At 46.9% G+C, this 46,159-nt stretch carries 35 protein-coding genes, 1 pseudogene and 1 riboswitch; of the genes and pseudogenes, 19 read left to right on the plus strand and 17 right to left on the minus strand.

Annotated features, from left to right (window positions below; genetic code table 11):
* From Q0R17_RS12765 to Q0R17_RS12810, 10 genes and pseudogenes are all read left to right on the plus strand, one after another.
* A pseudogene (locus Q0R17_RS12765) lies at positions 1 to 1,600 on the plus strand (hypothetical protein); the annotation flags it as partial.
* A gap of 246 nt (positions 1,601 to 1,846) precedes the next feature.
* The gene (locus Q0R17_RS12770) at positions 1,847 to 3,994 is read left to right on the plus strand and encodes a peptidase domain-containing ABC transporter (RefSeq protein ID WP_293935678.1); all 2,148 of its coding nucleotides are present in this window, start codon (positions 1,847 to 1,849) and stop codon (positions 3,992 to 3,994) included.
* A complete protein-coding gene (locus Q0R17_RS12775; RefSeq protein ID WP_293935679.1) occupies positions 3,967 to 5,319 on the plus strand; it encodes an HlyD family type I secretion periplasmic adaptor subunit in 1,353 nt (450 codons plus the stop codon). The genes Q0R17_RS12770 and Q0R17_RS12775 overlap by 28 nt, the downstream gene beginning before the upstream one ends.
* Positions 5,320 to 5,403: 84 nt before the next feature.
* Positions 5,404 to 7,278, plus strand: coding sequence for a tetratricopeptide repeat protein (locus Q0R17_RS12780; RefSeq protein ID WP_293935680.1), 1,875 nt, complete (start codon positions 5,404 to 5,406; stop codon positions 7,276 to 7,278).
* 53 nt (positions 7,279 to 7,331) lie between these two features.
* Positions 7,332 to 7,826, plus strand: a complete 495-nt coding sequence (locus Q0R17_RS12785) for a class I SAM-dependent methyltransferase (protein WP_293935681.1) — start codon at positions 7,332 to 7,334, stop codon at positions 7,824 to 7,826.
* A gap of 31 nt (positions 7,827 to 7,857) precedes the next feature.
* The gene (locus Q0R17_RS12790; RefSeq protein WP_293935682.1) at positions 7,858 to 8,718 is read left to right on the plus strand and encodes a methyltransferase domain-containing protein; all 861 of its coding nucleotides are present in this window, start codon (positions 7,858 to 7,860) and stop codon (positions 8,716 to 8,718) included.
* Positions 8,719 to 8,749: 31 nt separating this feature from the next.
* A complete protein-coding gene (locus Q0R17_RS12795) occupies positions 8,750 to 9,604 on the plus strand; it encodes a class I SAM-dependent methyltransferase (RefSeq protein ID WP_293935683.1) in 855 nt (284 codons plus the stop codon).
* A 35-nt stretch (positions 9,605 to 9,639) separates the two neighbouring features.
* A complete protein-coding gene (locus Q0R17_RS12800; protein WP_293935684.1) occupies positions 9,640 to 10,575 on the plus strand; it encodes a UDP-glucuronic acid decarboxylase family protein in 936 nt (311 codons plus the stop codon).
* A 28-nt stretch (positions 10,576 to 10,603) separates the two neighbouring features.
* Positions 10,604 to 11,701: a hypothetical protein gene (locus Q0R17_RS12805; protein ID WP_293935685.1), complete on the plus strand. Its 1,098-nt coding sequence runs from the start codon at positions 10,604 to 10,606 to the stop codon at positions 11,699 to 11,701.
* Positions 11,702 to 11,769: 68 nt separating this feature from the next.
* Positions 11,770 to 12,513, plus strand: coding sequence for a DUF5672 family protein (locus Q0R17_RS12810; protein WP_293935686.1), 744 nt, complete (start codon positions 11,770 to 11,772; stop codon positions 12,511 to 12,513).
* 52 nt (positions 12,514 to 12,565) lie between these two features.
* Here the strand turns inward: Q0R17_RS12810 and Q0R17_RS12815 are convergent, their stop codons facing one another.
* Both Q0R17_RS12815 and phnF read right to left on the minus strand, forming a co-directional pair.
* Positions 12,566 to 13,315, minus strand: coding sequence for an NUDIX hydrolase family protein (locus Q0R17_RS12815; RefSeq protein ID WP_293935687.1), 750 nt, complete (start codon positions 13,313 to 13,315; stop codon positions 12,566 to 12,568).
* 2 nt (positions 13,316 to 13,317) lie between these two features.
* Positions 13,318 to 14,040, minus strand: coding sequence for a phosphonate metabolism transcriptional regulator PhnF (gene phnF, locus Q0R17_RS12820; RefSeq protein WP_293935688.1), 723 nt, complete (start codon positions 14,038 to 14,040; stop codon positions 13,318 to 13,320).
* Between the two features lie 171 nt (positions 14,041 to 14,211).
* On the opposite strand from phnF, the gene Q0R17_RS12825 reads away from it, so the two are divergent.
* Entirely contained in the window at positions 14,212 to 15,729 is a 1,518-nt protein-coding gene (locus tag Q0R17_RS12825) for a fumarate hydratase (RefSeq protein WP_293935689.1), read from the plus strand.
* A gap of 136 nt (positions 15,730 to 15,865) precedes the next feature.
* On the opposite strand, the gene hutC is transcribed toward Q0R17_RS12825, so the two are convergent.
* A complete protein-coding gene (gene hutC, locus Q0R17_RS12830) occupies positions 15,866 to 16,579 on the minus strand; it encodes a histidine utilization repressor (RefSeq protein WP_293935690.1) in 714 nt (237 codons plus the stop codon).
* Positions 16,580 to 16,902: 323 nt separating this feature from the next.
* Here hutC and Q0R17_RS12835 point away from each other — a divergent pair, with 323 nt between their 5' ends.
* Positions 16,903 to 19,074, plus strand: coding sequence for a diguanylate cyclase (locus Q0R17_RS12835; RefSeq protein WP_293935691.1), 2,172 nt, complete (start codon positions 16,903 to 16,905; stop codon positions 19,072 to 19,074).
* Between the two features lie 160 nt (positions 19,075 to 19,234).
* Here the strand turns inward: Q0R17_RS12835 and mscL are convergent, their stop codons facing one another.
* The 8 genes from mscL to Q0R17_RS12875 form a co-directional block, all read right to left on the minus strand.
* Positions 19,235 to 19,660, minus strand: a complete 426-nt coding sequence (gene mscL / locus Q0R17_RS12840) for a large conductance mechanosensitive channel protein MscL (RefSeq protein WP_293935692.1) — start codon at positions 19,658 to 19,660, stop codon at positions 19,235 to 19,237.
* 628 nt (positions 19,661 to 20,288) lie between these two features.
* Positions 20,289 to 21,344: a 23S rRNA (cytidine(2498)-2'-O)-methyltransferase RlmM gene (gene rlmM, locus Q0R17_RS12845; protein WP_293935693.1), complete on the minus strand. Its 1,056-nt coding sequence runs from the start codon at positions 21,342 to 21,344 to the stop codon at positions 20,289 to 20,291.
* Between the two features lie 30 nt (positions 21,345 to 21,374).
* Complete coding sequence (locus tag Q0R17_RS12850) at positions 21,375 to 22,919, minus strand: sensor histidine kinase (protein WP_293935694.1); 1,545 nt, start codon at positions 22,917 to 22,919, stop codon at positions 21,375 to 21,377.
* 139 nt (positions 22,920 to 23,058) lie between these two features.
* The gene (locus tag Q0R17_RS12855) at positions 23,059 to 23,724 is read right to left on the minus strand and encodes an energy-coupling factor ABC transporter permease (protein ID WP_293935695.1); all 666 of its coding nucleotides are present in this window, start codon (positions 23,722 to 23,724) and stop codon (positions 23,059 to 23,061) included.
* A gap of 155 nt (positions 23,725 to 23,879) precedes the next feature.
* Positions 23,880 to 24,527 (minus strand): alpha/beta hydrolase, encoded by a 648-nt coding sequence (locus Q0R17_RS12860; RefSeq protein WP_293935696.1) that lies wholly within the window; start codon positions 24,525 to 24,527, stop codon positions 23,880 to 23,882.
* A gap of 74 nt (positions 24,528 to 24,601) precedes the next feature.
* Positions 24,602 to 24,913 (minus strand): ferredoxin, encoded by a 312-nt coding sequence (locus tag Q0R17_RS12865; RefSeq protein WP_293935697.1) that lies wholly within the window; start codon positions 24,911 to 24,913, stop codon positions 24,602 to 24,604.
* 408 nt (positions 24,914 to 25,321) lie between these two features.
* The gene (locus Q0R17_RS12870) at positions 25,322 to 26,416 is read right to left on the minus strand and encodes a hypothetical protein (RefSeq protein WP_293935698.1); all 1,095 of its coding nucleotides are present in this window, start codon (positions 26,414 to 26,416) and stop codon (positions 25,322 to 25,324) included.
* Between the two features lie 343 nt (positions 26,417 to 26,759).
* Positions 26,760 to 27,644: a LysR family transcriptional regulator gene (locus tag Q0R17_RS12875; protein ID WP_293935699.1), complete on the minus strand. Its 885-nt coding sequence runs from the start codon at positions 27,642 to 27,644 to the stop codon at positions 26,760 to 26,762.
* Between the two features lie 89 nt (positions 27,645 to 27,733).
* Between Q0R17_RS12875 and Q0R17_RS12880 the strand changes: the two genes are divergently transcribed.
* Entirely contained in the window at positions 27,734 to 28,165 is a 432-nt protein-coding gene (locus Q0R17_RS12880) for a PACE efflux transporter (RefSeq protein ID WP_293935700.1), read from the plus strand.
* 167 nt (positions 28,166 to 28,332) lie between these two features.
* Entirely contained in the window at positions 28,333 to 28,809 is a 477-nt protein-coding gene (locus tag Q0R17_RS12885) for a WbuC family cupin fold metalloprotein (RefSeq protein WP_293935701.1), read from the plus strand.
* Between the two features lie 87 nt (positions 28,810 to 28,896).
* On the opposite strand, the gene Q0R17_RS12890 is transcribed toward Q0R17_RS12885, so the two are convergent.
* Both Q0R17_RS12890 and metG read right to left on the minus strand, forming a co-directional pair.
* A complete protein-coding gene (locus Q0R17_RS12890; RefSeq protein WP_293935702.1) occupies positions 28,897 to 30,366 on the minus strand; it encodes a hypothetical protein in 1,470 nt (489 codons plus the stop codon).
* Between the two features lie 134 nt (positions 30,367 to 30,500).
* Positions 30,501 to 32,573 carry a methionine--tRNA ligase gene (gene metG / locus Q0R17_RS12895; RefSeq protein WP_293935703.1) on the minus strand — a complete coding sequence of 691 codons (2,073 nt, stop codon included), beginning with the start codon at positions 32,571 to 32,573 and terminating at the stop codon, positions 30,501 to 30,503.
* Positions 32,574 to 32,945: 372 nt separating this feature from the next.
* On the opposite strand from metG, the gene Q0R17_RS12900 reads away from it, so the two are divergent.
* The 5 genes from Q0R17_RS12900 to Q0R17_RS12920 all read left to right on the plus strand — a co-directional run bounded on the left by Q0R17_RS12900 (position 32,946) and on the right by Q0R17_RS12920 (position 39,790).
* Positions 32,946 to 37,397, plus strand: a complete 4,452-nt coding sequence (locus Q0R17_RS12900; protein ID WP_293935704.1) for a PAS domain-containing protein — start codon at positions 32,946 to 32,948, stop codon at positions 37,395 to 37,397.
* A 196-nt stretch (positions 37,398 to 37,593) separates the two neighbouring features.
* Positions 37,594 to 37,827, plus strand: a complete 234-nt coding sequence (locus tag Q0R17_RS12905) for a hypothetical protein (RefSeq protein ID WP_293935705.1) — start codon at positions 37,594 to 37,596, stop codon at positions 37,825 to 37,827.
* Position 37,828: 1 nt separating this feature from the next.
* Positions 37,829 to 38,188 carry a CoA pyrophosphatase gene (locus tag Q0R17_RS12910; RefSeq protein ID WP_293935706.1) on the plus strand — a complete coding sequence of 120 codons (360 nt, stop codon included), beginning with the start codon at positions 37,829 to 37,831 and terminating at the stop codon, positions 38,186 to 38,188.
* 179 nt (positions 38,189 to 38,367) lie between these two features.
* Complete coding sequence (locus tag Q0R17_RS12915) at positions 38,368 to 38,913, plus strand: hypothetical protein (RefSeq protein ID WP_293935707.1); 546 nt, start codon at positions 38,368 to 38,370, stop codon at positions 38,911 to 38,913.
* Positions 38,914 to 38,980: 67 nt separating this feature from the next.
* The gene (locus Q0R17_RS12920) at positions 38,981 to 39,790 is read left to right on the plus strand and encodes a hypothetical protein (RefSeq protein ID WP_293935708.1); all 810 of its coding nucleotides are present in this window, start codon (positions 38,981 to 38,983) and stop codon (positions 39,788 to 39,790) included.
* A gap of 191 nt (positions 39,791 to 39,981) precedes the next feature.
* Here Q0R17_RS12920 and Q0R17_RS12925 read toward each other — a convergent pair whose 3' ends face one another.
* The 4 genes from Q0R17_RS12925 to gcvT form a co-directional block, all read right to left on the minus strand.
* On the minus strand, positions 39,982 to 40,911 hold the full coding sequence (locus Q0R17_RS12925) for a substrate-binding domain-containing protein (protein ID WP_293935709.1): 930 nt from the start codon (positions 40,909 to 40,911) through the stop codon (positions 39,982 to 39,984).
* Positions 40,912 to 41,148: 237 nt separating this feature from the next.
* Positions 41,149 to 44,019: an aminomethyl-transferring glycine dehydrogenase gene (gene gcvP, locus Q0R17_RS12930; RefSeq protein WP_293935710.1), complete on the minus strand. Its 2,871-nt coding sequence runs from the start codon at positions 44,017 to 44,019 to the stop codon at positions 41,149 to 41,151.
* A gap of 194 nt (positions 44,020 to 44,213) precedes the next feature.
* The gene (gcvH, locus tag Q0R17_RS12935; protein ID WP_293935711.1) at positions 44,214 to 44,591 is read right to left on the minus strand and encodes a glycine cleavage system protein GcvH; all 378 of its coding nucleotides are present in this window, start codon (positions 44,589 to 44,591) and stop codon (positions 44,214 to 44,216) included.
* Positions 44,592 to 44,856: 265 nt separating this feature from the next.
* Entirely contained in the window at positions 44,857 to 45,948 is a 1,092-nt protein-coding gene (gene gcvT, locus Q0R17_RS12940) for a glycine cleavage system aminomethyltransferase GcvT (RefSeq protein ID WP_293935712.1), read from the minus strand.
* 47 nt (positions 45,949 to 45,995) lie between these two features.
* Positions 45,996 to 46,105, minus strand: a riboswitch (glycine riboswitch).
* Between the last annotated feature and the right edge of the window lie 54 nt (positions 46,106 to 46,159).

A 46,159-nucleotide genomic window follows, 5' to 3' on the forward strand; every position in this document is an offset into this window, starting at 1 on the left:
TGTAGCCGTGCTGAGTACCAGCTCGATTGCCGCTTTGTCGACCAGCCAAGTACGCGTCTTAACCAGCGATCAAACTGTTGCTCTGACCACAGATCAAGCTGCAACGTTGTCGTCTAGCCAAATCGCAGCACTCTCCACCAGTAGCATTGCGGCTCTGGAAACCACGGATCTACAAGTGTTAAAAACCAGCGGTATTGCAGCATTAAGCACTGCGCAAGTGAAAGCCTTCACGACTGCCCAAGTGGCCGTGTTTACCACGGATCAAGTGGTGGCCTTAACTGCAGCAAGTTTTGCGACTGGCTTCACAACCGATCAAATTGTTGCTCTCACCGCAGTGCAGACGGCAGTGCTTAACTCCAGTCAAGTTGCTGCGTTTTCAACTAATAATATTGCAGCACTGGAAACCACAGATTTTGCTGCGTTAACAACTTCTGCACTTGTTGGGCTGACTACAAAACAAGCGAATGCCTTAACCTCGGCACAGGCTGTGGCGTTAACGACTGCGCAAGCGGCGGTGTTAACTTCAAGCCAAGTGCTTGCCTTGTCGACGGATAGTATTGCCGCACTCGAAACGGCAGATCTAGCAGTGTTAAGAACCAGTGCAATTGCGGTGCTTAATACTCAGCAAGTGATTGCGATTAGCACGGTTCAGATTCAAGCGCTGTTAACCACTCAAGTGGCGGCAATGACTACGACTCAGGTTATGGCGATGACGTCATCACAAATTGGGGCCTTTACCACCGAGCAAATTTCTCACTTGGCCTTGGGTAGCCCAATTATTCTTGATTTGAATGGTAATGGCGTAAGCACGAGCAGTATTGAGAACGGGGTGAAATTCGATCTCTTTGCCAGTGGTGTTAAAACCCAAACTGGCTGGGTAGGAGGAGGAGACGGCTTGCTTGTGATGGATCGCAACCATGATGGCAGCATCAATGATGGTAAAGAGCTATTTGGTACTTCCACGGTGATGGCCGATGGTAGCAAGGCGAAGGATGGTTATGCCGCTCTGGCCGAGCTGGATAGCGATGGTAATGGGGTAGTTGATCGCAATGATGCTCACTTCTCTGATTTACGTGTCTGGGTGGATGGCAATGCAGATGGGGTAAGCCAAGCTGATGAGCTGAAAACGCTGGATTCCTTGGCCATTGCTAAACTCAATCTGGATGTAAGTAAAACCAGCGAAAAAGACAACGGCAATTACATTGGGCTTAAATCTACCTACGAGTCGAATGATGGCAGTAGCCATGCGGCAGCCGATGTTTGGTTTGTTGCGGATACCTCCAATCAACCGCCAGCAGTTGAGCCAGATATGCGCAGCCGAGTGGTTGATTTAGTGCAAGCGATTTCTGCCTTTGAAGAAAGCGCTCAGGCTGGGGTGGGTAAAGACACCGCTAAATTACAAATTGATGCGGCGCTTGATACACCTCCTGCCATGGCCTTGGGAACGGCAGTCAATCAAATGAGCGATGTGCTGAAACAATTTGATGCAAATGGGCAACAGATTGGAGGGGCGCTTACACCAATGGCATCAAGCGATCAAACACTGCGTTTGAATGCTCTAGCAACGCCTCAGCCAGGAGGAATCTTGGCTTCTAAATAGCGTATAGGCGGTGATTTTGGGTAGATTTAGCTAGCATATAAAAACGGCAAGATGTTGATCATCTTGCCGTTTTTGTCTTTGTGTATTAAAGATGTTTTTTATTTATAAAATATTAATGTTTATAAATAGCGCCTAGATAATCTATGCTAAATTGATCTTTACAAAAATAAATAGCGTTTCATGAAAATGAAAATTGCTTATTCTTTCTCGTTGCACATTCTCTGTTAAATCATCTAGCGTTTAAAAATGCCAATTAACGCACAACACACCGTTATCCAGTGCTTAGCTGCGATTGCTCAGCATCATGGCTTACAAATCAATCCTGAACGGCTGATTGATGAATATGCTTTGGGCAATGAAGAGCCAGCTCCTGCTGTGTTAGTGCGCATTGCAAGCGATATTGGGCTTAAAGGTAAAAATGAAAAACTAACTTGGGAAGGATTGTTAGCGCAAACGGGTGTATTTCCACTTATTGCGCGTACAGTTTTTGATCATGCGGTGATTGTGGTGGGGATTCGCCAAGACAGCGATGGCTTGAGTAAAATTGCCCTGATTGACCCCGCCGCCAGCCAATCTGCGGTGATATTAGAGGATAAAGCCACCTTTTGCGCTCGTTGGGAAGGGGATGTTTTTTTTGCTAAACGCCAACATAAATTAGCAGACCCAAATCAGCCCTTTGGTTTACGTTGGTTTATTCCAGAAATTCTTAAGCAAAAAGCCGCATTTCGCGATATTTTTATTGCAGCAATAGCGATGCATTTTTTAGCTCTTGCTTCCCCTATATTCTTTCAATTAGTGATTGATAAAGTGCTCTCCCATCAAAGCGTAGCCACCCTGTGGGTGTTGGCTGCGGGTATTGTGCTTGCTCTGTTTTTTGATTCTGCATTTGGCTTTTTGCGGCAAATTATTACGCTGGCCGCAACAAATAAAATCGATATGAAGCTTACGCGGCGTACTTTTGGGCATTTACTTTCTTTGCCTATTGATTATTTTGAAAGCACATCGGCAGGGGTGGTTGCACGGCATATGCAGCAACTCGAAAAAATACGCAGCTTTTTAACCGGAAAATTGTTTTTTACCTCTTTAGATTTACTGTCTTTAATTATTTTTGTGCCCATTTTATTTTCGTACTCAAGCAAACTCACCCTGATTGTATTGCTATTTACTGCGCTCATTGCTGGCATTGTTATGGCGATGGTGCCGCCTTTTCAGCGGCGCCTAAATGCACTTTATTCAGCTGAAGGCCAACGGCAGGCCATGATGGTGGAAACCATTCATGGCATCCGTACGGTAAAAGCCTTGGCGATTGAGCCTATGCAACGCCGCCTATGGGATCAGCGTTCGGCAGAAGCGATTAGCATGCATTTTAAAGTAGGGCAGATCTCTATTTTTGGGAATTCAATCACTGATTTTCTAGGAAAATTACTGCCCGTCACCATTATTGTGATTGGTGCTCAAGATGTCTTTGATCAAACCCTGACGGTGGGGGCTTTGATTGGTTTTCAAATGCTATCGGGGCGAGTCGTGCAGCCGCTGATTGCGCTGGTTGGTTTGGTCAATGAATACCAAGAAACCTCTTTAGCCGTAAAAATGATGGGCGAAGTGATGAATCGCCCACCAGAAGGACGCGTAGGAGCGGGGGGATTGCGGCCACAATTGGTGGGTGAAATCAAATTTGATGAAGTCAGTTTTCGTTACCCAGGCGCTACGGCTACCGCGTTAAACCATACTAGCTTCACGATTCCTGCAGGCGCGGTGGTGGGGATTGTAGGGCGCAGCGGCTCTGGAAAAACCACCTTAACCAAGCTTATTCAAGGGCTCTATCCCTTACAAGGGGGGATTGTGCGTTTTGATGGCATGGATGCGCGTGAGATTGAACTACCCCATTTGCGCCGACAAATAGGCGTGGTGTTGCAAGAAAACTTTTTATTCCGTGGCACGGTGCGTGAAAACTTGATTGTTACCAAGCCCGATGCCTCGTTTGAAGATATTGTCGCGGCATGTGAAGCCTCTGGCGCAGCGGAGTTTATCGAGCGCTTGCCACAGGGCTACGACACCTTGCTAGAAGAAAACGCATCCAACCTCTCTGGTGGGCAAAAACAACGCTTGTCTATTGCACGCTCGCTATTGGCTAAACCTCGGATTTTGATCTTAGATGAAGCCGCCAGTGCATTAGACCCAGAGAGTGAGGCCATTTTTATTAGCAATCTTTCAAAGATTGCCGTGGGTAGAACCGTGGTGATGATCTCTCACCGTCTATCTACTTTGGTGAATGCACACACTATCTTGGTGATGCAGCAAGGCGAGCTGATGGATAGCGGCCGCCACGAAGAATTATTGACTCGATGTGAGACATACCAACACTTATGGCACCAACAAACAAGCCACCTGTAATTAAAAAAGGCAAAAAAAACTCGACGGTGATCGAGTTTTTACCCGATGCCGATGAAATAGAGCAAAGCCCCTTGCCGCGCTATGTGCGCAGCACCTTGCTCGTATTATTGGTGGCATTTATTAGCGCTATTTTATGGGCCAATTTGTCTGAGGTAGAGCAAATTGTGGTGGCGCATGGGCGGCTGGTGAATCCATTGCCTAATATTGTGGTGCAGCCGCTTGAAACCTCGATTATTCAAACGATTGAAGTAAGGGTGGGGCAAGTGGTAAAAAAAGGTGAGCTATTGGCAACATTAGATCCTACGTTTGCCCATGCTGATGATGCACAGCTACGTACTCGCTTACAAAGCTTGGATACGCAGATTGCCAGCTATCAATCAGAGCTTTCAGGCAAAACCACTAGCAATGCAAATATAGATGCCGATACCTTGCTACAAGCCAAGCTTTTAACTGAAAGGCAAGCCAATTATCGCTCTCAAGTTTCTAAATTAGAGCAAAACGTCGCCCGCCTAGCTGCGGCAATTGAAACCAATCGTAATGATAGGGTGGTCTTGTCGAAACGGCTGAAATCGATGAATGAAATCGAAGCGATGCAAGAAAAAGCCTTGCTGCAGCAATATGATTCAAAGCTGCGCTTATTGGAGGTGAGGGATCGGCGCTTAGAAGTTGAGCGTGATTTGGTGCAAATACAAAATAAAGAAAACGAGCTGCTGCGTGAAATGGGCGCCTTACGTGCAGATAAATCAGCGTTTTCAAACAGCTGGCGGCAAAAAGTGATGGAAGACTTATTGGCCGCAACCAGAGAGCGCGATGGCGTGAATGAGCAACTTCAAAAGGCCGATAAGCGTAAGCAGTTGGTGACCTTGGTTTCGCCAGTGGATGCCGTTGTTTTGGATGTAGGTAAGCTTTCTCAGGGGTCTGTACTAAGGGAAGCTGAACAAATGTTTACGCTGGTCCCCTTGGGGGCGCAGCTTGAGGTTGAAGTGAAAATTGATTCCATTGATATTGGTTATATCAAAGAAGGTGTACCCGTGCATATGAAGCTGGATGCATTTCCGTTTCAAAAACATGGCGCATTAGAGGGGAAAGTGCGCACGATTAGCCAAGATTCATTTAGAAATGAATCTGCTACAGCGGGGCAAGAGGCGTTTTATATTAGCCATATTGTATTTGGCGATGCCAAGCTAAAAAATATGAAAGATAAATCTAGGTTACTACCTGGGATGACGCTTTCTGCAGAAATTGTGGTAGGTAAACGCTCGGTTATTTCCTATCTACTTTGGCCTTTAACTAAAGCGATGGAAGAGGCGATTAGAGAGCCTTGATTGGGTTTATGCCACAAAAATCCCATTATAGTAATAAGTTCGTTTAAATATAATCATTCTATGTGAATACAAAAGAGTCTAACAATGCCAATTTCTGAAAAACTGCATAGCGCAATTTTTTTTCAAAACCAAGGAAATATTGAGGCAGCCAGTGCATTGTTTAATGAAATATTAGATTTAGAGCCAAATAATGCGGCGGCATTATACTCGTTAGGGCTAATTGCACTGAATTCCGGTCAGTTAGCACAGGCTTTACAATTAAGTGAACGTGGTATTGAGGCTGCCCCTCAGTTTGCTTTACTAAAGTATTTGAAAGGCTCTATTGTGCAAGCCATGGGAGATAAAGAAGCGGCATTAAAGTGCTTTGATGCCGCCTTAGCGTTAGATCCCAATGATGTAAGCGTTTTGCTTAATAGTGGTGTGTTGCTTAGAGGCATGTACCGGCATTTAGATGCATTAGAAAGATTTCAAAGAATATTAGCGATTAATCCAGATCATGTTTCTGCCCTAGGTAATAGCGGGATTATGCTCACCGAGTTTAAGCAAAGCGAGCAAGCGATTGCCCTATTTGAGCGCTTACTTAAAATCCAACCCGATTACAATTATGGCTTGGGTTTGCTTTTTTATGAGCGCATGCATATCTGTGATTGGCGTGACTTCAAACAATCATGCGAGCAAATTACTGATGGGCTAAGAGCGGGGCAGACTGCGTGCAAATCGCTTGCTTTTATGTCGGTATCCGATAGCGCTGCTGATCACCTATTAGCCGCGCAAATTTTTGCAAATCAATATTGCCCCAAAAATAGTAAATCATTTTGGCAAGGGGAGCGCTATCGGCATAAAAAAATACGCTTAGCGTATTTGTCCCCAGATTTGCGTGAACATCCCGTTGGGCATTTAATGGCGGGGGTATTTGAGCAGCATGATAAATCACGCTTTGAAATCATTGCCATCTCGCTAGGGATTGATGATCAAAGCCGCTTACGGGCGCGAATGTTAAATGCATTCGATCAATTTATTGATGTGCGGGAAATGGGCTCAGAGCAAGTAGCCCAAATGCTAAGGGATATGGAAATTGATATCGTGGTGGATTTGGGCGGCTATACCTCAGATACCCGTACCGATATTCTGAGCTTTAGGCCGGCCCCTATTCAAGTGAATTACTTGGGGTATCCAGGCACAATGGGCATTGATTATGTGGACTATATCATTGCCGATCGGCATATTATTCCGCCAGAGCATCAGCCTTTTTATACGGAGCAGGTGGTTTATTTACCTGATACCTATTTACCTACCGATAGCAGCGTGCAAATAGCTGAGCGCACCCCCACGCGGGCTGAATGCGGCTTGCCAGAAACGGGCGTGGTGTTTTGCTCATTTAGCCATGATTACAAAATTTCCCCACTGGTGTTCGATGTGTGGATGCGGCTGCTCAGCCAAGTTCCTGGCAGCGTGCTGTGGCTGATGTCTAGGGGGGAAGTATCCCAGCGCAATTTGCGTAAAGAGGCTGAACTAAGAGGCGTGGCTGCAGATAGGCTGGTATTTGCTAATAGAGTACCTTTGGTGGAAGACCACCTTGCCCGCTATCGCCAAGCTGATGTGTTCCTCGATACCCACCCCTATAACGCGCATACCACCGCCGCTGATGCCCTGATGGCAGGCTTACCGGTGGTGACGTATATGGGCAATTCGTTTCCATCCCGCGTGGCAGGAAGCCTGCTGCATGCAATTGGCCTACCTGAGTTGGTCACCCATTCCCTAGAGGAATATGAAAAACTTATTCTACAATTAACGAATAACCCTGAACAATTAACTAGCGTAAAACAAAAATTGATCAATAATAAAGCCAACTTCGCATTATTTGATACCAAAGGGCTTTGTCAGAATTTAGAAAACGCCTATATCGCCATGTGGCGAGTGCAACAGTTGGGTGAGTATAAAGACGAATTAAGTCATTAAGCGGCAATACTGGCTCACGCTATAGCTAATGTTTTAAAAAACAAGGAGACACTATGTCACGAAGCCTAGATATTGGTTGCGGGCCCAGCCCTAAAAACCCATTTAATGCCGATGAGGTGTTTGGCATTGATGTAAGAGAAGATCTGGATGCCAATATTAAATGCGCAGATTTAGTGATAGAGCCTATCCCTTTTGAAGATGGCTATTTTGATTTTGTAACTGCCCATGATTTTTTAGAACATATTCCCCGTGTTATCTATGTGCCTGATCGCAGAAATGCTTTTGTAGAGGTCATGAACGAAGTTTATCGGGTGCTTAAAATAGGGGGGCAATTTTTATCCTTTACCCCTGCTTATCCTCACCCTGAAGCTTTTCGTGATCCTACCCACGTTAATATTATTACCGATCAAACCTTTCAAGCCTATTTTGATAATGTTAATCGCTGGGCTGCGGGTTATGGTTTTAATGGCGCATTTGAAATAAAGCTGCAGGAATGGCGCGGGCCTCATTTGCTGACTGTGATGCAAAAAGTTGAATTAATTAAATGAAACTTTTCATTTTATACTGGGTGCAAAGGCAATGATGGATGCTGAAAAAGTAAAACAATTACAGCAAGAATTTGGCTTAAGCTACCATATTGAATACGCTTCTTTTGCACAGCAGACGGTTGGGTTTCATGGCAAAAAAGTATTGGAAGTAGGGGGAAGCCTGCCGCAAAGGTTCGTTATAGAAGAGCTTGGCGCTGCACAGTGGACTGCGCTTGAAGAGCTGGATTATTGGAAAGAAACATTAAGCACCGGCTATGTGTTGGGTACCCCGCCCATTGAAGATAATCAGAAAATACTTTTTTCCAGTGCAACACCAGCTCTGCTGGATAAAAATTACAATATTTTTTATGGCCATATTGAAGATCTGCCTGAGCAGATGGAATCGCAGTTTGATTTAATATTTTCTATTGCTGCATTTGAGCATATTGCACGCCTGCCTTTAGCGCTGGATAAAATGAGAAGGGCGCTGGTGCCGGGGGGAAAGCTTTTTACGATGTTTGCTCCTGTCTGGTCTTGTTATAACGGACACCATTTACCTGAGATTGTGGATGACGCAGGTAATCATTGGAGCTTTGGTAATTCGCCCATTCCTCCATGGGGACACCTACTTTTTCGCCCTATGGAATTATATGATTTGCTGTGTGGAAAATGCGATGAGAAAACAGCAAGAGATATTGTTTATTTTGTTTATAACTCGCCTCATATCAACCGATTTTTTATTGATGATTATATAGAGATGGTTGAGCGTAGCGGTTTTACTGTTTTGCAAAGCCAAGCTATTTATGAAGTGCCGGTGCCTGATTTGGTGAAACAGCAATTACAAAAACAATATCCCGGAAGAAAAGACTTTTCTAATAGCGGTATTTTTTTTATTTTAGAGCGCAAGTTCTAATACTAAGCGCAGGCAGGTCTGAGCGATGTCAATGAATGAAATTCATGAAAAGCACTGGTCAGAGTTTATGGGCGATGCCCATCACCGCTCTCTTTATGATTCATGGTGGACACCCGGCACGGTGAATTACTGGCGGCATACTCAATTGCTTTCCCCTGTGCTTGATATATTCAACAGCTTAAAAAAATATGCTTGGCTGACGGTGGGGGACGGTGCAGGGACAGATGCTTGGCGCTTATTGCAGGCAGGCTTTAGCGACGTATTAGCCAGTGATTTAGACGATACCGTGCTTAAGCAGACCAGAGCAGCAGGGCATATTAATGATTATTGTATTGAAAATGCCGAGGCGCTGAGTTTTGCCGATAATTCATTTGATTTTATATTGTGCAAAGAAGCTCTGCATCATATGAGCCGCCCTTATGCGGCTATTTATGAGTTTTTTAGGGTGGCGCGCTATGGCATTGTAATTATTGAGCCACAGGACCCATGGGTTGATTTTCCTTGCCGCTCAGATGTAAGCAGCCCGCATTATGAATCGGTGGGTAATTATGTTTATCAGTATTCAGGGCGTGAATTAGAAAAAATTGCCTATGGCTTAAATATCCGAGGGATAGCAACCAAGCATATGGTGGATGTTTATATCCCTAATTGTGAATTTGCATTTTGCACCACAGGTGACCCAATCTGGGAAGAAACACAAATCAAAGTGGCAGAGGCCACTGATGCCGTTAAAAATGGTGCGCTGAAGGCTAATTATATTCAGGCGGTATTTTTTAAAAGCACGGTTACGGCAGAGCTGTTTGATATGCTGGCTTTACAAAATCCGGAATGGCGCTTTTTAAGGACAGATACCAACCCTTATCTGGCAGGGCAGAGTGCAGGGTAAATAACAGCGCGTTAAAACAATGCTCAGGGGCCGTTATGGATAAAATTTTAGTGACCGGTGGTGCCGGTTTTTTAGGTTCTCATTTGTGTGACCATTTAATAGAAAGAGGGGACGATATACTTTGCGTTGATAATTTTTATACGGGAAGTAAGCGTAATGTCTCACATTTATTTAATCATCCTCACTTTGAAATGATGCGGCATGATGTGACTTTCCCTTTATATATTGAAGTAAATAAAATATTTAATTTAGCCTGCCCAGCCAGCCCCGTTCATTATCAGCATGACCCAGTACAAACAACTAAAACCAGCGTGCATGGCGCAATTAATATGCTTGGCCTTGCCAAGCGGGTAAAAGCACGTATTTTGCAAGCATCAACCAGCGAAGTTTATGGTGACCCAGATGTACATCCACAGCCCGAGGAATATTGGGGGCGGGTGAATCCAATTGGTATACGTAGTTGTTATGATGAGGGAAAGCGCTGCGCTGAAACTTTATTTTTTGATTACCACCGTCAGCATAAAGTAGATATTAAAGTGATTCGTATTTTTAATACCTATGGGCCAAGAATGCACCCGAATGATGGGCGGGTAGTTAGCAATTTTATTGTGCAGGCATTAAGGGGTGAAGAGATCACTATGTTTGGTGATGGGCAGCAGACGCGCAGCTTTTGCTATGTGGATGATTTAATTGAAGCCATGCTCAGAATGATGGATAGTCCCGCTGATTTTACCGGCCCAGTGAATGTAGGTAACCCTAGCGAGTTTACGATGCTGCAGCTAGCAGAAACGGTTTTAAAACTAACAGGTTCTACTTCAAAAATTGTTTATAAACCTCTGCCGCAGGATGATCCGCGCCAGCGTAAACCAGATATCAGTCTTGTACAGGCTAAATTAAACTGGACGCCCCGTGTTTCACTGGAAGATGGCTTAAAAGAAACGATTGCATATTTTAAAACGGTGCTGGTTTGATTTCTTATTTGATTTTAAGGACTGAAAATTGAATCCTATTCAGACGCTTTTTTCCCGCTTATCAGACCGTGATTTGCCAGCTAGGCAGGCGAATGAATATATCAGCAATGCCCAACACGATTCATTTTTTTATTTGGCGGCAGCAAAAGCAGCCCGAGTCAGCCTAATTAAAGCGCATTTTGAAAAAAACGCAGTTAAAAAAATCTGGCTGAGTGCTAATTTAGCAGGGTTTAATTGCAGTATAAGCGGCATAGAAACGGGCATTCTGGATAAAGCTTTTTTTCAGGAAGACAATGAACAACAGCGTGCAGAGAAAAAAGCGCAGCTTGAGGGCTGTATTGTTATTGTCAATAATAATGATGTGGGCACCGATGTATTGCGTAATGCCTATGCGGATTTTTTTGATGAGTGCACGGCAACATTATTTATTGGCTGGGATTGGGATAATCATCACTGGCTGGATGTCAGTACTTTTTTGGCCGCACATTCAGATATTTATTCCCCAGCACACCATGAAAATTTATATTTATTAAGCCGTTATAATTGGCTAACGGCTGGGCCGGTTTATTGCTCATGCGTGCAGTGGTCACGTCAATTTTTAAATCAAAACCTACATGGTATTTTAAATGCGGAGCGCTCGGCCCAGCCTTTAGGAATGCATATTCCTTATGCTAGATTTAGTTTTAGAATTCAGATGATTTCTACTTTAAGCCAGCATTATCCTTCTATTGGTTTTAGTAGCCACACTTTTCATGGCCGCTCTGCGAGTGATAGATTGAATGAATGGACGGCACATACCGCACACTGGATTGCACCGGTATTAAATGATGTGCCTATCCGTATTTTTGATGCCTTAATTAGCGGTGGTATTCCTTTAGTGCCTGCCTCTTTACGCTTTTTGCCACCAGTGAATACAATTAGCCGTGAGCATATTGTTTTTTATTCTCCTGCAGATATTATTGCGCCGCAGGCGGTGGTTGAGCAGGCGAATCGTTTATTTAATGAAGGCGGGCGTGATGGCATACTGGCTCGGCACCAATTTGCATTGCAGCAGCATCATGGTGATCAAAGTGTTAGGCAAATGCTGAGCTACGCAGCGGAGATGCTGGAGATTGAAATTGGCTAGCCATACAGGGCATTACTTTATGAATAAGCAAACTTATTCTGCATATTCATATGGGCAAGGTTTATTCTATGCTGGATAAGTTGCTGGTGCTGGTTCCGCTTTATAAGAGCGAGCTTTCTTTGATTGAGCAATACTCGCTGGATGTTTCGCTGCAAAATCTGGCTGGGCGGAATATACGTTTTATTGCACCTGAAAATATGATCCGATCTTACTATCAGACCCGCTATCCCGCGATAGAGTTTATTTTATTTGATAGCCATTATTTTTCCAGTATCGCTGGCTATAATCGCCTGCTGCTGGCTGATTTTTTTTACCAGCAGTTTATCAGCTATGAGTTTTTACTTATTCTGCAAACCGATGCCATTATTTTACGCGATGATTTAGATGTTTGGCTTAATAAGTCTTTTGACTATATTGGCGCACCATGGCCAGATGGCAATGAGTTATTTGTCAATCTTGGCCGCTTTGAAGGCGAGTTTGGTAAACGGGTTAAGGTTTATGTAGGCAATGGTGGTTTAAGCTTGCGTCGAGTCAATAAATGCCTCTCTTTATTAAATGAATTCCCTGTGGCGGTTTCGGTGTTTTTAAACACAGGATCAAGTGAGGATTTGTTTTTTTCTTATATGGGTGCTTTATCTATTGATTTTATTATCCCTAATGAAATTACGGCTTCTTTGTTTGCAATGGAATTAAAACCCGCTTATTACTATGAGGTAAATGGTCGGCGCACGCCCATGGGGGGGCATGCGTGGTGGAAGTATGATTTGGATTTTTGGCTACCGTTTTTGCCCTCGCCACCGCCTCAGGTTTAGCGTGGGCCCCTGATAGATCTTGCAGGCTAGGCGCAGCATAAAACATGGTTTTCTAGCGTAACTGCTTTAAAAAGGATTGCGTAACCAAGGCGGCGTCTGCGGTGAAATGCCCTAGCGCTGCATCTATTGCTGCAAAGGGGTAAAGCCTAAATTCTGCCATTTCTCCGTCCCTATTGTTAGGCACAAAATCTTGAGGCAGCAGTAGATCATAAATATACAAGATCTCATCTTGCGTACCATCGGCCTCCACGCGCGAGCTGCGTATGCTGCCTTGGTAGCTGGCATTTTGTGCGATCCATAGCGGCACTCCCGCTTCTTCAGCTAATTCCCTGATCATACAATCCCAAACGGCTTCACCTGCGCTAATGCCACCCGCCGCCAAATTATCTAAGCGATTGGGGTCGGTGGCTTTGCTGCTGGCCCGTTGGCCTATCCATAGCTCCCCAGCGCTGGTATAGCCGTTGATATGCACCGCGCGGCTGGTGAGGCCAAAGCGCCTAAAAGCTGCGCGTTCTAGCTCAAACAGGGGGTGACTAAGGTCAAGATCGCCCTCTGGGGTGGGGGCAAATACGCTGTAGTTTTCATTGCGCCAGCCTTGGATTAAGCCTGCGGCGCGCATATCTAGGGCGGCTTTGTAGAGCCAAGCCGCTACTTCTTGGGCATTCAGCTGAGGGTCTAATGTAAAACTATCGGGCGTGATGCTGATGGCTTTGTATTGGGATAAAAACTGCACGCTGATGTCTTCTAGCCAGCCTAGTGGCTGATCGAGTGCAATAAAGCGGCGTAAAGGGGCTGTTTGCATACTTAAAATGTTTCGGCTTCGATATAAAGTTGTACTGCATCGCCGGTGAAATGGGTAATGCCGTACTCAATTACATGATGCTGGGCATCGGTGTAAATGCTTTCTACGCAGAGCAAGGGCTGAAATTTGGTTTGCGCCAGCATCTGCGCTTGGCCGGTCTCTGGCAGGCGGGCGCTGATGCGGGACGATTTGCGCTGGCAATGATGAATGCCAAATTGTTGCAAAGCTTGGTCGATATGGTCAACGCTATTGTAGATGGCATCAAAGCCGTGAAAGCGGGGTAGGGGAAAGTATTGGTGGCACAGCCCCACCACGCGATCATCCACAATATCTAAGGCCTCGATATGCAGCACTTCGCTATTGCTGGTAATGCCTAAATGTAGGCAGATATCTTCAGAAGCTGGCTCGGCTTGGCTTTTTAAGATGCGGCTACGGCCCGCAAGCTGTTGTTTTTGTAAGCTATGCGAAAAGCGTGTGCGTCTGCCTAGGCGATAATCAATCAGCTCTTCTTGAACAAAAGTGCCGCGCCCTTGCTCGATCCTTACCAAGCCCTGCGCTTCTATGGCTTGTAATGCACGGCGTATCGTGTGGCGATTAACGGCAAAGCGTGCGGCTAGATCAGTTTCATTGGGCAGCCGATCGCGCAAAACTTTATGCTGTATATCACTCGCTAGGATTAACTCAATTTGTCGCCAAAGGGCGGTGCCAGAATCTCGGTCGAGCATAGGTATCTAGTTTGTAAGGATGATAAAAGGTATTGTAATGGAAGTGTATTGCATCTAGATGATATTGGGGCAAATTTAGATTTGGCTGATTGCGCCAATATTTTTCACTGGCAGGCTTGCGCTACAATTGGGGCTTCTTAGTAAAAGCCCGCGCATACAGGGAGCCTAGAGATGACAACGATACGCCAGCAAGATTTAATCGATAGCATCAGTGATAGCTTGCAATACATTAGCTACTACCACCCTAAAGACTATATCCAAGCCTTAGGTAAAGCTTACGATAAAGAAGAATCCCCTGCCGCCAAAGATGCTATTGCGCAGATTTTAACTAATAGCCGCATGTGTGCTGAAGGCCACCGCCCTATTTGCCAAGATACCGGCATCGTTACCTGTTTTGTGCGCGTCGGTATGCAGGTGCAGTGGCTTGACGCGACCATGAGCCTTAGCGATATGATCAACGAAGGCGTGCGCCGTGCTTATCTGCACCCAGATAACAAACTGCGTGCTTCTATCCTTCAAGACCCAGCAGGTAAGCGCCAAAACACCAAAGACAATACGCCAGCCGTGATCCACTTTGAGATTGTGGAAGGTAATGCGGTAGAAATTGATATTGCAGCCAAGGGCGGCGGCTCAGAAAACAAATCTAAATTTGCCATGCTTAATCCTTCTGATTCGATTGTGGATTGGGTATTGAAAACTGTGCCGCTGATGGGGGCGGGCTGGTGTCCGCCGGGTATGTTGGGGATTGGCATTGGCGGCACGGCAGAAAAAGCCATGGTGATGGCCAAAGAAGCGCTGATGGAATCCATTGATATCCAAGAGCTGATCGAGCGCGGCGCACAAACCCGTGCTGAAGAACTTCGTATTGAGCTGTACGAAAAAGTAAACGCGTTGGGGATTGGCGCGCAGGGTCTTGGCGGTTTGGCCACGGTACTCGATGTAAAAATCAAAGATTATCCAACGCATGCAGCTAGCCTGCCGATCGCCATGATTCCAAACTGTGCAGCTACCCGCCATGTGCACTTTACCTTGGATGGCTCTGGCCCCGCTGTTTTAGAAGTACCTAAGCTGGAAGACTGGCCAGATGTGACTTGGACGCCAGCCGCAGACGCACTGCGCGTTGATTTGAACAGCGTCACGCGGGAAGACGTTGCCAGCTGGAAGCCAGGCCAAACCCTGCTATTAAACGGCAAAATGCTCACCGGCCGCGATGCCGCGCACAAACGCATGGTGGAGATGCTGAATAAAGGCGAAAAACTGCCGGTGGATTTTGCTGGCCGCTTTATTTATTACGTTGGCCCCGTTGATCCAGTGCGTGATGAAGTGGTTGGCCCCGCTGGCCCAACCACGGCCACGCGTATGGATAAATTTACCGAGCAGGTGTTGGCCGAAACCGGCTTGCTAGGCATGATCGGCAAGGCAGAGCGCGGCCCTGCAGGTTTAGAAGCGATCAAAAAGCATCAATCGGTGTATTTAATGGCCGTAGGCGGTGCTGCTTATCTGGTATCCAAAGCGATTAAGGCTAGTCGCGTAGTGGGCTTTGCTGATCTGGGTATGGAAGCCATTTATGAGTTTGACGTGGTGGATATGCCGGTGACGGTAGCGGTAGATTCACAGGGTGTTTCGGTACACGCCACTGCGCCTAAAATCTGGCAGGCCAAAATCGGCAAGATTCCTGTGGTGGGTTGATTGATTTAAACCTAGCAAGCTTATGCAGGCTAAACACCTCAAACATATGGCGTTTTTCCATGTGCTTGAGGTGTTTTTACGTGGTAAGAGCCATACAGATGGCGCAATGGAAGGCATTTTGCAGATTGGCTCTGAATCAGCCTTGTTTTTTTACCCGTGTTTGTGAGCGCAGTTTGTAGTGACTGCCAGGGTGGAGCAGGCGGCTAAAGCTTACAAGGTGCTTGTGTGACCAAGTACGGCGCAGTACGCGCAGGCAAGGCTCGCCTTCGTTGATATTTAGCAGTGCTTGCTCGGCGGATGTAGGCAGCACCGCTTCTACCGTGTGCTCGATGTCAGATAGTGGGCAGCTGCGCATCAGATAGGCGTTCGGTGTTTCATTGCTAAAATCTTGCTGCAAGTAATCAGGAGCAAAGGCTGGGTTAACGTAGCGGTCTTCAATCTGAATTGCCATTTCGTTTTCAAAATGCACAATGACGGAATGAAATAACTCGGCACCGCTAGCCAGCCCCAGCCAGAGCGCCACTTCTGCAGAAGCCGGTTCGGCGCGCTGCAAGATAATGGCAGCGCGGTAGCGATGGCCACGGCCCTGAATCTCCTCGGCGATATTATTAATATCTAATAGCGGGGATTCAGCCTTGCGCTCGGCCACATAAGTGCCATCTCCAGCAAAGCGGATCAGCACGCCTTCAGATGCCAAATCACGGACCGCTTTATTCACGGTCATTCTGGATACCCCAAATTGCAGTACCAGTTCGGCTTCAGTAGGAATTTTTGCGCCAGGTAAAAAGCGGCGTTCTTTAATGCCGTCCAAAATAAATTGGCGGATGCGTAAGTGGATGGGTCTGTTCATGGCCGTATTGTAGCGTTAGCAGGGGCTGAGCAAGCAAAATACTCATGAAAAAGATCCGGCACATGCAGGGTTGGATAGTTTATCAACGCGATTTAAATCACCTAATTGGCTGCTGTTAATGTGAGGCTAGCTATTTTTATTATTCATAATGCGCTTTGACGACGTGGTGATTTTTACTGGGGTTTGCTTGCATAACTTATGTGTACTTAGTATCTGCTTATTTATTTTGTAAGTAATGTGAATTAATTTATATGGTCTACATTATATAAAGTTGGATTTTTCTTGCTTTATTTGTATTTTTTGTAAGTTATGGTGGTGCTGTGATGAGTGCTGTGTGGATGCATAAAATAACAAAAGAAGAATCTGATCCGCATGCACAGATTCATACCTTGGGCCGGCAGCTATTGTGGGGCCTGCTCTTACTGGGTTTAGTGCCCCTTTTATTGACGGGAGGATTAGCGTATCAGCGCAGTGAGCAAAGCTTACGTGAAAAAACGGGGATGTATTTGGCTGGGCAGGCCGAAAGCGTGATCGACAAAATCGATAGAAACTTATTTGAACGCTACGGCGATGTGCAAATGATTGCTATGAATGCGGCGGTGCGTGGCACGCCAGAAACCACCGCCACAGCAGCAAATGCTTACGTGCGGGCGTATGGGTTTTATGATTTGATGATTGCCGTGGATATGCAAGGCAAGATTGTGGCCACCAATACGGTAAGTGGCGACGGGCGGCGTATTGCTAAAGAAAAACTATTAGGCAGTAGCGTGGCAGAGACGCCCTGGTTTAAGCAAGTAAGCAGTGGTGGGTTAACCTCAGGTCAGACTTCTTTTGCGGATGCAGCTAAAGACCCGCTGCTAGAGGCGGCCTTGGGACAGCCTGAAATTAGCCTGTTATTTGTGTCTCCTATTGTGAATGAGCAAGGAAAAATCGTTAGGGTGTGGGCCAATTTTGCTTCTTATGAGCGGGTGGTTAGTGCGATTACGCATTCTGCCGAAGACCGCCTACGTCAAAGTGGCTATAAGCGAATTCATTTGCAAGTGGTGGATAAGCAAGGCCGAGTGCTGAGTGATTCACAGGGAGAGCCTTTTGGCTCTAAAGCTTTGGCAAAAGGTTCGCCAGCGGTGCAGGCCTTAATCAACGGCAACAATGGCGTGTTAACAGAAGTAAACCGTGGCGAGGAAGAGCTGGTTGGCTTTGCCGCATCCAAAGGCGCTTTGGGCTTTGCTGGTTACGGCTGGGGAGTGGTGGTTAGGCAAGACACTGAAGAAGCTTTTGCTACTGTCCGAGATTTAGGGCGTTGGATCTTGGTTTCGCTGCTGATTGCCATCCCCTTAGTGATTTGGCTCGCCTTAGCGATCAGTGGGCGCTTCCGCAGAATTACGCTACAGCGTGAACAAAAATTAATCCGCGATGCTGATTTACAAGAATTTACTTCAACGGTTCATCGCGCCTTAGAGCTGGCAGAAACGGATAGTGATGCTGCCAGTATTGTGTCAGAAGCGATTGAGCTGGGCTTGCCTCAATATGCTACAGCCTTAATGATGTCTGACTCCAGTACTGCGCATCTTTCGATTATGTCCCAGAGTCAAAATTACAATGCCAGTTGCGGCTGTGGGGTGAAGTCTCCGGTGCAGTGTCTTGCGTTTCGGCGTGGGCAGGTGCAAAAGTTTAATGATAATTCCGCTTTAGACGTGTGTCGCTATATGCGTGGCAGGGAAAGTGGTGATTGCTCGGCTGTGTGTATTCCACTCACTAGCATTGGGCAGGGTGTGGGGATATTGCATTTGATTGGGCCAGCGGGGCAGTTGCCTGATGAGGCAGAAATGCAGCGTGCTTCTGCCATTGCTGCCCATGCAGGTATGCGCTTGGGCGTGCTGCGAGTCATGAACGAATCGCAATTGCAAGCCCGTACCGATCCTTTAACGGGTTTGCTGAATCGCCGCAGCTTAGAAAATCAAGCGGCACGCGCGCTGGGCTTGCCCGAACCGGCTTGTGTTGCCTTTGCTGATATTGATCATTTTAAGCGCTTAAATGATAGTTATGGTCATGATACGGGGGACAGAGCCTTACGCTTGTTTGCTAGAGTGTTGAAAGAAGCTCTGCGCCCAGGTGATATTGTGGGGCGTTTTGGGGGGGAAGAGTTTGTGGTGGTGTTTCCAAATACCGATGAAGCGGGAGCACTGTGTGGCTTAGAAAGGGTACGTGCTGCTTTAGAGTGCCGAATTGCGATTGCGGGCTTGCCCGTGTTTACAGCAAGTTTTGGTTTGGCAGCGGCTTTTGGCCCTATAGAGTTTAATGAGCTGGTGCGCACCGCAGATATGGCCTTGCTAGAGGCTAAACGCACTGGACGTAATAAGGTGTGCATTGCAGGCAAGCCGCAGATGGCTGAAGAGCCCATTGTGCTAGCTGCTGAAAGCATAAAAATTGAAGTGAGCCCTTTGCTAAAGGTTGATGTGCTTAGTGAACCTCAAAAAACCCATCTTTCGTCATAATACTGCGTTGCGTTTTAGAAAAATATCCTTACATATCAAACATATGCAGCGTCGATTTTTTCAAAACGCGTCTTGTCTTATTTAGAAATATAGGTCTTTCGAGGCCCCCTTTAGTAACAGAATGGGGCGTCATTCACAGATGGCGGCTCATGCCGCGCAGTTATTTTTTAAGTAAATCTCTAATCTCGCGTAATAGCTCGATATCTTCTGGTGTAGCGGCGGGCGTGGCTGGGGCAATTGCTTCTTCACGCTTTAGGTTATTTAAGCCTTTAATCACCAAGAAAACGGCAAATGTTACGATCACAAAGCTGATCAATACATTGATAAATACCCCGTAATTAAGCGTGACCGCCCCAGCTTTTTGCGCAGCATCAAGGGTGGCATAAGGGGCAGGGGTTTTACCCTCGGATAATAATAAATACAAATTAGCAAAATCAACCTTGCCCATCAGCATGGCAATAGGCGGCATGATGATATCTTTAACCAGCGAATCAACAATCTTGCCAAAAGCTGCACCAATGATAATACCGACGGCTAAGTCGATTACGTTACCGCGCATTGCAAATTCTTTGAATTCTTTAAACATGCGATACCCCTGTTGCTTAGTGACTAACAATGAATAACTCTCTTAAAAATATAAATTAAAAAATGCTGATTAGCAGACCTATTATTGGACTGTTTTGTAAGTATAAAGGGTTTCTTACTAATATGGGGAGGGCTTACTGAACGCGTGCGAATTGCCGTGGGGATGATCACTTAATCAAGTCATTTTAATGAAGTAGACTAGCTTGCGTATTAAATAACTGATAAATATAGCTAATCATTGTGTATCTAAAATAGACGCATGATAAGGCCGTTTTGCAGCGTTTCGTAATACCAAGCAACGATGATTTAAAAGGGATTGCCCAGCAATTACCTTAGGGAACCTCGAAAAACCCATCTGATCTCATAATACTGCGTTGCGAATTAAAAAATATCCTTATATATCAAACATATGCAGCGTCGATTTCTTTAATACACGCCTTGTTTTATTTAGAAATATAGGTTTTTTGAGATCCACCTTAATGGATGCTATCCGCGATATGCAAGGGGCGCTGCAAGCAGCGCCCCGATATCAACTTAGGTATTTGAAAACTACCATACGCCACTCACGTTATATGGTATTGGCTTCACTGGGTGCGAGCCGCAAGCCAGCTCCTCAGTTTTACTTAACCTTAGCGCTTGATTTTACTTAGATAGCAAGTGACTTCTTCGCGGTCGTGATACAGATGGCGCGCGCGAAATTGATAGCGGATACCTGCTCCACCTAGTGCATCATCAATGATTTCCATGCAGCGCTGCAGCTCATTCCAGCGCTTTTTCATGGGTAGTTTAAAGTTAAAAATAAACTGACGGGCATGACCTTTGATCATCCAATCGGCCATCAGCGCAGCAATGCGAGCGGGTTGCTCCACCATATCGCAAACCAACCAATCCACTGGGCTTTTAGGACGATATTTAAAGCCATCTTCACGCAGATGTTTAACGCTAGGGTGGATAGCCATACTGCCTTTCATAGGGCCGTTATCAATGGCAAAAATCTTGGTACAACCACGGCTAACCATTTGCCAAGTCCAGCCACCAGGTGCGGCACCTAAATCTACCGCGCTCATACCTGGCTTAACTTGGGCAGATTCTGGCACCAGCATCATAAATGCTTCGGCAAGTTTAAGCGTAGAGCGGCTAGGCGCATCTGTTGGCATACGCAGGCGTGGAATACCGAGCTGCCAGTTCACAGAAAAATCTGGGCGGGTAAAACCGATATAAACACGTTCTAAAGTTGGGAAAAACAGATGTAAACGGGCGCTGGCTTCTGGCTGATTACCCCGGCCTTTGGCGGCTAATTTGGCATCGAGGAGTGCGCCAAATTTGCGGCTAAACGAGGAGATTTCTTTGCCATCGTTGGTGTCTGGATATTCAATCCATACATCACGCCAAGGGCCTTGGTGCGTTTCGTGTAAGCCATCGAGCGCATTTAGGATGGGAGTTAGCCGATCTTTAGGTGGTAGATCAAGGGCTTCGGCCACAAACACGATTTGGCGCGGAAAAACCCAATCGCCACATTCTAGTGTGCGATAGAGCTTGTCCCAATCGGCGGGGCGCTTAGGTAAAAAGAGGCAAAAACCTTGGCCGATTTCCCACTTACCAGAGATATCTGCTTTAAAGGTGAATTCGGCCTCCACATCGGCTTCGAAGCCGGGGCGACAATAAAATAGGATGGCATGTTTCATGGGCGTAAGGATACCAGATTATGACTGTTTCTAACTGGATTTGCTTTCCTTCGCCTGGGGGGCGATCAGCGGAAAGCAGGCAATAAAGCAAGTGCCTTTGCCTAACTCTGAATTAACAATCAACGAGCCGCCTAAGGTTTGGGTGACTAAGTTGTACACCACATTTAGCCCCAAACCGCTGCCACCACTGCCACGCTTCGTGGTGAAAAACGGGTCAAAGATCTTTTTAAGGTGCTCTGGAGATATACCCGCGCCATTGTCTTGAAAACGTAGGTTGACATTATTATCGGTGCGGATGGCACTGAGAGAAATCAGCCCTTCTTGTCCTTCAGCAAAGGCGTGCGCTAAGGCATTGGTTAAAAAATTGGTGATGATTTGCGAAATGGCACCAGGGTAGCCGTCTAAATCTATTTTTTCAGGGCAATTGGTTTCAATGGTAACGAAGGTGCGTTTCAGCGTGGGCTTGAGGCTCATAATTACCTCGTCTATATATTCACCCAATTCAAAATTGCGGCGTGCTTCTGATGTTTGATCAACGGCAACTTGTTTAAAGCTTTGAATCAGCTGCGCAGCGCGTTCAGCATTGGCTAAAATCAAACGGCTGGATTCAATCGCCATTTCTGAATAACGCATCACTTCAGATTTTTTAATCGCTCCCGCATCTAAGTTGTTTTTAAATAGAATGGTTTCTTCAGATAAAACCGAAGCACTGGTCAAAATAACTCCAACGGGTGTGTTGACTTCATGGGCCACCCCCGCCACTAAGCCGCCTAAAGAGGCCATCTTTTCTGCTTGAACAAGATTGTTTTTAGTTTCATTCAACTGCTTAAATGCGCTCTCAGTAAGGTCTCGAGTGAGGCGCATGGCTAGCTCGGCAGCTTTACGGCTTTCTAAATCATCACAAAGCCTGCGGGTAATGCTGTGTACCGCAGCGGCTACATCCGCAAATTCACCTTTTCTATGCTGTGGAAGATTGATGTTGTTTAGATCAAAATCTTTGGCATCCGATGCGTGGATGAGTGATTCTCTGAGTTGATCTAGTGGCCTAATCACCACTAATAGCAGGCTATGGGAGAGCGCCATAAATAATAGTAAATCAAGCAAAACTACTTCTATTATTTTTGAAATGACCATTTGATTAAGGCGGGCGGATATTTTATCCCGTGAAAAAACATAATAAACTTTGCCCATAGGCTTAGATTTTTCATTGGCTGGGTAATAAATAGGAAAGGTTTGTGCATTTGCAGTGGGCGTACTGCCATTCACGGTGGCCATATTGCCCCGCACATTGATGCGGCCATCTACTTGTTCTTCATTGTTGTAAACCAGCAGCATGGATAAATCGGCGGATTGCATTTCTGCTTCTACAACTAGGCCTAATTGGGTGCTGTCAAAATTCCATAAGATACCTGGTAGCACGGTTTGCAAGCGTTTTTGTAAGGCAATAGCGGAGTGTCGCATATTGTTTTCTAGCTCTTGCTGCGTTTGCCAATAGGAAATCACACCAGAGATCGCTAAAAATAGCGTCACGATGGCAAGGAAGATCAGATTGAGTCGTGAGCGTATGCTGTGCATGCATTTTTGAGGTGGTGTGATTTGCCTTAACAATAGCCTTTAATGTAATTAAAGGGCAAGTCAGCTTGCAAAGCCTTCATTACTTTAGCGACAAAACAATAAGCAAACCCGCCGTACACCCCATGGTTTCAGCCCTTATTTAATTTTTATGCGTTAAATAAAACGCATCATTAAAAGTACTTACCCATTCTGGCCGCCAAACAACTAGCAGTGTTAGGTAAATGCCGCTGCTAAATCCTTCGGGCCAGCCTAGTAAAAAATAGTAGGGCAGTTGTTCTTCAAGTAAAAAATCCAGAGGATAAGCGCCACTGGCCGCTAAGAAGCCACAGGTGAGCAGGCCTACGCTCCACATTGATAATGCGCTGGCGGCAAAGCAATTTACAAAAATATAGATAAAGTAATTGGCGGGTAAGGCGCGCTGCGCCCAAGTCAACAGTGCATGGGCAAGCGTAACAGGGATAAAGGCAATGATCAGGTAAGACAGCCCAAAGCTGGCCCATTCACCGTGGCCATAAGCGGTATCTGCAGCTAATACTGCGGCCAGCCCTAGCAAGGCTTTATCTCGGCCTGCGATCATGGCTAGGGCGCTGGCACCAAGTAGATGAAATGATAGCCCAGGCTGAATACTGGCTTTCATTTGCCAAAATCCCAGCACCACTACGCTGGCCCCAAACCAGCCGGTTAGTTGCTCTTGGCTAAGGGCAAACCAAGCAATCCGCGTGGCCGCGTGCAAAATAAGGCCGCCACTGATAAGTAGTGCAATCAGAAGCAGCCAGTGTGCAAAGGGGGCGGCGATTAGATTCATAGATCTACGCTAAAACTATTCAGGGGCTGTGAGGGGGCATAGGTATCTGCACAAATGCCACAGCTGTAGCTTCCCCCTGTATAAAAAGGGGGAAACTCGTACAGCTAAATTGTGTAGATACTGATGGTGTAGGGGCACGGCATGCCGTGCCTTTTTTAGCTGCGATGACGCCATTCTTTGTTGACCCAATCCGCCAATTGGGTGAGCTTGCCGTGAAAATAATGGCCAACGCCTGGGAATACCACTACGGGTAATGATTGTGGCCTTGCCCAATTGAATACGGTGGCAAGGCTAATCACTTCGTCTTCTTCACCATGAATCAGCAGCGTACTGTGATTGGGAACGGGAGGAAAATTATGTCTGCTTACTGCTGGCCCAATCAAAATCATCCCTTCCACTTCGTCATCATTTAAGCGTTGGCGTAGCTGGCTTTGCACAAAGGTGCCAAAAGAAAATCCTGCTAGCGTAAGCCGCGTTAGTGTTGGGTTTTCGGCTCTGGCAAAGGCTAATACCGCCGCCATATCGTCCACTTCGCCTACGCCATTTTCAAATGCACCTGCCGAGTTGCCTACGCCGCGCAGATTAGGGCAATAGGCGATATAGCCAAGGCGGCTGAGTGTTTTTGCAAGGGTATGCACGATTTTATTATTAAATGTGCCGCCTTCGGTGGGATTAGGGTGCGCGACCAGCACAATGCCCACGGTTGTTTCAAGAGCGGAAGATAACCGCAGGCATTCCAGTGTGCCCACGGGGCCGTTGATTTCAATCAGCTCAAAAGAAGGGGCTTTGCGGGGAATATTCATGGGCAGAGGTGGGCCAGATAGTGAGTTTGAAAAGTACGGGCAATGAATTGCCCTTGATGCATGTTGGAAACAGTTTAAATCTTCAAACGCTCAACGATGCGGCCATTGACGATATGTTCGTCGATAATCTCGTCAATATCACTTTTATCGATATAGGTATACCAAACGGCTTCTGGGTAAACGACCAGTACAGGGCCTTCTTCACAGCGCTCTAAACAGCCTGCTTTATTAATCCGTACTTTGCCAGGCTGGCTTAGCCCTAGCTTTTTGATGCGGCCTTTGGCGTGCTCCCACATCTCAACTGCGCCGCAGCTATTACAGCTCTGACGCTCGCCCGGCTCGCGCTGGTTTAGGCAAAAAAATACGTGGTGCTGATAATGGCTCATGGTGGCCTCGATATTGGAAGTGGAAATTTATCGTAGGGCGGGTGCAACCCCAAACGCGCTAACTAAGTTGTTTTATTAGCAAACAGCAAAAAATTATAATAACCCCGCTCGTAGCATAGGGCTTTTTAAAGTCCCCTTGAAACAAGCGGTGCGGGGTTTCGCTAGGGGAGCGAGGAACGAGCCAATCCCGCCCGCCGCCGACTCGATTGTCCGCAGCGCAGGGGCCTTCGTGTTTATGTTGTTGTCGCTTTGCTCACTTTCTTGGCGAAGCAGAAATCAAATACTTCGCGGGGGACTCCCGCACCTAAACACTGTGCCGAAGGCACTAAAAAGATCTTTTTGCTTAGCGTATATGGTGCAACCAGCGTACTTTTAAACATTGCTTGAGGCCGCACCTTCCCTACGACATTAATGCTGCACAACCGCCTTAATATGCGCCGTTACAAAGAACGGTAACTGATCACTATCCATATTAGGCTGTACGTTTTCGATAATACGAATATCGCTCACCATACATTCACGGAATAACTCAACCGCGTATTGGTGGATTTTTTCTACGTGATCCCAAGCCGATAGCGGCCAAACAAAACCTTCCCAGCGCTCAGCGTCTTCAATCGTTGAAAATGTGATGCGGATTTCGGCGTTTTCGTGCGCAGCAATACAGATAACCGGCGTGCGGCCTTTGCTGCGGATGCTGCGCAATGCATTGCTGGCCATGAGCTGTAACCGGGTTTCTAGCTGGGTTTCACGGCCTGCTTCGCCCGCAGTGAGCCACGGCATTGGGGTGCGTGGAATCGGGAATAAAGTTACACCATTGGTGTTAAGCTGCTCACCAATCAGATTGGCTAATTGCATACCCCAAGCGCCTAAGTTGCCACCGAGTTTAATCGCCGGTGCTGCGTCTTTGTTCTGCATTGCCACGCCAACTAGATAGCGTAAGAATACCGCCTCGTCTTTAAGTGGCATTGGGGAGGTGTTTACATCCAGCGGCAAGCCACCCGAGGCGTATTGCAATTGATCACGCCATTGGCTGAGTTGCGATGGATTAACGCTTGCCAGTGTTTCGGCGTGTACCAGCTTGGCCGATAGCCAGACATCGGCGTCTGGGCTGATGACTTCGTGTTGTTTTAATAGTGCAAGTACGGCATCAACATCGGATAATTGGCCTGCTAGCTCGGTTGTGCCTTTGAAACCCGCCACCAAAATCACTGGGATCGCAAAAGGGATCGCATAGTGTTCGGCATTTTTTGGCGCGTTTTCAACGGCTGCGCGTAAGAGGCTCCACAGCTCCAGATAAGCGTCTAAAGACGGCGCTTGGGTCATGGCTGCATTTAACGCCGCATGATCTTGAATGGCGAGGGTATCGGCCAGTAGAGCGGTGAGTTCTTCACGTTTTTGCTGAACAAGCGCGCTGGACGATTCTGTCAGCAGCGACATCAGTAGGCGAATAATTGGGTTTTGTGCGTTAACTCTAGCGTAGAGGCGAGGATCTGGTAGGTACATGGCTGGCCTGTACGGAAGGTGACAAAAAAGTGATTATACCGGCAGTGGCGGTGTTTGAATGATTTGCCTTGTTGCCTGTTGAAATAAGGGTTTATTTCACCCAGATTATGGAGGATTAGGGCATAAGTGCACCTGATTAGCGGCTTAGCTCAGCTGATTGAATCGTCATTCCACGGATGGCGGGAATCCAGTCCTGCGGCACTCCAAATCTCTGGATCCCCGATAAAAACACTCGGGGATGACTATTTTGATGCATTTAAAATTTGAAATAACTTTTTGCTGAGCTATCCCGCTAATCAGGTAAGTGCATGGGTATTTGTGGTTGGTCGTATCTGGTAAGGGCTTATGCATCGATTGCGCCTTGAATCAGTGCAGTTTTTAACCACTGGCCGGCTAGGCCCAGCTGATGCCCTGGGTGCCAAACTAGCTGAATACCCAGCTGTAACTGGCTTTCGCTAAACTGGATGGGAAGCTGAATAATATCTTGCTCCAGCGCAACATCGGCAAAGTGTTTGGGTAAGCAAGCCCAGCCCAAGCCCCGACGCACCAGTTCGAGCACGGCCCAATCGCCTTCTACCCACCAAACCGAGGGTGAGTAGCGAAAGCGCTCTTTTTCGGCTCCGCTGTGCCGGCCCGTGACCATTAGTTGCCGGTGGCTTTGCAGCATGGTGAGGCTCACGCTGCTGGCTGCAGCAAGCGGATGTTGCCTGGATACGACAAATTGCACCTCGCATTGTTTGAGCCAATGAAAGGCCAATTCTTTGGGTTGCTCAGCAGCTTCATAGCTGATGCCTAAGTCAACTCGCCCTGATTGCAGTAGCTTGTATAAATCATCCATGATGGGGAATAACAATTCCACCTCTAGCTGCGGAAATTTCGTGGCTAATTGCTCCAGTAAATCCCCTAGCCAGGGCATCTGTGCTGAATCATCTACGGCCAAGCGTAGTTTGGCTTCTTGCCCCGCATTTAGGCTATGAGCAATGCCGCTGAGCTGCTCGCAGCGCTGCAAAATAGCGATGGCCTCGGGCAATAAGCGCTTACCTTCAGTGCTAAGTTGGGGGTAGCGCCCTGCACGGTGAAATAAGCTCACCCCCAGATCAATCTCTAAATTGGCGATGGCAGTGCTAATCAAAGACTGAGCTTTGCCCATGCGCCGAGCCGCAGCGGAGAAAGAACCGCACTCAGCAGCGGCTTTAAAGGCACTTAACTGATCTAATGAATATTTCATCTATCTGCTTTTAAGATGGTTACCAACTAACAACTATCATAGAAGCTGGGTATGCTAATGGCCATTGTGAATAAGACGAGCACCTTAAAATGCAGATGAGAAATCGGGCTGATCGTATCCGGCATGTGATTGGTTTTGAAGTGATTGGTTTGCTGCTATTTATCCCTCTTGCTAAGTTAGCTTTCGGTTTCTCCGTGGGGGAGCTTGGGGTGCTGGCGGTGGGAATCTCGATCATTGCTACCGCATGGAATTATGTTTACAACTTGGGTTTTGATCATTTATTGGCGCGCTGGAAAAAACGCGTGAATAAAACCCCTATAGAGCGAGTGATACACGCTATTGGCTTTGAAGGCGGGCTGCTGATGGTGAGCTTGCCCCTGGTGGCGTGGTGGCTGAAGGTGGGGCTTTGGGACGCTTTTATTATGGATCTTGGCTTTGCCGCTTTTTACTTGGTTTATGCCTTCATCTATAACTGGGTTTACGATAAAGTTTTCCCTTTACCAGCATGGCAAGCGGCATAAATTGGCACTGTTTCACCTGATTATGTCTCTTTCTCAAGCAAAACCATGTATTACTATATAGGGCAATATGCTGTAGGGGCGCTGCTTGCTGCGCCCCTACGAGTTAGCTACGACAAAAAATGAGCAAGAGACATCATCAGGTTGTCTAATGCAGCTTTAAGGAATCTATGATTAGTTTAATTAATAAAGAAACGCTGGCTGAGCTATCCCTGGCGGCGAAAGCCAGCCCGCGTTTGCGCAAAAATTTTAATTTTCACGCCAGCAATGAATCCAGCTGTCATCGCTTATTGAATGCTTTAGAGCCTGGCACTTATGTGCAACCGCATTGCCATTTAGATAGCGAAAAGGACGAAACCATGATCGCTTTGATTGGTCGATTTGGTATTCTTATTTTTGACGCTCAGGGTGAAATCACCCAGCAGGTGGTTTTGAGCGCTAATGAGGGCAATATGGGGATTAATATTCCTGCCGGCGCGTTTCACAGTATGGTGGCGCTGGAAAGTGGCTCGGTGTTTTTTGAAAGCAAGGCGGGGCCATATGTGGCTCTGGCTGCAGCTGAAAAAGCCAGCTGGGCCCCAGCCGAGGGCGATGCGGGCTGTGCTGCGTATTTAGCTAAGATGGTGGCGGTTTTTAGCGCGGTATAAGGTTGTTTTTGCTAGCAAAGTCACTCAAGATATAGGTTAGATCGCTTTAAAATAAATAGGGGCGCTGCTTGCAGCGCCCCTATTTTATTAACGCCTTGCTAAGCCAAACCGGTAGCCCAGCGATAAATCTAACACGGGGCTGTTTAGCTCACCCTTGAGTGATTTGACTAGCCCTGCGCCCGCTTTGATTTGCCAGCTTTTAGCAATAGGGTAGCTGGCGTAAGCCATAGGCTGCATGATGCCTCCGCCGTCTGAATCGACGCCACCTCCACCGGCTGCGCCGATCAGCATTTCTGCGCTAAGGCGTAATTTGCCGAGTACTTCTGGGCTTTCCCAGCCTGCGCCAATCAGGCCAACTGAATAACCGCCCGCTCCGCCACCCAAGGCGCTATGCGCTTGGCCGGTGAGATAGAAGCCATCATCAATATGGCGATTGAGCTTAAAACCAATGTTTTGCATGCTACGTTTGCTGCCATCGCGGCGTGCGGCGCTGGTGTATTGCTGCACGCTGGCGTCCCATTCCCAGCCTTCGATTCGGCTAAGAATATCGGTGCTGGCGTGGGGGTGATCCAGCGCCATGCCAAGCTGTAAGCTGGCGTAGCGGGCATTGAAACTGCCATCAAATGCTTTAGATACGCCGGTTTCTAAGGTTAAATCTAAATCACGGTTAAGCTGATATGTGCCAAAAATGGCTGCTTTGCCTAAGCCCCCGCCGCCGGTATCAACGGCGCCGCCGCCGCCCATCCCTAGCGAAACACGGCTGCCTGCGCGCAAAGATGGGTTAAATGCGTACTCCCAACCCAAGGTTGCCAATACTTCGGCGTAGCCATCGGATTCGCCTTTTACGGCTCCAGCGGCTTCCACACCCCATAGCCAGCCATTGGCTAAAGATTGCGTCATCAAAAAGCCAGCGTAGGAGGTGCTATCGGGTGCTGGCGCGCTCATGGTGGTTTTTACATCGCCTTGTGGTTTAGATTGCGCCGCCACAATGGCAATGCGATCAAAGCCCACGCCACTGCGCGTGTTGCTGCTTAAGTATTGGCCGATGCGGCTGGCGTCAGAATAGTTGAATGTATCGTCAAAGGACAGCATCAGTCCGAGCTGGCGGCTGTTGAAATGGCCGCTGGGAAAGCGCACTTCAGAGGCTGATACTCCCGCTCTAACTCCGCCAAAATCCCAAAGTAAATCAATATGTGGGCGTAACATCAGCCCACCGCCCACGCCCGCTGCACCGCCACCGCCACCGCCCAGATAAAAGCCACTATCTACGCTCAGGCGATTATTAATCGGTAAGCGATAGGTGATTTCAGCGCCGCCAGTAAAAAAGCCACCGCGCTCGCCCGTGATTGCGCCATAGGCCGCCGGGCCAAGGTAGAGGCCGGGCAGGGTTTCAATTAAATAACTACCTCCAATCATGCCCATATTTTCATTATTGGGCAGGGTGATGGTTTCAAAACCTAGCTTAAATGCCGCAGGTTTTTGATTTAAAGTGTCACCTGGCTCGGCATAAGCTTGGCTGGCGATCAGCAGGGCAATGGGGAGGAGTTGTCTGAGCATAGGTTTCTTGTGTAAAGAGAAAAAACCGCCACGAATGGCGGTTGATTTAAGGGCGTCTCAAGATATCCATCTTCGCGATAAAACGCGCCTTGTTTTATTGAGTCGATTGGTTTTTGATGCACCCTTAAGCAAGGTTATTTCACCCGCATGCCAGGTTTTGCGCCGGTATCTGGGCTTAAAATATACAAGCCGCCATCGCCACCAGCGGCCAGTACCATGCCTTCGGATACACCAAATTTCATTTTACGTGGTGCAAGGTTGGCCACCATCACCGTCATGCGGCCTTGTAAGTCTTCTGGCTTATACGCGGCCTTAATGCCTGCAAAGACATGACGGCTTTCATTGCCGATGTCTAGCGTTAAAGAAACCAGCTTATCTGCGCCTTCTACGGCCTTGGCCTCGGTAATCATCGCCACGCGTAGATCGATTTTCATAAAGTCATCAATGCTGATGGTTTCCGCAATCGGCGGGATCTCGTAGTCTGGTTGAGCGGCTGTTGGTGTGGCTTCTAGGTTTTGCTTGTTTTCTTCTACCATGGCTTCGATATTTTTAGCATCAATACGGGTCATTAGGTGTTGGTAAGGCTCGATGGTGTGATCCAGCAGCAATACCTGTGCATCGGCCCAAGTCAATGGCGCGATATTTAGAAAGGCTTCCACATCGGCAGCCAGCTTAGGCAGCACAGGTTTCAGGTAAATAGTCAGAATGCGGAAGGCATTGATCAAAAAGCTGCATACCACGTGCAAATGCAGGCTTTGCTCAGGGTCTTTGGCCATTGCCCATGGCTTGACGCTATCTACGTACTGATTGACTTCATCGGTTAAAGCCATGATTTCACGAATGGCGCGGCCATATTCACGGGCTTCATACAGGGAAGCCAGCCTTTCGCTCGCGCCTTGAAGCTGAGCTTGTAGGGCCACGATATTGTCCATTAAAGGATAATCGTCGGCAGTGAAAATACCGTCGTGCAAGCGGCCTTCAAAGCGCTTGCTGATAAAGCCCGCAGCACGGCTGGCGATATTAACGTATTTGCCGATCAGGTCAGAATTAACGCGGGCGCTGAAGTCTTCTAGGTTTAAATCCAGATCGTCCACGCCACTGCCCAGCTTGGCAGCAAAGTAATAGCGCAGCCACTCTGGGTTCAGGTGCTTAAGGTAGGATTCGGCGGTAATAAAAGTGCCGCGTGATTTGCTCATTTTTGCGCCGTCTACGGTTAAAAAGCCGTGGGCGTTAATGGCGGTTGGCGTACGGTAGCCTGCGTATTCCAGCATGGCGGGCCAAAATAGCGCATGGAAATACAGAATATCTTTGCCAATAAAGTGATACAGCTCAGCGTCTGAATCTTTATTCCAATAGCTATCAAAATCTAAGCCAAGGCGATCACACAGATTCTTGTGGCTGGCCATATAACCCACTGGCGCATCCAGCCAAACGTAGAAATATTTGCCCGGCGCATCTGGAATCTCAAAGCCAAAGTAAGGTGCATCGCGGCTGATATCCCAATCTGAAAGACCCGATTCAAACCATTCTTGCATCTTGTTAGAGGCTTCATTTTGCAGGCGCGGGCGCTGCTTGCCATCCACCAGCGTGGTTTCTTTGGTCCAAACCTTAAGAAACTCTTCGCAATCGCCCAGCTTAAAGAAATAGTGTTCGGAGTCTTTTAACTCTGGCGTTGCACCAGAAATGGCCGAGTAGGGTTTTTTTAGCTCGGTAGGGGCGTAAGTTGCACCGCACACCTCACAGTTATCACCATACTGATCTTTGGCCGCGCATTTTGGGCATTCACCTTTTACAAAGCGGTCGGCCAAAAACATGTTTTTTTGCGGGTCAAACAGCTGGCTAATGGTGCGTTGAGCGATTTTTCCATCTGCTTTTAGCTTATTGTAAATCTCACAAGCCAGTTGCTTGTTTTCTGGGCTGTTGGTGCTGTAGTAGTTGTCATAGCTCACATGAAAGCCTGCAAAATCACTCATATGCGAGCGTAGTGATTCAGCAATCAGGGCTTCAGGCGTAATTCCCAGTTTTTCTGCGCGCAGCATAATGGGGGCGCCGTGGGTGTCATCCGCACAAACACTGTGGCACTCATGGCCACGTTGTTTTTGAAAGCGTACCCAGATATCAGTCTGAATATGTTCGACCATATGGCCAAGGTGAATCGCACCGTTGGCGTAGGGAAGGGCGGAGGTAACGAGAATCTTGCGCGGCATCGTGGCTAAACCGGAATATTAAAGAGAATAAGGAATTATCCCCAATATTGCATCTTACTGCGAGGTGAATAGATAGATATTTGTGGGATTGCTGGTAAATAGCCACTTGTAGGCGTAGATCTGCTGTTTTACTTCGCTTGGTAAAAGAATAAAAAACGTTTTTAGTGCCTTTTATTACGCAAATAGCAATGTCTTTGTCATTTGCTTGGTGTTTGGCTGGCAACACGTCATACGGCTCACTATATTGAGTGGCATGTAGATGCGCAGGCCAAAGTTGCAATGAAGTCATTTTTGCCAAGATTTGATGGGGACAAAACGGCATGGCAAGGCTCCATCTTGCTTGGGCTATGTGGGGTGGTGATCAGTGCTGTAGTGGCTTTATTTGTTGATCGAATTGAAACTGAACGAGCCGATGCCGCCTTTTTGCAAATGAGTGGCCGCTTAGTTTTTTCCATACAAAGCCGTATGTCCAGTTATGTCGAAAGCTTACGCCAAGCCCATGCTTTTTCAGGGGCGAATGCAAATAATAGGATTGAATTTTCTCGCTATGTTCAATTTATGAATTTGCCTGTTGTTCTACCCGGGGCCTTATCTATTGGCTTGGTAAGAAAGGTTTCTGTTGCAGATTGGGATAACTACTACACGCAGTGGCAACTTCACTTTCCACTTATCCAGCTAAAGATGGTGAGTTTAACGGATGCTTTTATTATTGAGGCACTAGAGCCGGGGGTGTTAAAAACGGAGGTATTGGGCCATGATTTTGCGCAGGACACTGAGCTATCTAAGCAGCTAGCGTTGGCAATGACGCAAGAAAAAGAGCTGATTATTCGTTCAGCAACAATGGGGGCGCAACATCATGCTGATTTTTTTGTATTTGTCCCTTGGTATCGCTTAGATTCAAAAATAAATAATATTTCAGCTAAAGGAGGAACGTTATTAGGCTTTTTTTATATGCCAATTAATGCTGAAAAAATGATGATAAGCATAGCGGATGAGTATGGCGATTTTTTTAATTTTGGTATTTTTTTTGGTAAAGAAACTAAGGAAGGTAATAAGATATATGGTTTAAATGATAGTTTAATGTCATTTTCTGAGGTAAGTAGTTTTGAAAGAAATGTTTTAACTAATTATGGAGGCACAGAATTTACCATAAGAATAAAAGGTAATCATGATTTTGATGCTTTGTATAAAAAAAATGACCACGTGTGGTTTTTTTTGATTGGAGTATTAATCAGTATATTTTTATCTGTATTTTTTATTTTGCTAAAAGAAAAAAGAAAAATTGTGAATGATTTTGATTTTTTTATTAAATCAAATAGCAATTTTAATGATAAATATGAGTATGTAATTGATGCAATTAAAGATGTGGTACTTACTGTTGATCAAGGCGGTAATATATTGCAAATTAACAAGCAAACTGCAACGGTATTTAAAATATATGCTGCCGAAGTGATTGGGAAAAATATAAGTTCATTATTCATTGATATTAGCGAATTTGAATTTAATGTACATATTCAGCGCTGCATAAATAGCCAAGATAATACGGCAGATCCTTCCATAATAAAAGTGCAATGCAAAAACAGCCAAGGTGTTTGTTTTTATGCTGGATTGACTTTGTATTATTTAAAATTTGATAAAACTTTGCTATGTATTCTAGGTAAGCCTTCGCTGGCATGGTTTGCGGATGCAGAAAAAGAAACCATGCAAGAGCGCTTGCAATTGGCTGTTGATGCGGCTGGCTTGGGGGTTTGGGAGTGGGAATTAGCTGAGAATAAAATATTTTGGGATGAGGTAATGTATGGCTTATATGGTTTAGATGCGATTCAATTTAATGTGAACTATAGCAATTGGTCATCCTTCGTGCTTAATGAAGATCTATCTCAATTTGATGGTGCTATACACGCCATGCTGCAAGGCGGGGAGCCTTTGTATGAAACGGTTAGAATTCGCCGAGCTGATGGTGAAATTCGTTATATATCAATGCATGGAAAATTAATTATTAATGATGAAGATCAATCTGAGCGTGTCATTGGTGTTAATTTTGATATTACTCCGCTAAAAGCGGCGGAAGCTTCATTAAGGGAGTCGGGAGAAAGGTTTTCTTTGGCAGCACAAGCGGCACAAGAAGGGATTTGGGATTGGAATATGCAGACAGGTGAAGTTTGGTTTTCACCACAATGGAAAGCAAATTTTGGCTATCGTGATGATGAATTAGCTAATAATTTAGCCACATGGGATGAGTTAATTGACCCTGAAGATAGAAAACGCTCTTTACGTTTAACTCAAGAATATAACGAAGGTAAAGTGGCACGCTTTGAAACGACGCTGCGTTTTAAGCATAAAGATGGGCATTGGGTGAGTGTGCGTAGCCGTGCAGTTCATTTAAAAAATGAGCAGGGAGACGTGGTAAGAATGGTTGGCTCACACGAAGATATTACTGAAATTCTAAAGCACGAAGCTGCATTAAATGATAGCCGAAAACGAATGGATTTAACCATTCAATGCGCAGGCTTAGGGGTGTGGGACTGGGATATCATGAGTAATGAAGCCTTATTTGGTGGTAAATGGGCGGAAATGCTTGGATACGAAATATCTGAAATTAAGCCAAATATAGAAAGCTGGACAACGTTAACGCATCCTGATGATTTCATTGCGGCGAGTAAAGTATTGCAAGCCCACTTTGATGGGAAAACGCCAACTTATTCTGCTGAATTTAGAATGCGGGCAAAAAACGGCAGTTGGCGGTGGATTTTAGGCGTGGGCAGGGTGAATGCATTTAATGAAGAAGGCCGACCTTTGCGAATATTAGGGGTGAATATTGATATTCATGAAAGAAAAATGAATGAGGCTGCTTTGCAAGAGGCAACTGCAATGGCAGAGGCGGCAAATCGAGCAAAAAGTGAATTTCTAGCAAATATGAGCCATGAAATTCGTACCCCTCTGAATGCGGTATTAGGATTTTCATCTTTGATGCGCGGTGGAAAACTAGAGCCACAACAGCGTGATTTTGCCAATTCTATTCATACTGCAGGTAATGCTTTATTGTATTTAATTAATGATTTATTAGATTTTTCAAAAATTGAAGCAGGTAAGTTAGAGCTGGAAAATATTCAGTTTGATTTTCGCCATGTTTGTGAAGAGGCGTTTGAGATTATTGCCCCTAAGGCATATGAAAAACAACTGGCTATTGCTTGCATTGTTTTGCCATCGGTGCCTGAGTGCTTAATGGGGGATCCAGGCCGAATTAGGCAAGTTTTACTTAATTTATTAAATAATGCTATTAAGTTTACTGAGCAGGGTGAAGTAGTTATGCGCGTTTATAGCGAAACTATTGCAGATAATAGAGTTAATCTTCGCTTAGAAGTAAAAGACAGTGGTGTGGGTATTTCTGAGCATGTAAAAAAAGAATTGTTTAGCTCATTTACCCAGGCGGACGCATCAACAACGCGTAAATTTGGTGGCACGGGACTGGGTTTGTCGATTTGTAAAAAATTGATTGAGGCCATGGGAGGGGAGATTAGTGTTGATAGTGCAGAAGGGAAAGGCTCCTTATTCTGGTTTGAATTGCAATTTTCTACTGCGAATGTGCCAGATCCCATCAAAATAAACCATCCAAATCAATCTAATAAGGTGCTGGTCATTGATGCTTTTCCTGCTCATGCAGAATCATTATGGGTATTGCTAGGGCGGCTTGGCTTGGAGGCTGATTGTTATAGTGATGTGCAGCAGGGCTTAGCCGCACTGGCTTCTATTGATGCAGATTATATTTTGGCATTTGTGGATAACCGATTTGAAGGTATGAAAAGCCCTCAAATAATTGAGACGATTCGATCTCATAAAAAATGGCTTCATCTTCCTGTGATTGTTCTTTCGGATTGGAGCTGCTCAGAAAGTGCGCATGTAACAGATCACGTTGAGTTTTTTTTAGCTAAGCCAGTGCAAGAGCGAGCATTGCGGCGCTGTATCGATGCGGCTTTAAATTTACCTAAAAAACTGGCTCCGCCTCCTCAAGATCTCCCCTTCGCCATAGAGTCTATTGCTGATTTAAAACTACATATTTTGGTGGCTGAAGATAACCCGATTAACCAAAAAGTAGCTATGTTGATGCTGCAAAAATTGGGGTGCAAAGTGGATGTGGCTGCAAATGGCTTGGAAGCCCTAAATGCAGTGCAAAAAGGCAATTACGATTTGGTTTTTATGGATTGCCAAATGCCAGAGATGGATGGTTATACTGCGGTGGCGCATATTCGTTCACTTGCAGGGTCTCAATCTGAGGTGCCAATTGTGGCGTTAACTGCCAATGCGTTTAAATCAGATGAAGACCGCTGCTTTGCCATTGGTATGAATGACTTTATTGCCAAGCCCATTAGTGTTGAGCATCTCATCCGCGTGCTCTCGAATTTTTTCCCCAACCAGCAAACTGGGCCAGTAGTGTCTGCCCAAAGTGGAGGAAGTATGTCTTTGCCTATTGATGCGACTGAGGTTGAAAATGAAATGGCCAGTATTTATCAAACCTTTGAAGATTTGAAAAAGATGCTGGGCATGGATATGACTGATGAGCTGATTCAATTATTTTTGCCGACCTTAGACGAGTGTATGGCTAATTTAGGCCCAGTGATTGAGTCGGGTAATGGTGACGCAGTGGTGGCCTGTGCTCATAAATTAAAAGGAGCTGCTGCACAGATGGGTGCGCAATCTTTAGCTGATTTATGTAAAAAAGTAGAGCAAACAGGGCGCGATAAAACATTGGATATGGCATGGCCTTTTCATGCAAAAATTTTAGCTTTGGGTAGCGCTGTGGGGCAGCGTTTACAGGATAAATAGTTGGCGCTGTTTATCGCCTACTGCTGAGTATTGGGCCCATATTCTTTAGAGATTTATGGGGCTTTATTTCACCCCGTACTAAGGCTATCTCTACTCATGTTGTGCATGGCTGCTTTATGAATAGGGCGGCACTACATAATGACTAAAATGCACAATTATTTTGTGCGTTATTCCCCTCTATAAAATAGGTATCTTCGTGATCTTGCCCGCCTCCAGCCAGATTCGTTCATGGCTGCAATTAAAACTGAATGCTGCAAGCAAAATATCTGCTGGTGATTTGGGGGGGAGCCCCTTGCCTAGTAGCCGTGCTGCCGCTGTGTTAATTCCCTTGGTACTGCATCCTTCTGGTGTGACCGTGCTATTTACTGAACGCGCCGCACATCTTTCTACCCATGCGGGGCAGGTGAGTTTCCCCGGGGGGGGCACGTGAAGTGCAGGATGCGGATCTAGTAGCCACCGCCTTGCGTGAAACACAGGAAGAGACGGGCATCCCTATTGGGCAAGTTGAAGTGGTGGCGAGCTTAGCAGAGTATTTTACGATTAGCCGCTTTAGGGTAACGCCAGTTGTGGGGCTGTTGCAGCCTGGTTTTGAGCTAGCACCCGACCCAAGTGAGGTGGCTGCGGTATTTGAGCTGCCTTTGGCGGTGTTGCTGGATGTGCGCCACTATGAACGCAGAATGGTTGAGCGTAATGGTCAGAGAGGGTTTACCCATTTTCTGGAGCACGATGGGCGCGTGGTATGGGGCGCGACAGCGGGGATGTTGTTGATGTTGGCTAAGAGCTTGGAGTAATCTTTGGTAATATTTGTGTTGCTTTATTGTATAACTTGCTTGTTTTTATTTTGGCTTACTTGACATGCCAATGTCGTTGGCTTGATGATCTATGACAGGAAGTGATTGATTCTTAGTTGTTAATTGCTTTCGGCAGAGTATCGGCGCAATAACTAACAATAAACCTAGGAGGTCAGACAATGACAAAGCATCTGGTACTTGCAATCGCGCTGGGCGTGGCGAGCTTATCTCAGGCAGCGACAGTAAGCCGTTCTTATATTACCAAAACCGGCTCAGAAATTAGTCAGGAAAAGGGCCGTTACGCCAATCCGACTATCTATATTGATCAACGCGCCTGCGGTGAACCTAGTCCAAACGCAATGGCATGCGGCCCGAGCATCATTAGTGTGGGTACACAGTTTTTACAGTCTCAGGAAACACAGCACGGTAATTACGCCGCAAAAATGGTGCTGGCACATGAGTGGGGCCATTCTATTCAGTTTGCCAATGGTATTAATCTGCGTGCACCTTACCAAGAGCTGCAGGCCGATTGTAATGGCGGCTCATTTATCCGTTATGCGGTTAATAATTTGGGTTATTCGTCTTTTCTAGAGGCTGCGGTGAGCAGTGCTCGTGCTGCTGCCGATTACAGTACGCATGGCACACCGGCTCAGCGTGATGCATTTACTCGCTGGGGCTATGCTCAGGGTGATTTACTAAAATGTTTTAATAATTTGCCAAGATAATTAACAGCGATCTTGCTGATGCCCGTGCTTAAGCATGGGCATCAGGGGCGATGGAGTGGGGCAAAATATGAAAAAACAGAATTGGATGATTGCACTTGCATTGCTGGGCGGTGGCGTGGTTTATTTATGGCAGTCGCCTATTTCTATGAGTGCGTTAGTAAAGGGGCTAGGGTTGCCGCAGGATAAGTTAGCGGCGTTATCCTCCGCTGGGGTGTCGGCATCGGCTGCGTCAACTGCAGCATCGTCGCTGAGCCAGTCAGCTATGCTGCAGGCATCGCCTTTTGCAAAAAATAAAAGTATTGATTTAAGCAGTGATGAGCTTAAAACCGATCCGCATTTAAATACCGCGCTAATGACGCCGGATAAAGAAGTGATTGGCCCAGAAGAAGCTGCCCGTCGTAAAAAAATGGAAGCATTGGGCTATATGGTGCCTGCGGATTATTTAACTAAAGATCTGCAGAGCTTAAAGAAAATGGCCAAGGCGGGCGATGCTTATGCCATGGTGCATCTGGGTGAAAAGTATTACTTTGAATTAAATAAAAACCCAGAAAATCCAGATTATGATCCGCAGACCGATTACGCCAATCAGGCTAAATCAACATTTAAAGATGCGCTGGTGGCGGGCAATATTCGCTCTGCAGCGATTATCTCTGAGCTGTATCTGCAGGAGAACAATCTGGTGGATGCCTATGCATGGTATTTAATTTCTGATCGCCTTGGGGATAGCATTAGCGCTGATTGGTTTCGCTCTACCAAAGTCTATACCGAAGCTAGCGAGCAGCTAAAGCAAGCGGCAAAGGCGAAATTACCGGTATTGATTGCGGAATTAGATAGCCGCAGCAAAGCAGCGAATCGCACGCCTATATTTAAATCTTAATTGAGGTGAGGCTTCTTCTATTCGTTTAAGAAAAAGCTGTAATAAATGATGCTTTTATAGGCTTTGTTGGTGAAATAAAGCGGCTTACATAAGTTAGCAATTGTATTGAAGTTGATAGAGTTGGGATGAAGCGAGCACTTTATTTAACAATACGTGCAGGTCTTACCCACCCTAAGCGATATCAGTGCTAGTTATCTAGCATATAGCTTTAGAAATGGATCAGTCTTTATCCTGACTTCTGAATTATTTATATTTTTATTGGTAATTAAAAGGGCGGGGGTTTCTAAATTTACGGAGATCTGCTTTTTCTCTAGTAGTTTAAAAAGCGTTTGCATGGCTTTTTGCCCCATTAAATAGGGATCTTGTATTACCACGCCATTTAGGCTGCCGTCTTTGATGGCTTCATTTATTTTGTGATTAAAATCAAAGCCATAATGTTTTATTTTACCTGCAAGGTTCTTTGCTTTAAGTGCACGTATTGCACCCTCGGTGCTGGATTCATTGGGGGTGAAAATAAGATCGATATCTGGGGTTCGGCTCAGAATTGCGCTTACGTTGGATTCGGCATCTTGCATTGTTACACCGGCATATTGCTTATCAATAATTTTTGCTTTGGGTAATAACTTATGGATGCGGTCTAAAAAGCCTTTTTCGCGCTCGGTGGTTGAGCCATGCTTGGGGGCGTATCGAAGGAGTAATATTTTTTTTATCTGCGGAAAATCTTTAGCGGCTTGAGCTGCAGCAAGAGCGCCTGCTTCTCTATTGTTTGTGCCCACATAAGGTAAGCTGTTTTGCTCTGCTAGCGGCGAATCCACAACAACAATTTTAATGCCCTTATTCACTGCTTCCCGAATCGGCTTATCAAGTTGCGCCGTAGAATTGGGTGCTAGAATAATTCCAGAATATTTTTCATTAATGTAAAAAGCCATAATGTGAGTTTGTGCATCCACGTCATCTTCTGAACTTGGGCCTCGCCAAACCAGCTCGATATGTAAACTCTTTGCTTTGTCCTGCGCACCACGTGCCATTTCCTTCCAGAAAACCTGAGTAGCCCCTTTTGGGATGAAGACGGCCTTATAAGGGGCTGCTAGCGCACTACATGCTAGTTGGAGAAGAGCCATACCCAACAGCAGTTGCATTGATCGCATTTTTTACTCCACCAACATGTTTTATTTCTAGCAATATAGCCAACCCTCCGCGTGCGAGGGCTTTTTCCCGCCCAGCGCAATTGTGAATGAAACGGCAACAGGCCCTAGGGCTGGTGGTTAACCTTTTGCGCTTAAGTACTTTATTAGTCAGTGCGGCATAAAAAAAGGCCATCCTCGCGGATGGCCTGTGCTTCATGTTTTAAAAACTACTTATTCGTAATCAGACATCGGCAAGCAAGCGCAAAATAGATTGCGATCGCCGTAAACGTTGTCGGCACGGCCAACCGGTGGCCAGTATTTATTTTTTCGAACGCTTTCTAGCGGGAAGGCGGCAGTAGCGCGGCTATACGCGTGTTCCCACACTTCTACCGTTAGTACTTCTACGGTGTGCGGTGCGTTAACCAGCGGATTGTCGGCCAATGTCCATTCACCTGAAACCACGCGATCAATTTCGCTACGAATGGCGATCATAGCGTCGATAAAACGATCCAACTCAACTTTTGATTCGCTTTCGGTAGGCTCCACCATCAGCGTGCCAGGCACGGGGAAGCTCATGGTGGGTGCGTGGAAGCCATAGTCCATCAGGCGTTTGGCCACATCTTCATTGCTGATGCCGCTTAGATCTTTTAGTGGACGCAAGTCTAAAATGCACTCATGCGCAACCAAGCCATCGTGCCCGCTGTAAAGCACTGGGTAGAAAGGCGCGAGGCGTTTGGCGATGTAGTTGGCGTTTAAAATCGCAATTTCAGTCGCGCTCTTAAGGCCTTCCGCCCCCATCATGGCGATATACATCCATGAAATAGGCAAAATCGCGGCCGAGCCAAACGGCGCGGCGCTGACTGCGCCAATCCCTTGTTCGCCGCGCACATAGCCGCTGCTTTGCTGATTAGGCAAAAACGGTACTAAGTGTGCTGCCACAGCCACTGGGCCAACACCTGGGCCGCCGCCGCCATGTGGAATGCAGAAGGTTTTGTGCAGGTTTAAGTGGCTAACATCGCCGCCAAACTGGCCAGGTGCACATAGGCCCACCATGGCATTCATATTTGCGCCGTCGATATACACTTGGCCACCGTGGCCGTGCACGATATCGCAGACTTCTGTGACTGATTCCTCAAATACGCCGTGCGTGCTTGGGTAGGTAATCATAATCGCAGCGATATTTTGGCTGTGCTTATCGGCCTTGGCACGTAAATCGGCCAGATCAATATTGCCTGCTTCATCGCAAGCCACGACCACCACATCCAGCCCTGCCATTTGAGCGGAGGCTGGATTAGTACCGTGTGCGGATGCCGGAATCAGCACGATATTGCGCGCCGCATCATTACGCGATGCATGGTAAGCCTTGATGATCAACAGGCCAGCGTATTCGCCTTGGCTGCCCGCATTAGGCTGCAAGCTTACACCCGCATAACCGGTGGCCGCGCAGAGCATGGCTTCTAGCTGGGCGATCATTTCGCGGTAACCTTCGGTTTGCGCAGCCGGGGCAAAGGGGTGGACATTGGCAAATTCTGGCCAAGTGACCGGCATCATTTCGCTGGCCGCGTTGAGCTTCATGGTGCAAGAGCCGAGCGGAATCATGGTGCGATCAAGTGCTAGGTCTTTATCTGCTAGGCTACGTAGGTAGCGCATCATCTCAGTTTCGGAGTGATAGCGGTTAAAGGTGGGGTGAGTCAGAAAATCAGACTGGCGGAGTAAGTCGCCTGGCAATGCGCCTGCGATTTCTGCATCGATGGCGTCCACTGTTGGCAGGGCTTTACCGCCAGCAAATACATGCCACAGCGCGGCGATGTCTTCACGATTGCTGGTTTCATCTAGCGAAATACCCACGGTAGCTGCGTCAATTTGGCGCAGATTCAGCCCGTGGTTGTGCGCTAGAGCGTGGATTAGAGCGGCTTCTTTAACGGATACAGTTAGCGTATCAAACCAGCTGTTATTCAGTACGGTGACATCCAGCTGCTTTAAGCCCGCTGCCAGAATGCTGGTGAGGCGGTGCACGCGATGTGCGATGCGTTTCAAGCCTGCGGGGCCGTGGTAAACGGCGTACATGCTGGCCATCACCGCGAGTAATACTTGGGCGGTACAGATATTGGAGGTGGCTTTTTCGCGGCGGATATGTTGCTCGCGGGTTTGCAGTGCAAGGCGGTAAGCGCTCTTGCCCTGTGCATCCACGGTAATCCCAACTAAGCGGCCTGGCATAGAGCGCTTGAATTCATCGCGGGTGGCTAAGAAACCCGCGTGTGGGCCACCAAAGCCCAGCGGCACACCAAAGCGTTGGCTATTGCCAACTACTACATCGGCGCCCCATTCGCCAGGGGCTGCCAGTAGGGTGAGCGCCAGTAAATCAGCAGCTACTACCACTAAAGTGCCTTTAGCGTGTAAATCAGCCACCAGTGCGCGGTAGTCAGACACTTCACCGCTAACCCCAGGGTATTGCAGCAGCACACCAAAGCCGTCGCCTGCTTCGCCAAGACCGGTGCGCACTTCAATGCCCAGTGGGGCTGCACGGGTGGCGATGACTTCGCGGGTTTGTGGCAGTACGTCTGCGGCAACATAAAAAATGCTCGATTTGCTTTTGCTCATGCGCATCAACAGCGTCATGGCCTCGCTGGCAGCCGTGGCTTCATCCAGCATCGATGCATTGGCAATTGCCATGCCCGTCATATCGCAAATCATTTGCTGGAAGTTAATAATTGCTTCCAGACGGCCTTGGCTGATTTCTGGCTGGTAAGGCGTGTAAGCCGTGTACCAAGCTGGGTTTTCTAAAATATTGCGCAAAATCACGCTGGGGGTATGGGTGCCGTAATAGCCCTGACCAATGAAATTCTTCTTCAGGACATTTTTGCCAGCAATCGCTTTTAGCGTGGCAAGGGCCTCTGCTTCGCTTTTTGCTTGGGTGAATTCACCCAGCGGCAGTGCGTCTGCGCGGACAATCGCTGCAGGAACAATGTTTTTAATCAGATCTGCACGCGTTGCATAGCCAAGCGTGGCTAACATTGCGGCTTCTTCCGCAGCATTAGGGCCAATATGGCGAGCCACAAAAGCGGCGTGATCTTCAAGATGGCTAAGAGATGCAGTGGTCATGGCGGCAACCGTAAAAGGGGATGAGGCAAAAGGTCAGAACCCATCAAACCCAAACCTCGAACCACGGAGTTTAGGAGGACACGGAGGGCCACGGAGAAAAACAAATTAATTGAAGGTTTTCTTCGTGAAACTCCGTGTTCTCTGTGGTCTCCGTGTTTTAAGATTTGGGTTTCAGGTTTTTTTAACTATAAAAATTAGCCGATGGCTTTTTCGTAATCGGCGGCGCTCAGCATGGCATCGAGGTCGGCGGCGTTGTCTGGGGTAATTTTGAATAGCCATGCGCCGTAAGCGTCGGTGTTGACTTGTTCTGGTGCGTTGGTCAAGTCGTCATTGCTTGCCAGAATCACACCCGCCAGTGGCGCGTAGATATCACTGGCGGCTTTAACTGACTCAACCACACCACAAGCGTCGTCTTTTACGTAGCGTGTGCCGGCTGCTGGCAGCTCCAAAAACACGATATCGCCCAGCGCTTCTTGCGCGTGGTTGGTAATACCAATGGTGATTGTGCCGTCAGCTTCTAGACGTAACCATTCGTGAGTGTCAGTGAATTTCAAATTTGCAGGGATAGACATAAAAGTACTCCGATATGGGGTTAGTGCTAATAAATATGGTCTGTAAATAGCATAAAAAGAATAAAAGAAATTTGGCTTAAATAATTAATAACAAGTTCAGTAGTTTTTCTCAAAACCCAAACCTTGAACCACAGAGTTTAGGAGAACACGGAGTTTCACGGAGAAAAACAAAGTCTCGAAGGTTTTCTCCGTGAAACTCCGTGTTCTCTGTGTCCTCCGTGTTTTAAGATTTGGGTTTTGAGTCGTTTCTATTTGCGTAGGTTTTTTAAAGCTGTGATTTACCGTTGCGCACAAAAGGCATTTTTACGACGCGGGCGGCTAGTTTTTTGTCGCGGATGGCTACATGTACCGTATCGCCAATGGCCACGCCAAGCGGTAAACGCGCCATGGCGATAGATTGTTGCAGGCTTGGCGAGAACGTGCCGCTGGTGATTTCTCCGATCCCGTGTTCGGTATGCACCACTTGATGACCGCGCAAGACACCGCCTTTATCTAGCAATAATAAGCCGGTGAATTGCTGGGTTTGGCCTTTAGCCAGTAGTGCTTCCTTGCCGATAAAATCACGTTCAGTGATCAGGTCAATCGTCCATGCCAGCGCGGCGTTCAGCGGGTTAATGGTTTCGTCCATATCTTGGCCGTAGAGATTCATACCGGCTTCTAAACGTAGTGTGTCGCGTGCACCAAGGCCACAAGGGCGAACGCCAGCGGCAACGAGTTGGTTCCAGAAATTTTCAATTTGTGTAGCAGGTAGCACCACTTCAAAACCATCTTCACCGGTATAACCCGTGCGGGCGATCATCACATCACCAATTTGGGCTGCGTTAAATGGCTTAAGCTCGCTGCTGGCGGTTTGGGTTTCTGGCAGAACTTGCCAGACTTTAGCGCGGGCATTTGGACCTTGTACGGCTAAAATGGCTAAATCGTTGCGTGAGGTAATGGTAAGGCCAGTATTCCAATCGCTATTAAGCTGCTGCATCCATGCGATATCTTTGTCTGCCGTGCCTGCGTTAACCACTAAGCGGAAGTAATCATCGGCGAAAAAATACACGATTAAGTCGTCAATCACGCCGCCGTCTTGATTTAGCATGCAGGAGTAGAGGGCTTTGCCGCTGGCTTTTAGCTTGGCCACATTATTGGCAATGGCGCGGGTCAGGAAGGCGCGAACTTGTTCGCCCTTGATATCCACCACACGCATATGGCTCACATCAAACATGCCTGCATCGGTGCGAACAGCGTGGTGTTCTTCGATTTGCGAGCCATAGTTGACAGGCATGTCCCAGCCGCCAAAATCGACCATACGGGCGTTGGCAATACGATGGGCAGCATTGAGTGGGGTAGTGTGGAGTTGGGCGGACATGGCACTCTCGGGCATGGCGCTGCAAGCCGATTCGGCTTTTTAGATGCAGCGGCCCCTCTGTCCTTGGTACCTGAGAGATTCCAAAACGGCTCATGACGATCCGTTTTGTTAGCCCCTTCGGTGGGCGTTTTATACGCCGCTCTCCAGAGTGTTGATGCCAAAGAGTCCTTTTGCCTGAGCGTTCGCGGGCGTTGCGCCTTCGGCGGTAACT

Source organism: Iodobacter sp. (assembly GCF_025352645.1).
Taxonomy (GTDB): Bacteria; Pseudomonadota; Gammaproteobacteria; order Burkholderiales; family Chitinibacteraceae; genus Iodobacter.

What these genes read in the sequence shown, in the direction of transcription:
- Q0R17_RS12770 (WP_293935678.1), top strand. Translation starts at nt 1,847, where the DNA reads ATGCCAATTAACGCACAACACACCGTTATCCAGTGCTTAGCTGCGATT.
- Q0R17_RS12775 (WP_293935679.1), top strand. Translation starts at nt 3,967, where the DNA reads ATGGCACCAACAAACAAGCCACCTGTAATTAAAAAAGGCAAAAAAAAC.
- Q0R17_RS12780 (WP_293935680.1), top strand. Translation starts at nt 5,404, where the DNA reads ATGCCAATTTCTGAAAAACTGCATAGCGCAATTTTTTTTCAAAACCAA.
- Q0R17_RS12785 (WP_293935681.1), top strand. Translation starts at nt 7,332, where the DNA reads ATGTCACGAAGCCTAGATATTGGTTGCGGGCCCAGCCCTAAAAACCCA.
- Q0R17_RS12790 (WP_293935682.1), top strand. Translation starts at nt 7,858, where the DNA reads ATGATGGATGCTGAAAAAGTAAAACAATTACAGCAAGAATTTGGCTTA.
- Q0R17_RS12795 (WP_293935683.1), top strand. Translation starts at nt 8,750, where the DNA reads ATGAATGAAATTCATGAAAAGCACTGGTCAGAGTTTATGGGCGATGCC.
- Q0R17_RS12800 (WP_293935684.1), top strand. Translation starts at nt 9,640, where the DNA reads ATGGATAAAATTTTAGTGACCGGTGGTGCCGGTTTTTTAGGTTCTCAT.
- Q0R17_RS12810 (WP_293935686.1), top strand. Translation starts at nt 11,770, where the DNA reads ATGCTGGATAAGTTGCTGGTGCTGGTTCCGCTTTATAAGAGCGAGCTT.
- Q0R17_RS12815 (WP_293935687.1), bottom strand. Translation starts at nt 13,315, where the DNA reads ATGCAAACAGCCCCTTTACGCCGCTTTATTGCACTCGATCAGCCACTA.
- phnF (WP_293935688.1), bottom strand. Translation starts at nt 14,040, where the DNA reads ATGCTCGACCGAGATTCTGGCACCGCCCTTTGGCGACAAATTGAGTTA.
- Q0R17_RS12825 (WP_293935689.1), top strand. Translation starts at nt 14,212, where the DNA reads ATGACAACGATACGCCAGCAAGATTTAATCGATAGCATCAGTGATAGC.
- hutC (WP_293935690.1), bottom strand. Translation starts at nt 16,579, where the DNA reads ATGAACAGACCCATCCACTTACGCATCCGCCAATTTATTTTGGACGGC.
- Q0R17_RS12835 (WP_293935691.1), top strand. Translation starts at nt 16,903, where the DNA reads ATGAGTGCTGTGTGGATGCATAAAATAACAAAAGAAGAATCTGATCCG.
- mscL (WP_293935692.1), bottom strand. Translation starts at nt 19,660, where the DNA reads ATGTTTAAAGAATTCAAAGAATTTGCAATGCGCGGTAACGTAATCGAC.
- rlmM (WP_293935693.1), bottom strand. Translation starts at nt 21,344, where the DNA reads ATGAAACATGCCATCCTATTTTATTGTCGCCCCGGCTTCGAAGCCGAT.
- Q0R17_RS12850 (WP_293935694.1), bottom strand. Translation starts at nt 22,919, where the DNA reads ATGCACAGCATACGCTCACGACTCAATCTGATCTTCCTTGCCATCGTG.
- Q0R17_RS12855 (WP_293935695.1), bottom strand. Translation starts at nt 23,724, where the DNA reads ATGAATCTAATCGCCGCCCCCTTTGCACACTGGCTGCTTCTGATTGCA.
- Q0R17_RS12860 (WP_293935696.1), bottom strand. Translation starts at nt 24,527, where the DNA reads ATGAATATTCCCCGCAAAGCCCCTTCTTTTGAGCTGATTGAAATCAAC.
- Q0R17_RS12865 (WP_293935697.1), bottom strand. Translation starts at nt 24,913, where the DNA reads ATGAGCCATTATCAGCACCACGTATTTTTTTGCCTAAACCAGCGCGAG.
- Q0R17_RS12870 (WP_293935698.1), bottom strand. Translation starts at nt 26,416, where the DNA reads ATGTACCTACCAGATCCTCGCCTCTACGCTAGAGTTAACGCACAAAAC.
- Q0R17_RS12875 (WP_293935699.1), bottom strand. Translation starts at nt 27,644, where the DNA reads ATGAAATATTCATTAGATCAGTTAAGTGCCTTTAAAGCCGCTGCTGAG.
- Q0R17_RS12880 (WP_293935700.1), top strand. Translation starts at nt 27,734, where the DNA reads ATGCAGATGAGAAATCGGGCTGATCGTATCCGGCATGTGATTGGTTTT.
- Q0R17_RS12885 (WP_293935701.1), top strand. Translation starts at nt 28,333, where the DNA reads ATGATTAGTTTAATTAATAAAGAAACGCTGGCTGAGCTATCCCTGGCG.
- Q0R17_RS12890 (WP_293935702.1), bottom strand. Translation starts at nt 30,366, where the DNA reads ATGCTCAGACAACTCCTCCCCATTGCCCTGCTGATCGCCAGCCAAGCT.
- metG (WP_293935703.1), bottom strand. Translation starts at nt 32,573, where the DNA reads ATGCCGCGCAAGATTCTCGTTACCTCCGCCCTTCCCTACGCCAACGGT.
- Q0R17_RS12915 (WP_293935707.1), top strand. Translation starts at nt 38,368, where the DNA reads ATGACAAAGCATCTGGTACTTGCAATCGCGCTGGGCGTGGCGAGCTTA.
- Q0R17_RS12920 (WP_293935708.1), top strand. Translation starts at nt 38,981, where the DNA reads ATGAAAAAACAGAATTGGATGATTGCACTTGCATTGCTGGGCGGTGGC.
- Q0R17_RS12925 (WP_293935709.1), bottom strand. Translation starts at nt 40,911, where the DNA reads ATGGCTCTTCTCCAACTAGCATGTAGTGCGCTAGCAGCCCCTTATAAG.
- gcvP (WP_293935710.1), bottom strand. Translation starts at nt 44,019, where the DNA reads ATGACCACTGCATCTCTTAGCCATCTTGAAGATCACGCCGCTTTTGTG.
- gcvH (WP_293935711.1), bottom strand. Translation starts at nt 44,591, where the DNA reads ATGTCTATCCCTGCAAATTTGAAATTCACTGACACTCACGAATGGTTA.
- gcvT (WP_293935712.1), bottom strand. Translation starts at nt 45,948, where the DNA reads ATGTCCGCCCAACTCCACACTACCCCACTCAATGCTGCCCATCGTATT.